Source organism: Citrobacter sp. wls714, assembly GCF_005281025.1.
Taxonomy (GTDB): Bacteria; Pseudomonadota; Gammaproteobacteria; order Enterobacterales; family Enterobacteriaceae; genus Citrobacter; species Citrobacter werkmanii.
The window spans coordinates 1-52,841 of record NZ_SZWZ01000096.1; the positions used below are offsets into that span (position 1 = coordinate 1).

General features: G+C 51.0%; 49 protein-coding genes and 1 pseudogene. 18 read left to right on the forward strand and 32 right to left on the reverse strand.

Translation table 11 applies throughout. The annotated features are described in order from the left end of the window. The first annotated feature begins 490 nt into the window (after nucleotides 1-490). The 4 genes from FDX11_RS21750 to FDX11_RS21765 all read left to right on the forward strand — a co-directional run bounded on the left by FDX11_RS21750 (nucleotide 491) and on the right by FDX11_RS21765 (nucleotide 4,657). Entirely contained in the window at nucleotides 491-1,366 is an 876-nt protein-coding gene (locus tag FDX11_RS21750; protein WP_032433712.1) for an integrase domain-containing protein, read from the forward strand. Then, nucleotides 1,363-2,346 carry a primase-helicase zinc-binding domain-containing protein gene (locus tag FDX11_RS21755; protein ID WP_004116687.1) on the forward strand — a complete coding sequence of 328 codons (984 nt, stop codon included), beginning with the start codon at nucleotides 1,363-1,365 and terminating at the stop codon, nucleotides 2,344-2,346. Before FDX11_RS21750 ends, FDX11_RS21755 begins: the two co-directional genes overlap by 4 nt. Nucleotides 2,347-2,349: 3 nt before the next feature. Then, on the forward strand, nucleotides 2,350-3,402 hold the full coding sequence (locus FDX11_RS21760; protein ID WP_137398525.1) for a helicase RepA family protein: 1,053 nt from the start codon (nucleotides 2,350-2,352) through the stop codon (nucleotides 3,400-3,402). A gap of 253 nt (nucleotides 3,403-3,655) precedes the next feature. Beyond that, entirely contained in the window at nucleotides 3,656-4,657 is a 1,002-nt protein-coding gene (locus tag FDX11_RS21765; protein ID WP_137398526.1) for a potassium channel family protein, read from the forward strand. 51 nt (nucleotides 4,658-4,708) lie between these two features. On the opposite strand, the gene FDX11_RS21770 is transcribed toward FDX11_RS21765, so the two are convergent. Both FDX11_RS21770 and FDX11_RS25795 read right to left on the reverse strand, forming a co-directional pair. Beyond that, nucleotides 4,709-4,912, reverse strand: coding sequence for a hypothetical protein (locus FDX11_RS21770; RefSeq protein ID WP_137398527.1), 204 nt, complete (start codon nucleotides 4,910-4,912; stop codon nucleotides 4,709-4,711). 83 nt (nucleotides 4,913-4,995) lie between these two features. Continuing rightward, a pseudogene (locus FDX11_RS25795) lies at nucleotides 4,996-5,115 on the reverse strand (ash family protein); the annotation flags it as partial. Nucleotides 5,116-5,696: 581 nt separating this feature from the next. Between FDX11_RS25795 and FDX11_RS21780 the strand changes: the two are divergent. The 4 genes from FDX11_RS21780 to FDX11_RS21795 all read left to right on the forward strand — a co-directional run bounded on the left by FDX11_RS21780 (nucleotide 5,697) and on the right by FDX11_RS21795 (nucleotide 9,319). After that, nucleotides 5,697-6,878, forward strand: a complete 1,182-nt coding sequence (locus tag FDX11_RS21780) for an MFS transporter (protein ID WP_137398529.1) — start codon at nucleotides 5,697-5,699, stop codon at nucleotides 6,876-6,878. After that, nucleotides 6,847-7,806 carry an HTH-type transcriptional regulator YidZ gene (yidZ, locus tag FDX11_RS21785; RefSeq protein WP_042311429.1) on the forward strand — a complete coding sequence of 320 codons (960 nt, stop codon included), beginning with the start codon at nucleotides 6,847-6,849 and terminating at the stop codon, nucleotides 7,804-7,806. The genes FDX11_RS21780 and yidZ overlap by 32 nt, the downstream gene beginning before the upstream one ends. Nucleotides 7,807-7,972: 166 nt before the next feature. Then, on the forward strand, nucleotides 7,973-8,722 hold the full coding sequence (locus FDX11_RS21790; RefSeq protein WP_137398530.1) for a 4'-phosphopantetheinyl transferase superfamily protein: 750 nt from the start codon (nucleotides 7,973-7,975) through the stop codon (nucleotides 8,720-8,722). Nucleotides 8,723-8,752: 30 nt separating this feature from the next. Next, on the forward strand, nucleotides 8,753-9,319 hold the full coding sequence (locus tag FDX11_RS21795; RefSeq protein WP_003023832.1) for an NADPH-dependent FMN reductase: 567 nt from the start codon (nucleotides 8,753-8,755) through the stop codon (nucleotides 9,317-9,319). A gap of 56 nt (nucleotides 9,320-9,375) precedes the next feature. Here the strand turns inward: FDX11_RS21795 and adeP are convergent, their stop codons facing one another. After that, nucleotides 9,376-10,713 carry an adenine permease AdeP gene (adeP, locus tag FDX11_RS21800; protein WP_006687753.1) on the reverse strand — a complete coding sequence of 446 codons (1,338 nt, stop codon included), beginning with the start codon at nucleotides 10,711-10,713 and terminating at the stop codon, nucleotides 9,376-9,378. A gap of 167 nt (nucleotides 10,714-10,880) precedes the next feature. On the opposite strand from adeP, the gene yieH reads away from it, so the two are divergent. Further along, nucleotides 10,881-11,546: a 6-phosphogluconate phosphatase gene (gene yieH / locus FDX11_RS21805; RefSeq protein WP_042311423.1), complete on the forward strand. Its 666-nt coding sequence runs from the start codon at nucleotides 10,881-10,883 to the stop codon at nucleotides 11,544-11,546. A 52-nt stretch (nucleotides 11,547-11,598) separates the two neighbouring features. On the opposite strand, the gene phoU is transcribed toward yieH, so the two are convergent. The 12 genes from phoU to glmU form a co-directional block, all read right to left on the reverse strand. Continuing rightward, nucleotides 11,599-12,324 carry a phosphate signaling complex protein PhoU gene (gene phoU / locus FDX11_RS21810; RefSeq protein ID WP_038635754.1) on the reverse strand — a complete coding sequence of 242 codons (726 nt, stop codon included), beginning with the start codon at nucleotides 12,322-12,324 and terminating at the stop codon, nucleotides 11,599-11,601. 14 nt (nucleotides 12,325-12,338) lie between these two features. Beyond that, complete coding sequence (gene pstB, locus FDX11_RS21815) at nucleotides 12,339-13,112, reverse strand: phosphate ABC transporter ATP-binding protein PstB (protein WP_003023821.1); 774 nt, start codon at nucleotides 13,110-13,112, stop codon at nucleotides 12,339-12,341. A gap of 46 nt (nucleotides 13,113-13,158) precedes the next feature. Beyond that, nucleotides 13,159-14,049, reverse strand: a complete 891-nt coding sequence (pstA, locus tag FDX11_RS21820; RefSeq protein WP_003827037.1) for a phosphate ABC transporter permease PstA — start codon at nucleotides 14,047-14,049, stop codon at nucleotides 13,159-13,161. Continuing rightward, complete coding sequence (gene pstC / locus FDX11_RS21825) at nucleotides 14,049-15,008, reverse strand: phosphate ABC transporter permease PstC (RefSeq protein ID WP_038635761.1); 960 nt, start codon at nucleotides 15,006-15,008, stop codon at nucleotides 14,049-14,051. Before pstC ends, pstA begins: the two co-directional genes overlap by 1 nt. Nucleotides 15,009-15,200: 192 nt before the next feature. After that, nucleotides 15,201-16,241: a phosphate ABC transporter substrate-binding protein PstS gene (pstS, locus tag FDX11_RS21830; RefSeq protein WP_042311421.1), complete on the reverse strand. Its 1,041-nt coding sequence runs from the start codon at nucleotides 16,239-16,241 to the stop codon at nucleotides 15,201-15,203. Nucleotides 16,242-16,476: 235 nt separating this feature from the next. Continuing rightward, entirely contained in the window at nucleotides 16,477-17,052 is a 576-nt protein-coding gene (locus tag FDX11_RS21835; protein WP_137349177.1) for a chaperone-usher fimbrial major subunit, read from the reverse strand. A gap of 33 nt (nucleotides 17,053-17,085) precedes the next feature. Beyond that, on the reverse strand, nucleotides 17,086-18,153 hold the full coding sequence (gene stgD / locus FDX11_RS21840) for a fimbrial protein StgD (protein WP_137349178.1): 1,068 nt from the start codon (nucleotides 18,151-18,153) through the stop codon (nucleotides 17,086-17,088). A gap of 11 nt (nucleotides 18,154-18,164) precedes the next feature. Then, nucleotides 18,165-20,699 carry a fimbria/pilus outer membrane usher protein gene (locus tag FDX11_RS21845; RefSeq protein WP_137398531.1) on the reverse strand — a complete coding sequence of 845 codons (2,535 nt, stop codon included), beginning with the start codon at nucleotides 20,697-20,699 and terminating at the stop codon, nucleotides 18,165-18,167. 21 nt (nucleotides 20,700-20,720) lie between these two features. Further along, entirely contained in the window at nucleotides 20,721-21,407 is a 687-nt protein-coding gene (locus FDX11_RS21850) for a fimbrial chaperone (protein WP_249360755.1), read from the reverse strand. Between the two features lie 109 nt (nucleotides 21,408-21,516). Then, on the reverse strand, nucleotides 21,517-22,092 hold the full coding sequence (locus tag FDX11_RS21855; RefSeq protein WP_042311410.1) for a chaperone-usher fimbrial major subunit: 576 nt from the start codon (nucleotides 22,090-22,092) through the stop codon (nucleotides 21,517-21,519). A 464-nt stretch (nucleotides 22,093-22,556) separates the two neighbouring features. After that, on the reverse strand, nucleotides 22,557-24,386 hold the full coding sequence (glmS, locus tag FDX11_RS21860) for a glutamine--fructose-6-phosphate transaminase (isomerizing) (RefSeq protein WP_003023813.1): 1,830 nt from the start codon (nucleotides 24,384-24,386) through the stop codon (nucleotides 22,557-22,559). Between the two features lie 349 nt (nucleotides 24,387-24,735). Beyond that, nucleotides 24,736-26,106 (reverse strand): bifunctional UDP-N-acetylglucosamine diphosphorylase/glucosamine-1-phosphate N-acetyltransferase GlmU, encoded by a 1,371-nt coding sequence (gene glmU / locus FDX11_RS21865; protein ID WP_042311407.1) that lies wholly within the window; start codon nucleotides 26,104-26,106, stop codon nucleotides 24,736-24,738. A gap of 341 nt (nucleotides 26,107-26,447) precedes the next feature. Between glmU and FDX11_RS25185 the strand changes: the two genes are divergently transcribed. Next, complete coding sequence (locus tag FDX11_RS25185; RefSeq protein ID WP_170972948.1) at nucleotides 26,448-26,591, forward strand: hypothetical protein; 144 nt, start codon at nucleotides 26,448-26,450, stop codon at nucleotides 26,589-26,591. Nucleotides 26,592-26,760: 169 nt separating this feature from the next. Here the strand turns inward: FDX11_RS25185 and FDX11_RS21870 are convergent, their stop codons facing one another. The 13 genes from FDX11_RS21870 to asnC form a co-directional block, all read right to left on the reverse strand. Beyond that, nucleotides 26,761-27,180, reverse strand: coding sequence for a F0F1 ATP synthase subunit epsilon (locus tag FDX11_RS21870; protein ID WP_003023809.1), 420 nt, complete (start codon nucleotides 27,178-27,180; stop codon nucleotides 26,761-26,763). Between the two features lie 20 nt (nucleotides 27,181-27,200). Next, nucleotides 27,201-28,583 (reverse strand): F0F1 ATP synthase subunit beta, encoded by a 1,383-nt coding sequence (gene atpD / locus FDX11_RS21875; protein WP_006687764.1) that lies wholly within the window; start codon nucleotides 28,581-28,583, stop codon nucleotides 27,201-27,203. Nucleotides 28,584-28,609: 26 nt separating this feature from the next. Further along, on the reverse strand, nucleotides 28,610-29,473 hold the full coding sequence (gene atpG, locus FDX11_RS21880; protein ID WP_006687765.1) for a F0F1 ATP synthase subunit gamma: 864 nt from the start codon (nucleotides 29,471-29,473) through the stop codon (nucleotides 28,610-28,612). Between the two features lie 50 nt (nucleotides 29,474-29,523). Beyond that, a complete protein-coding gene (gene atpA, locus FDX11_RS21885; protein WP_003023802.1) occupies nucleotides 29,524-31,065 on the reverse strand; it encodes a F0F1 ATP synthase subunit alpha in 1,542 nt (513 codons plus the stop codon). Nucleotides 31,066-31,077: 12 nt separating this feature from the next. After that, the gene (gene atpH / locus FDX11_RS21890; RefSeq protein WP_006687767.1) at nucleotides 31,078-31,611 is read right to left on the reverse strand and encodes a F0F1 ATP synthase subunit delta; all 534 of its coding nucleotides are present in this window, start codon (nucleotides 31,609-31,611) and stop codon (nucleotides 31,078-31,080) included. Nucleotides 31,612-31,625: 14 nt separating this feature from the next. Continuing rightward, nucleotides 31,626-32,096 carry a F0F1 ATP synthase subunit B gene (gene atpF, locus FDX11_RS21895; RefSeq protein WP_003827022.1) on the reverse strand — a complete coding sequence of 157 codons (471 nt, stop codon included), beginning with the start codon at nucleotides 32,094-32,096 and terminating at the stop codon, nucleotides 31,626-31,628. Nucleotides 32,097-32,155: 59 nt separating this feature from the next. Further along, entirely contained in the window at nucleotides 32,156-32,395 is a 240-nt protein-coding gene (gene atpE, locus FDX11_RS21900) for a F0F1 ATP synthase subunit C (RefSeq protein ID WP_003023794.1), read from the reverse strand. Between the two features lie 46 nt (nucleotides 32,396-32,441). Further along, nucleotides 32,442-33,257, reverse strand: a complete 816-nt coding sequence (atpB, locus tag FDX11_RS21905; RefSeq protein WP_042311404.1) for a F0F1 ATP synthase subunit A — start codon at nucleotides 33,255-33,257, stop codon at nucleotides 32,442-32,444. Nucleotides 33,258-33,264: 7 nt separating this feature from the next. Then, nucleotides 33,265-33,645, reverse strand: coding sequence for a F0F1 ATP synthase subunit I (atpI, locus tag FDX11_RS21910; protein ID WP_137398532.1), 381 nt, complete (start codon nucleotides 33,643-33,645; stop codon nucleotides 33,265-33,267). Nucleotides 33,646-34,259: 614 nt separating this feature from the next. Continuing rightward, entirely contained in the window at nucleotides 34,260-34,883 is a 624-nt protein-coding gene (gene rsmG, locus FDX11_RS21915) for a 16S rRNA (guanine(527)-N(7))-methyltransferase RsmG (protein ID WP_042311979.1), read from the reverse strand. 102 nt (nucleotides 34,884-34,985) lie between these two features. Beyond that, nucleotides 34,986-36,875, reverse strand: a complete 1,890-nt coding sequence (gene mnmG, locus FDX11_RS21920) for a tRNA uridine-5-carboxymethylaminomethyl(34) synthesis enzyme MnmG (RefSeq protein WP_137398533.1) — start codon at nucleotides 36,873-36,875, stop codon at nucleotides 34,986-34,988. A 372-nt stretch (nucleotides 36,876-37,247) separates the two neighbouring features. Beyond that, nucleotides 37,248-37,697 (reverse strand): FMN-binding protein MioC, encoded by a 450-nt coding sequence (gene mioC, locus FDX11_RS21925; protein ID WP_137398534.1) that lies wholly within the window; start codon nucleotides 37,695-37,697, stop codon nucleotides 37,248-37,250. 88 nt (nucleotides 37,698-37,785) lie between these two features. Continuing rightward, nucleotides 37,786-38,244: a transcriptional regulator AsnC gene (gene asnC / locus FDX11_RS21930; RefSeq protein ID WP_003023780.1), complete on the reverse strand. Its 459-nt coding sequence runs from the start codon at nucleotides 38,242-38,244 to the stop codon at nucleotides 37,786-37,788. A gap of 151 nt (nucleotides 38,245-38,395) precedes the next feature. On the opposite strand from asnC, the gene asnA reads away from it, so the two are divergent. Beyond that, nucleotides 38,396-39,388 (forward strand): aspartate--ammonia ligase, encoded by a 993-nt coding sequence (asnA, locus tag FDX11_RS21935; RefSeq protein WP_137398535.1) that lies wholly within the window; start codon nucleotides 38,396-38,398, stop codon nucleotides 39,386-39,388. Nucleotides 39,389-39,391: 3 nt separating this feature from the next. Here the strand turns inward: asnA and viaA are convergent, their stop codons facing one another. Both viaA and ravA read right to left on the reverse strand, forming a co-directional pair. Beyond that, nucleotides 39,392-40,843, reverse strand: a complete 1,452-nt coding sequence (gene viaA, locus FDX11_RS21940) for an ATPase RavA stimulator ViaA (RefSeq protein ID WP_061380854.1) — start codon at nucleotides 40,841-40,843, stop codon at nucleotides 39,392-39,394. Continuing rightward, nucleotides 40,837-42,333, reverse strand: coding sequence for an ATPase RavA (ravA, locus tag FDX11_RS21945; RefSeq protein WP_137349181.1), 1,497 nt, complete (start codon nucleotides 42,331-42,333; stop codon nucleotides 40,837-40,839). Before ravA ends, viaA begins: the two co-directional genes overlap by 7 nt. Before the next feature lie 329 nt (nucleotides 42,334-42,662). Here ravA and kup point away from each other — a divergent pair, with 329 nt between their 5' ends. The 7 genes from kup to rbsR all read left to right on the forward strand — a co-directional run bounded on the left by kup (nucleotide 42,663) and on the right by rbsR (nucleotide 50,608). Next, nucleotides 42,663-44,531 (forward strand): low affinity potassium transporter Kup, encoded by a 1,869-nt coding sequence (gene kup, locus FDX11_RS21950; RefSeq protein WP_042311390.1) that lies wholly within the window; start codon nucleotides 42,663-42,665, stop codon nucleotides 44,529-44,531. 192 nt (nucleotides 44,532-44,723) lie between these two features. Next, entirely contained in the window at nucleotides 44,724-45,143 is a 420-nt protein-coding gene (rbsD, locus tag FDX11_RS21955) for a D-ribose pyranase (protein WP_038635798.1), read from the forward strand. A 7-nt stretch (nucleotides 45,144-45,150) separates the two neighbouring features. Continuing rightward, nucleotides 45,151-46,656 carry a ribose ABC transporter ATP-binding protein RbsA gene (rbsA, locus tag FDX11_RS21960; protein WP_016157825.1) on the forward strand — a complete coding sequence of 502 codons (1,506 nt, stop codon included), beginning with the start codon at nucleotides 45,151-45,153 and terminating at the stop codon, nucleotides 46,654-46,656. Between the two features lie 5 nt (nucleotides 46,657-46,661). Beyond that, on the forward strand, nucleotides 46,662-47,627 hold the full coding sequence (gene rbsC / locus FDX11_RS21965) for a ribose ABC transporter permease (protein ID WP_003023762.1): 966 nt from the start codon (nucleotides 46,662-46,664) through the stop codon (nucleotides 47,625-47,627). 24 nt (nucleotides 47,628-47,651) lie between these two features. Beyond that, on the forward strand, nucleotides 47,652-48,542 hold the full coding sequence (rbsB, locus tag FDX11_RS21970; RefSeq protein WP_006687780.1) for a ribose ABC transporter substrate-binding protein RbsB: 891 nt from the start codon (nucleotides 47,652-47,654) through the stop codon (nucleotides 48,540-48,542). A gap of 140 nt (nucleotides 48,543-48,682) precedes the next feature. Continuing rightward, nucleotides 48,683-49,612, forward strand: a complete 930-nt coding sequence (gene rbsK / locus FDX11_RS21975) for a ribokinase (RefSeq protein ID WP_137398536.1) — start codon at nucleotides 48,683-48,685, stop codon at nucleotides 49,610-49,612. A gap of 3 nt (nucleotides 49,613-49,615) precedes the next feature. Further along, nucleotides 49,616-50,608 carry a ribose operon transcriptional repressor RbsR gene (rbsR, locus tag FDX11_RS21980; protein ID WP_087857265.1) on the forward strand — a complete coding sequence of 331 codons (993 nt, stop codon included), beginning with the start codon at nucleotides 49,616-49,618 and terminating at the stop codon, nucleotides 50,606-50,608. Here the strand turns inward: rbsR and mdtD are convergent. Both mdtD and FDX11_RS21990 read right to left on the reverse strand, forming a co-directional pair. Then, a complete protein-coding gene (mdtD, locus tag FDX11_RS21985; RefSeq protein ID WP_137365898.1) occupies nucleotides 50,574-52,001 on the reverse strand; it encodes a multidrug transporter subunit MdtD in 1,428 nt (475 codons plus the stop codon). The genes rbsR and mdtD overlap by 35 nt on opposite strands. A 1-nt stretch (nucleotide 52,002) precedes the next feature. Further along, nucleotides 52,003-52,707, reverse strand: coding sequence for a FadR/GntR family transcriptional regulator (locus FDX11_RS21990; RefSeq protein WP_042311382.1), 705 nt, complete (start codon nucleotides 52,705-52,707; stop codon nucleotides 52,003-52,005). Between the last annotated feature and the right edge of the window lie 134 nt (nucleotides 52,708-52,841).

Here is a 52,841-nt window from a genome sequence, read left to right on the forward strand (position 1 = left end):
GAGGTGTCTGTTAAACCCGTGGCGATTCATACAGGTGACCACACCCTATATCGCTACACTGTTGCAAGCGTAGCGACAGACAGAACGCTGTAAAGAAGTCGGACGGCATTGCCGAAGGCTTTGCGTCCGTACTTCCTGCTGAATGTGCAAAACGCGGCGTCACTTTTAAGAGCGTAAGCGAGTGAAAGTGACGCCAGCGCGCAGATCAGCTTCAACCCAGCTACTGCCTGCAAATCCACTGCAACAAACAGGCTGACACTCAAACAGATGTCAGAAATTCACTTACCAGGAGGAGAAACCAGCACTACCGAACCGATACCGGAGGACAGGTCATTTTACCTGTGGGGATATACCTGCCTGAGCAGGCGGCTGCATTCGTGCATCACCGTACCCCGTCATACCTCATCCGCGCTTTCTCCGGCGCACCGGTATCGTTCAGCACAGCACGCTGTGTCCAACCGCGCGTCGGAGAATTGAGTGGAGAGTAGCTATGTCGAAACTTACAAAACGCATGGAAAAACTCGCCCTGCTGGCTGGCGGCAGTTTTAAAACAGTCCATGATCGCCTCCGCATCGCCGGGCGTTTAAGCCAGCATCTGCACAAGCTGAATATCCAGATTCAGGATCTCCAGCATCTGAAATCGTCACATATTGAAAGCTACGTGATGGCACGACGGGAAGCAGGAATTACGCCACGCACGCTACAAAACGAGATGGCCGCCCTGCGAACCATCCTTGCTCAGTCTGGACGTCAAAAATTTGCCCAATCGGAGCGCATCAGCAATAAAGCGCTCGGGCTGGGTAACGCCAGCCGGGCAGGAACGCATCTGCCATTAACCTCAGAACGCTGGTTGTCGGCGCTGTCTGCTTTTCATGAAAAGGATGAAGGGCTGGCTCTGACGCTGGAGCTTGCCAGAGCAATGGGTTTGCGTTCACAGGAAGCGGTGCAGTGTTGTCAGTCTCTGAAGACATGGGCCGCTGCGTTAGAGCGTGGAGAAAATCGATTGCAGGTGGTTTTTGGCACCAAAGGATCACGTTCCCGTCAGACGGTGGTGCTCGAACCTGAAAGGCTACGCAGCATCCTGAACCAGGCTATCCCCCTGATGACACAACGCGGGGGACGTTTGCTCAATAAACCCGATCTGCGCGCCGCAATGAATTACTGGCGTGCCAGCGCAGTTCGCGCAGGGCTGACTGGCCCCTATGCACCACACAGTCTGCGCTATTCATGGGCGCAGGAGGCGATGGCGCACTACCAGGGACTGGGGCTGAGTATAAAGGAAGCCAGGGCGATGGTTGCGATGGATCTTGGTCATGGCGATGGTCGAGGGCGCTACATCCAGCAGGTGTATGGGAGGCAATCATGAGCTATTACGTTTCTGCCGTCTCCGATCGGGCACGCAATAACTGGCCGAAAATATTTGAACAACTTGGCATTTTCATTCCACCAAATCATCGGCATGGTCCGTGTCCCTGTTGTGGGGGTAAGGATCGCTTCAGGATGGATGATCTGGAGGGGCGCGGCACATGGTTCTGCAATCAGTGCGGCGCAGGTGACGGACTGGATCTGGTTTCCCGTTTCTTCGGTTGCGCACTGGTTGCGGCCGCCGGAATGGTGCAGGACATGGATCCTGTACCGCTGGTTCCGCCAGCCAGGGAAAAATCACAGGCTTTGAATATGGAATCTCGTATTAAGACATTGCTTCGCCATTGTGAATCCGGAGAAGCGCCGTATCTGACAACGCGAGGCTGGCGACGAGCCCAGTGGCTTCTGACTGAACGTAGTAGCCGGACAATCTGCGGCGTGCATTTCGGGGCGGGTACGCTGGTATTGCCAATTCGAAATACAGGCGCGCAGCTGACAGGTGCGCAGTTCATTCATCCTGGAGGGAAAAAGTACCTGCTGCCCGGTAGCCATCTGAAGGATTGTTTTTGCCCGGTACATCAGGCGAGCCGCAACGGTAGACCGGAACCCTGGGCACCGGACAACAAACCACCGGAAGGCATCATTATTACCGAAGGATATGCAACCGCGCTTGCGGTCTCATGCCTTCATCATTTCCCGGTCGTTGCTGCCCTGTCGGCGCACAACCTGAAAAATGTGGCCATCGCTTTCCGGGCGCAGTGGCCTGAATGCCACCTTATCCTGGCTGGCGATAATGATTGCAGTCAGGAGAAAAATACCGGGTTGCTGAATGCAACCGCCGCTGCCGAGGTAGTGAAGGGCTGTGTGGTTCTCCCAGCAGACACCACATTGAGCGACTGGGATGAATTTTACCGTCACTACGGTGAATCCATTTCCCGGATTGTGTTCAACCAGCAGCTTCCTGCAAATCTCAGGTCATAAGTCATGACAGCATCAGACAGTACCCTCACCACCTCCCTTCCGCTGCGCCGGGGCTCGGAAGGGTTTAACACCAGTCAGGATTATCTGGTTAAAGGACTCATCCCCGCCGGGGCACTGTGCAGTATTTACGGCCCCGGCGGCTCTTTTAAATCCTTTCTGGCAGTATCACTGGCGTGCCATATTGCCAGCGGTACGTCATGGGGCGGAAGACGAGTCAATCAAGGGGCCGTGCTGTTTATCGCCGGAGAGGGAGGAACCGGTGTATCGCGGCGGATCCGCACCTGGGAGCTCAGCGTTAATGATGAGATGGCACTCGATAACCTGTTTCGCGTCGACTGCCCGATCTTTCCAGCCGCTCCGGGAAGCATCGAGCAGGTGATCCTGGCGGCAAAGGACATTCAGAACATGACCGGAATGCCGGTACGGCTGATCATCCTCGATACGCTGGCCCGCTGTTTTGGTAACTCAGATGAAAACACCGCGCGGGATATGGGCGCATTTATCCAGGGTTGCGACGCCATTCGGTATCATACGCGCGCAGCGATGATGATCGTTCATCACTCGGGTAAGGATCAGGAACGGGGCGCACGCGGTTCAAGTGCTTTTCAGGCTGCGCTGGATGCCGAGTTTAACGTCAGACGCGAGGGACGTCGCAACGCTATCACCCTGAGTTGTACAAAGATGAAAGATGCGGAGATGCCAGAGGTCACCGCCGACGATCTTGAGGAAGTTGTTATCTATACCGATAGCGATGGCGAACCAGTGACCTCGCTGGTGCTGAACGACGAGCCCAGGCAACCTGACGATGACTTACTGAGTAGTGGCATACCACCCGGCGTTCCTCATATCACCCGCAACCATACGGCGTTATGGCGCTGTATTAACCAACGCATCAGCCAGAATAAGCCTTGTACCCGCGCGCTCTTGCGCGACGATCTACGGGCTAAGGGAATTAACGTCGAGAAGAAATTTTCGCGCTGGCTGGAGAAGCTGCTGCGCGAGCAATTGATTGTGCTCGATGGAGAACAGATCCGGCTCCCGGATACGGGGGAATGATGATGGAACTCGGAATCTGTGGGGGGATACTCTGGCAGGTACTCGACTCCCCCACATTATTCACCTTTAACAGCGAAAGATGGGGGATGCCCTTTCAACCCACGCCATTGCTGGTTTTCTGTTTGTTATGCTAGTAAAAATGGGGGAACATCCAGATATATAAAGTGTTAAACTCTAAAGACAGCATAAGAATATTTATTTGGCGTTCGTCATCAATCAAGATAAAATATTGATATCAAGAAATTTTTATAAAATGGAAAATATTGAAATGACAAGTAACAACACATCAAAAAATTTTTTTGATGTAACATCATACCCTCCTTATGCATATGCGTTATTTTATTTCATCAACATTATCTCATTTGCTTTAATATACAACATTTTCTTCAGCAACGATTTTAAATCAGGATATTTAAATTTCATACAAGCAACTTACTTTAGTGTTGTCACAGTGACAACTCTCGGTTTCGGTGATATAACCCCTAAACTTGACTCATCATCTCTTTTAATTGCTATAACAACCCAAGTCGTATTAGGTGTAATTACGATTGGCTTGTTTTTAAATGGTATATCTCAAAAACTAAGCGATAAAAAGGATAAAATAAAAGAAGAACATGAGAAAGAAATAGAAGAGCAAAAAATAGCAAAATTACTTATAATCCTAAAGCCAATTATAGTTAGTTATTTGGAGATACTTGCAGAAACATATAAAGTAACATTCAATACTGAAAGAGATACATTGAGAATACGACCAAAATCTTTATTCAACCAAGACTATTTTGATCAAATCTCTGTTCAAAATTTTTCATCTCAGCAGACAAGATATGGTTCCAATATAATGTCATGGGGAAAATTCATAGATCTTGAAAACAATAAATTAAAGGAGAGCATAGATAATTACCTTATTAAATTCTCCACCGTATTAACGATAGACATAGTTGAACTATTGGTGAATATAAAAGATCATCATTATCTGAACCATGCTAAACAAGCATTAAATATGGCAGAGTGGAATCATACTCATGGTGTAAAAATCCCACCTTTTTCAATGCTTAGTATTGAGCATAGCAGCATCCAGATTCCAGAGAAACCAACAACAATAAAAGACTTTCACAATTTACTGCTAACACTAATTGATTTAATTGAGAAAAAAACAAAGTGTGAGTCGTTGGAGATGATTATATATCTACAAAATGGAACAGCTCCGTCTGTAGGTTCGGCTATTGCACCTATAATAAAATTTGGGCCATTCTGAATTAATTAAACCTCAAACAATATCGTCCTTGATATTGTTTGAGATGGACACTTAAACAGGAAGTTTTTCATCTCTAAGCCGTCTGATCTCATCCTCTTCAAAAGCATCCCTTAATAGTTGTAGCTGGTCGGCAAGGATGAGAAGCAACGCATAATTCGGGCTGATATCGTCAGGATGCTCGAGCATCACATGCACCAGGACTCGCGAGCGATCGACTAGTTCTCTGGCTGAGGGTTGTTCTACGGTGATTTTCATAGATACCTCCGGCGGAGGCTGGTGCAATAGGAAATTCAGGGACAGGACACATACGCAACGCTCCGCTTCGTGATAAGCAGGTTAACGCCACCACCGGAGACGCCAGGCTCACTGGTGGTGACCCAGACAGGGTTGGCGTACCGGTTATCACGACCCGGCGCTTCTTTCGAAGCCCCTGCCTGAGCCACCATTGAAGGGGCGAGCGCAGGCCGCGCCAGTAGCTCTGTAAACATCGCTACCGACACTCGTGATAATTCGGAACGCCAATTCCGGTTGCGGTTTTGCCGCAACGTGGGGACTATAGCGCAAGTCAGCACGCAAAAACTATGCTTATCGCCTCATAACAGAGGGCTTATGCGTGCCGCATAAAATCTTATGCTCAGTTATTAAGAAGGCTCGATTCATTGGCAAAAGCTATTGCCATTACGGGAACATCTACAATAAAAGCTGAACTCCCCTAAGTCCTCATAGGGTGATGGTTTTAACCGTGGTTCCACCAGCTATTTGGTTTTTGTGTCCTTGAATGTGCCCATAGCCATATTTTCAAGGCAATGTATCGCTGATAGATTAACGAGTTAGCTCTATTTTCCAGCTTCTGTATCGGTTGCCCGGTAGCGCAATGCTAACCGGGCCGGGCCTACAGGCCCCGTAGGCCGGAGAAGGCGTTTACGCCGCCACCCGGCAACAACAATTTCCCATGTGGAAATCACTGTTGTCCAAATGGCAACTCGTGCAGTTGACTCTCTGCCCGTATGCTTAGCGCCACACTCCTCATGAGGTCGCTATGACACGCTTTCTAATCTGCAGTTTCGCCCTGGTTCTTCTTTATCCTGCCGGTATTGATATGTATCTGGTGGGGCTGCCCCGCATTGCGGCCGATCTACAGGCCAGCGATGCGCAACTGCATATTGCGTTTTCGGTTTATCTGGCGGGAATGGCGACGGCGATGCTTTTCGCCGGTAAAATTGCCGACCAGTCAGGCCGCAAACCGGTCGCCATAGTCGGCGCACTCATCTTTATTTTCGCCTCTGCGCTATGTTCTTTCGCCGAGAGCGGTACGCCGTTCCTGGTAGGCCGCTTTATTCAGGGAGTGGGCGCTGGCTGCTGCTATGTGGTGGCTTTCGCTATTCTGCGCGATACGCTCGACGATCGCCGCCGGGCAAAAGTGCTGTCGCTGTTGAACGGAATCACCTGTATCGTACCGGTGCTGGCTCCGGTAATGGGGCATCTGATTATGCTCAAGTATCCGTGGCAAAGCCTGTTCTACACGATGATGGGTATGGGTGTAGTCGTATGCCTGCTGTCGGTATTTATCCTGCGAGAATCGCGCCCAGCGACCCTCACGACGTCTACACCAAAGAACCACACCAACGAGTCTTTGGTGAACCGTTTTTTCTTAAGCCGCCTGGCCATAACCACCCTCAGTGTGTCGGTGATCCTGACCTTCGTGAATACCTCTCCGGTGCTGCTGATGGAAGTGATGGGCTTCGACCGTGGTGAATACGCCACGACGATGGCTATGACCGCAGGCATCAGTATGGCGGTCTCTTTCTCGACGCCGTTCGCCCTCAGTGTATTCAAGCCTCGCGTTCTGATGCTGACTTCACAGGCGTTATTTCTGGCAGCGGGCGTAGTGTTAACCCTTGCCGCCTCACACGCAGTAACGCTGTTTGGGCTGACATTAATCTGCGCCGGGTTCTCGGTTGGTTTTGGTGTCGCCATGAGTCAGGCGCTGGGACCGTTCTCGCTGCGTGCAGGGGTTGCCAGCTCGGCGTTAGGTATTGCACAGGTTTGCGGTTCATCACTATGGATTTGGCTGGCAGCGGTCCTCGGCCTTGATGCGCTGAATATGCTGATCGGGATTCTGATTGGCTGTAGCATAGTGAGTATCATGCTGATTATCATTGTTGCCCCCAACCGGTCCGCGCCAACTCATGAAGAAATCCCTCAGCAGTCTCGATCTTAATTTGTTGCTCTGCCTGCAGTTATTGATGCAGGAACGCAGCGTGACCAAAACCGCCAAACGGATGAACGTCACGCCGTCGGCGGTCAGTAAGTCGCTGTCGAAACTGCGGACCTGGTTTGACGACCCGTTGTTTGTAAACACCCCGCTGGGACTTACGCCGACGCCGTTAATGGTCAGCATGGAGCAGAATCTGGCAGAGTGGATGCAGATGAGCAATCAATTGCTGGATAAGCCGCACCATGAGGCTCCGCGCGGGTTGAAGTTTGATCTGGTGGCCGAAACGCCGTTGGTCATGATCATGTTTAACGCCCTCTCCCGGCAGATCTATCAGCGTTATCCCCAGGCGACGATCAAAATACGCAACTGGGACTATGATTCGCTGGATGCGATTATTCGCGGCGAGGTGGATATCGGCTTCACCGGCCGCGAAAGCCATCCGCGTTCGCGAGAACTGCTGAGCCTACTGCCGTTGTCGATCGACCATGAAGTGTTGTTTTCCGATCTCCCTTGCGTCTGGCTACGTGAAGATCATCCGGCATTGCAGGAAGAGTGGAGTCTGGATACATTTCTGCGCTATCCCCACATCAGTATTAGCTGGGAGCAAAGCGATACCTGGGCGCTGGACGATGTGCTTCAGGAGATGGGGCGCACACGCAATATCGCGTTATGCCTGCCAGGTTTTGAGCAGTCGCTGTTTATGGCCGCCCAGCCGGATCATGCGCTGATAGCCACAGCGCCGGTCTATTGTCAGCGTTATAACCAACTCCACCAGCTTCCGCTAGTGGCGCGTCCTATGCCATTTGATGCTGCGCAGTTAGAGAAAATGCGCGTACCGTTCACCCTCCTTTGGCATAAACGTAACAGCCATAATCCGAAGATCGTCTGGCTGAAAGAAACGATCAAGGCGCTGTATCGCGATATGTCCTGACGATCCGCCGCCACAGTGTTGCTTAAATGACCATTCTGGCAACAGAAATGTAAATGTCGCGTAATGTATCCCGTTTCCGTTTATTTTTTAACCCGTAAAACCTGCCTGAACGCCGTGTAAATGTTACTCTGGTTATAATCACGGACCATTAATCACGGAGCGAAAAATGGCGACACATTTTGCCAGAGGGATTCTTACGGAGGGACACCTGGTTTCAGTTCGTCTCTCTACTCCATATCACATTGAAGCAAGTAATCTACCCACTCACCGCCGAACACGCTTCCTGGCCTCCCGAAGTCTTCTCGCAGAACTGATGTTCATGCTTTACGGCACCAGCACGTTGCCTGAGATTGTTACTGAGGCGAAAGGTAAGCCCGTTTTTCGCGATAAAAATCTGCCGGGATTTTCGATTTCTTATGCCGGAAATATTGTTGGCGTTGCACTGACAACAGAAGGTGTTTGCGGCCTGGATATGGAGCTTCAGCGAGCGACACGCGGTTTTCACAATCCGAATTCAACACAAACCTGGCGCTTCTCCAGTAACGAAAATCTGTGGATCAATAACCAAAACGACCCTAACGAAGCGCGTGCGCAGCTCATTACGTTGCGCCAGAGCGTTCTCAAACTCACCGGCGATGTGTGTAATGACGATCCGCGCGAACTGCAGCTCTTACCCGGCGCAGGGCGTCTGAAATGTGCCCATGTTGCGCAGGTTGAAGCCATTTGCGATGCGGAAGATGTGCTGGTGTGGTCGGTTGCGGTTACGCCAACCATTGAAAAACTCAAGGTTTGGGAGTTTGATGGTAAACAGGACTGGAAAAGTTTGCCTGATATCCAGACTCGCGCCAATGAGCCAACGGGTCGTCTGATCCGGTTCTCTCAATTATGCGCAGCGAAAAGCCATACGCTTAACTGATTTAACCTTCATGATGAAACAGGAGTCACCATGTCTGAAACATTGAATGTTGTTACGTTACTGGGAAGTCTGCGCAAAGGTTCGTTTAACGGCATGGTTGCCCGCACACTGCCTAAAATTGCGCCCGCAGGAATGGAAGTGAGCGCGTTACCGTCGATTGGTGATATCCCGCTGTACGATGCCGACCTCCAGCAGGAAGAAGGTTTCCCAGCCAGCGTAGAAGCGCTGGCAGAGCAAATCAGGAAAGCTGATGGTGTTGTTATCGTGACACCAGAATATAACTATTCTGTTCCTGGCGGACTGAAAAACGCCATCGACTGGCTGTCCCGCCTGCCCGATCAGCCATTATCTGGCAAGCCGGTACTGATTCAGACCAGCTCAATGGGCGCTATTGGCGGCGCGCGCTGTCAGTACCATCTGCGTCAGATCCTGGTGTTCCTCGACGCCATGGTGATGAACAAGCCGGAATTTATGGGCGGCGTCATTCAGAACAAGGTGGACCCGCAGACGGGTGAAGTCATCGACCAAAGCACGCTGGACCATCTGACCGGTCAACTGACCGCATTTGGCGACTACATTCAGCGCGTGAAAGCGTAAACGAAAAAGCCCGGCGATTTGCCGGGCTTGTCTTTCTAAAACCAAATAAACAGCGATCAGTGCGCGTCGATAAACACAATCTTGAGTACAAACAGCAGCGCGACAACGATGACGCACGGGCTGAGATCGCGCAAACGTCCGGTCCCGATTTTCATCACGCAGTAGGAAATAAAGCCCAGCGCGATACCTTCGGTAATCGAGAAGCTAAACGGCATCATCACGGCGGTAATGAACGCAGGAACCGCTTCTGTCAGGTCATCCCACTTCACGCGCGACAGGCTTGATGTCATCAGCACACCGACGTAAATCAGCGCACCGGCCGCGGCATAGCCCGGCACCATTCCCGCCAGCGGCGACAGGAAGATAACCAGCAGGAACAGCAGGCCGACAACCACGGCGGTAAGCCCAGTACGTCCGCCGACAGAAACCCCGGAAGAAGATTCAATATACGCGGTAACGGAAGAAGTACCGATAAACGCGCCGGTGACAGATGACACGCTATCTACATACAACGCCTGCTTCATACGCGGGAACTTGCCCTTCGCATCCGCCAGACCGGCTTTATCCGTAACGCCAATCAGCGTACCGGAGGAGTCGAACAGGTTGACCAGCATGAATGAGAAAATCACCCCCGCCAGGCCAATATTAAACGAACCGGCCAGATCGACATGGCCAATAACGGACATCACGCTCGGTGGCGCAGAGACGATACCGTTGTAATGCACATCGCCCAGCATCCAGCCCAGTAACGTGGTAACAATGATGGAGATCAGCACCGCCGCATGAATGTTGCGTGACGCCAGAATCGCGATAATAAAGAAGCCCAGAATACCGAGCAGCACGCTGTGAGACGTCAGGTTGCCGATGGACACCAGCGTGTCTTTGTTCGCCACGATAACACCAGCGTTTTTCAGCCCCATCATGCCGATGAACAGACCAATACCGCTGGTGATCCCCACGCGCAGGCTAACCGGGATATTAGCAATCATCCAGTAACGTACGCGGAAAATTGTCAGCAGCAGCAGACCTACTGCGCCCCAGAAGATAGCGCCCATACCAATCTGCCAGGAGAGGCCCATCGCGCCGACGACCACGAAAGCAAAGAATGCGTTCAGGCCCATTGCAGGCGCAAGTGCGACCGGCAGGTTGGCAAACAGGCCCATCAGGATGCTACCAAAAGCAGCAATAAGACAGGTGGTAACGAAGACGGCGCTGGTATCCATGCCAGCTACGCCAAGAATTTGCGGGTTAACAAAAACGATATACACCATCGTCAGGAAGGTCGTTAAACCGGCGATCACTTCGGTCCGTGCCGTCGTGCCATGTTCGCGCAGTTTGAACACGCGTTCCAGCATCCCCTGGCCAGAAGCCTGGGTTGTGTGTTGTTGACTCATTATCAATTTCCGAACAAGGAGGGAAAATTCGTCGCTATCCTATACCAAAATGCGACAATAGGGTTGGGTTATGAGCAACTTTTTTCATTGATTTTGCTTATACGGCAACGATTGCGTGGCCCAATAATGCATTACGAAAACGTTAAACTTGTTAAAATGGAAATGACATGTCCCAGATAGAAGCCGTATTTTTTGACTGTGACGGTACCCTTGTAGACAGTGAAGTGATTTGTTCTCGCGCGTATATCAGCATGTTCCAGGCGTTCGGCATTACGCTCGATCTTGAAGAAATTTTTAAACGCTTCAAAGGGGTAAAGCTGTACGAGATCATCGACATTATCAACGAAGAGCACGGTGTTGAACTGGCAAAAGCCGATTTAGAACCGGTTTACCGCGCTGAGGTCGCACGTCTGTTCGATACGGAACTGGAAGTGATCGCTGGCGCTAATGCGCTACTGGACAGTATGACGGTGCCCATGTGTGTAGTGTCCAACGGTCCGGTCAGTAAAATGCAGCATTCGCTGGGTAAGCTGGGCATGTTGCACCATTTTCCTGATTTATTGTTCAGCGGTTACGATATCCAACGCTGGAAGCCCGATCCGGACCTGATGTTCCATGCGGCAAAAGCGATGGACGTCAACGTTGAGAACTGCATTCTGGTCGATGATTCCAGTGCCGGCGCGCAGGCGGGGATTGCTGCGGGAATGGAAGTATTCTATTTCTGCGCCGATCCGCACAACAAACCGATCGATCATCCAAAAGTGACGACTTTTACCGATTTGGCACAGCTGCCGGAATTGTGGAAAGCGCGCGGATGGGATATTACGCGTTAACTAAAATGCCGGATGGCGCTAACGCTGATCCGGCCTAGTTTCTACGTTTTTATTACTCTTTCGGATCTTTCCCCGCCAGCAGCTTATCCAGTTCATCTCCACCTACGTGACGGAAATCTTGTCCCTTCACGAAGTAGAAGATGTATTCGCAGATATTCTGGCAACGGTCACCGATACGCTCGATGGAACGGGCGCAAAACAGCGCGGTCAGCACGCTTGGGATAGTACGCGGATCTTCCATCATATAAGTCATCAGCTGACGCACGATGCCTTCATATTCCTGGTCAACTTTCTTATCTTCACGATAAATACGTACCGCTTCGTCCAGATCCATACGCGCAAACGCATCCAGCACGTCATGCAGCATCTGCACAGTGTGGCGGCCCAGTGATTCCAGGCTGACCAGCAGCGGCTGATGCTGATGCGAGAATTTCTCCAGCGCGGTGCGACAAATTTTGTCCGCCACGTCGCCAATACGCTCCAGCTCGGCGATGGTTTTGATAATCGCCATCACCAGGCGCAGGTCGCTGGCGGTCGGCTGACGTTTGGCAATGATACGCACACAGGCTTCGTCGATCGCCACTTCCATCATGTTGACGTTCTTATCGCCTTCAATGACGCGCTTCGCCAGTTCGCTGTCCTGGTTATGCATGGCGGTAATCGCATCAGAAAGCTGCTGCTCGACCATGCCGCCCATGGTCATCACCTGGGTACGGATGCTTTCCAGTTCGGCATTGAACTGGCCGGAAATATGTTTATTTAGGTTAAGGTTATCCACAACAAGCTCCTGAATCAGCCGTAACGACCGGTGATGTAGTCTTCAGTTTGTTTCTTCGCGGGCTTGGTGAACAGATCGTCCGTGTTGCTGAACTCAATCAACTCGCCCAGGTACATAAATGCCGTGTGATCGGAACAACGTGCCGCCTGCTGCATGTTGTGGGTCACGATAACAACGGTGTAATCCTCTTTCAGTTCCGTGATCAGCTCTTCGATACGCCCGGTAGAGATCGGGTCGAGCGCTGAACATGGCTCATCCAGCAGAAGCACTTCCGGGCGAATGGCGATGCCACGCGCAATGCACAGACGCTGCTGCTGACCACCAGAGAGAGAGTACCCACTCTGATGTAATTTATCTTTGGTTTCGTTCCACAATGCGGCCTTGGTCAATGCCCACTGCACACGCTCGTCCATATCCGCACGAGAGAGCTTCTCAAACAGACGCACGCCAAACGCGATGTTGTCGTAGATGGACATCGGGAACGGCGTCGGCTTCTGGAATACCATCCCCACTTTGGCACGCAGCAGCGCGATATCCTGGGTATTGGTGAGAATATTGTCGCCATCCAGCAGGATTTCACCTTCCGCACGCTGTTCCGGGTACAGCTCAAACATTTTGTTGAACGTACGAAGCAGCGTCGATTTACCACAGCCTGACGGCCCGATAAACGCCGTAACCTGGTTTTTAGCAATATCCAGGTTGATGTTCTTCAGGGCATGGAATTTGCCATAGTAGAAGTTCAAATCACGAACCTGAATCTTACCCGGAGCAGTATCAACCATACTCATTTCAATCTATTCCTCATCCGGCGCCGCATCAGCCACGCCGTAAAAATTAACCGTGTTTCTTCTTCGCGAAAATGACGCGCGCCAGAATGTTCAGTAGCAGTACGCACAGGGTAATAATCAGTACCCCAGCCCAGGCCAGTTGCTGCCACTCAGCAAACGGGCTCATCGCAAACTTAAAGATAGTGACCGGCAGGTTGGCGATAGGCTGCATCATGTCGGTGCTCCAGAACTGATTGGAGAGCGATGTAAACAGCAGCGGAGCAGTTTCACCGGCAATACGCGCAATGGCCAGCAGGACACCTGTAATAATGCCCGAGACAGATGCCTTCAGGGTGATCGCAGAAATCATCTTCCACTTCGGTGTACCCAGCGCATAGGCAGCTTCACGCAGGCTGTCCGGCACCAGTTTGAGCATGTTCTCCGTGGTACGAATCACAATGGGCACCTGCAGCAGCGCCAGCGCGATAACGCCCGCCCAGCCGGAGAAGTGTTCCATTTTTGCGACCACAATGGTGTAAACGAACAGACCGACCACAATTGATGGCGCAGAAAGCAGGATGTCATTGATAAAGCGGATGACCTCAGCCAGCCAGGACTTACGCCCGTACTCAGCCAGGTAGATGCCCGCCATAATACCCAGCGGGGTGCCAAACACGGTCGCCCACAGGATCAACAGTCCGCTGCCCGCCAGAGCGTTCGCCAGACCACCACCAGCCGTATTCGGCGGCGGCGTCATTTCGGTGAACAGCGCCAGAGACATACCGTCAATACCACGGGTAATCGTGGACATCAGGATCCAGATCAGCCAAAACAGACCAAACGCCATGGTCGCCATAGAGAGCGTGAGCGCGATGCGGTTCTTCAGGCGGCGGCGCGCCTGCATTTTACGGCGGGATTCCGCAAGCGCAGTGGTGTTTTGCATTTCAAGCGTAGCCATTAGCGTGCCCCCTCGTTCTTCGCAAGGCGCATGATCATGAACTTAGACGCAGCCAGTACGATGAAGGTGATCACAAACAGAATCAGCCCCAACTCCATCAACGCAGCAACGTGCAGCCCTGATTCCGCTTCGGCAAATTCATTCGCCAACGCAGAGGTAATACTGTTGCCCGGCATATACAGCGATGCACTGTCGAGCTGATAGGTGTTACCGATGATAAAGGTCACCGCCATGGTCTCACCAAGTGCGCGGCCCAGACCCAACATCACGCCGCCGATCACGCCATTTTTGGTGAACGGGAGGACGATGCGCCAGATAACTTCCCAGGTGGTACAACCGATGCCGTAGGCTGACTCTTTCATCAGCACTGGCGTTTGTTCGAACACGTCGCGCATAACCGCCGCAATGTAAGGAATAATCATGATGGCGAGGATCACACCCGCAGCCAGAATCCCAATACCAAACGCCGGACCAGCAAACAGCGCGCCAACAAACGGAATGTTGGAAAGGATGTTACCGACCGGTTCCTGGAAATAAGTCGCAAACAACGGAGCAAAGATAAACAGGCCCCACATGCCGTACACGATACTTGGAATTGCCGCCAGCAGCTCAATGGCGATCCCCAGCGGGCGACGCAGCCAGCCGGGCGCAAGTTCAGTCAGGAACAAGGCAATGCCGAAACTCACCGGAACGGCAATCAGCAGTGCGATAAGCGAGGTGACCAGCGTACCGTAAATCGGTACTAATGCACCGTAGATATCATTTGGCGCATCCCATTCTTTGGTCCACAGGAAGGAGAAACCAAATTTCTGAATGCTTGGCCAGGAGGAGATAACCAGAGAGACAATAATGCCACCCAACATCAATAGCACAATCAGCGCAGCCAGTTTTACCAGCGCGCTGAATATCATGTCACCCTTTTTACCCGGTGGGTTAAAAGCAGGCTTTGTTGCAGCCATAAATCACTCTTTAAGTTTGGGCCAGGAAGCACGCATTTTATCGTGCTTCCCGGCTAAGGTAATGCCATACCCTAAATAATCCGAGTTGCAGCAAGGCGGCAAGCTTGTGAATCCCCAGGAGCATAGATTTACTATGTGACTGGGGTGAACAAGCACAGCCAACACAGCTGCGGCTCGAAGTATGACGGGTATTTAGTACAGCGCTTTACCGCTGCTGTCTTTCACGTTGGTTTTCCATGCAGCACGAACCTGCTCAACCACGCTGTCCGGCAGGCTGGCATAATCCAGGTCATTAGCCTGTTTGCCGCCATTTTTGTACGCCCAGTCGAAGAACTTCAGCACTTCAGCACCCTGCTCAGGTTTTTTCTGCTCTTTATGCACCAGGATGAAGGTGGTGGAAGTGATTGGCCACGCATCGTCACCTTTCTGGTTGGTTAGATCCTGAGCGAAGGTTTTGCTCCAGTCAGCACCTTTCGCAGCGTTAGCAAAGTTCTCTTCGGTCGGGCTTACCGGTTTGCCATCGGCAGAAACCAGTTTGGTGTAAGCCAGGTTGTTCTGCTTAGCGTAAGCGTACTCAACGTAGCCGATAGAGCCAGGCAGACGTTGTACGAATGCGGCGATACCGTCATTCCCTTTACCGCCCAGGCCGGTCGGCCAGTTAACGGTAGAACCGGAACCAATTTTCGATTTCCACTCTTCATTCACTTTTGCCAGGTAGCTGGTGAAAACGAAGGAAGTACCTGAACCGTCAGCACGGCGCACAACGGCGATATTCTGCGAAGGCAGCTTCAGACCCGGGTTCAGTTTGGTGATGGCTTCATCATCCCACTTCTTAATTTTGCCGAGGTAAATGTCACCCAGCGTTTTGCCGTCAAGCACCAGCTCGCCGGATTTCAGGCCAGGGATATTCACCGCCAGCACTACACCACCGATCACGGTCGGGAACTGGAACAGGCCTTCTTGATTGAGTTTTTCGTCAGACAGCGGCGCATCTGAGGCACCAAAATCAACGGTATTCGCAGTGATTTGTTTTACACCACCGGAGGAGCCGATACCCTGGTAGTTTACTTTGCTACCGGTCTCTTTCTGATAGGTATCTGCCCATTTGGCATACACTGGCGCAGGAAAAGTTGCACCTGCACCCGTCAGGCTCGCTGCGGCAAAGGCAGAGAACGCGCTCATGGATAAGGTCGCGGCGACAACAGTTGCGACAGTGGTACGCATAACTTTCATAATGTCTCCTGCACGGTTTTCGTAAATTGTTGTTTGAGTTGCTACTGTGAGCAAAATAGGACAAACAGGTGACAGTTAAATGTACGAAATATGACAGTTTTATGACAGATAAAATCAACTTACAACCATTTGAATTTTAAAGATATTTTTAAACATGAAAAACAGAGGTGTTAAAGACGTATGACAGCGACTGTCACAAAACAGTCGCCAGGAGATCGGTGTGTGAACGCAATTGTTATTTTGTATATTCAATCGTAAATTCGGAGTCAGCGTTGGCGGTGCCCGGCATGATGGTATCGCTGATTGCAATGTAGCGAGCCATAAATTGCATATCTGCCGTTCCGGCAACAGGATCAATATCAGCGCTCTTAGACGTTGTGTACAATGGCACCTGTGAACCATCGCCCAGATTATAAATGCGGATAGCCACCCCCGACGCGGCAACGGCCTGGCCAGTCCCCGTATAATCGCCAGGGCTTGCCCCAGCAACCGGAGTACCAATCGCCAGATCGCCATTACCGTTAGCCGCTTCTGTACCGTCAAAACGAACCGCCGCTTTACTATAGGTATCAGGGCATTTCTCAAGACGGATATGAAATTCGGTCTGCATCGCGGTAGAACCTATACCTGAAAATGCGGTTCTGTTGACTTTACCTAATGCCACATTCTGATTAGCGGTATCTGCAGTTACTTCACAGGCGCTGTCAATAACTTCACCGAGAAAATGTACGGTGCCATCAGAAGCCAGCGTATTTCCTGCCATAAAAAATGAAGATACCACTAGCGTCGTTTTTAGTATTCCTTTCATCATGTTGATTCCCGTTATTAATAAAATAGGATTAGATTAGTTCGTTATTTCCAGCGTGATCGTTGCGTAGGCTTCAAATGTACCAGGTTGAGGCCGTGCTCCCGTCGCGCTGGCAGGCGCGGCAGAAAAAGTCAATGAGTTAGTCTCGGCGCCGGCATTATTGACGCCCATATCCATATCCATTTTTCCGCCTGTCACCTTAACCATCTGATCCCATTTGTCATAAATCATAATTCCGACATCATCATTACCCAGGACTTTCATCATATTTGCGCTGGAATCAACGGGATCCGCATTAAATGTTGAATAGACGATATTCTCATCCAACATTCCGGTACATTTCACCTGAACCGTTTTGGTCACTTTATGGCCTGCAGCAGCGGTGCCTTGCGTTGTCGAAAAATCCGCTACGGGGATCTTACCGAAATTCACCTCTATCACCTGGCCGGAATCAATTTCACAACTCTGCGGCGCCACGATATCGCCAACAATTCTGATTTCTGCCAGTTTGTCGGTGCTGGCAACGGAGGAGCTAGCATCAAGCCCCCCGTATAAATCAGCCACAATAGAGCCAGGAATGGCGACCTGACCAACAAACGGTTTATTAATAAGGAAAGAGACTTTGACTTCAGACCCGGTATCCAGCGTTGCAGCATCGCCCTCAACGGTATCGGTATAACAACCGGTCCCCTCGATGACCACATTAGGTTCAGCCTCAAAGGGAACCGCAATAAGGCCTCGCCCATGAACCTTAATCGACGTTGCAATACTCAGGTTATCGTTGAGCGTATAGTACGTGTAACCGTTTTTAGTGGTATCAATACTCAAAGGCGAACGGGCGGTATAATAAATATTACGAAATATCGATGAAAAGTGGGTCAGACAGCTACAGCTAACCAAATACGATTGTGACGATGTTAATGTCTCCAGATCCCTGACTTCTGTTCCGGCTTTATTTTTTTCTGCAGGAATCTTGGCGTTATTGAGATTAAGGTCATAAATATAAGTCCCTTTGTCCGTATGACAAATACCATCGCCAGCCCGGCAAACAGGTGAAATCAGAACCATAAAGCAAGAAGATAATATTATTGTCCATAAACGCATAATTAAATTCCTTATTGGCAAGTGACGGCTTGCTGCACCAGTTCAGCATTCTCTGGTTTATTACCCAGCGTATAATTAACAGCACATGTTGTTGCTTTATCACCGCCCCAGCTTAGGGTGAAACGACCGTTTTCCGGCATCCCCGACAAATAGAGTTCGCCGTTATCGCCGACAATCCCGGTTACCGTTCCAGAATCCAGCTCCGCCGACGCCATCGCGCCAAACGGCGCAGGTTTGCCATTCGCCTGCATCACATTAAACAACACGCGATAACCGACATGCGTCACAAACGCCGCCTTCACCACGGCGCCGCGCGTTGGCACCAGATTGACTACAGTGCTATCCAGCTCAATATTGGCTTTGGCAAAATAGTTGCTGTCAATTGCCACGCGGTTTTCGTCGTACGGGTTAAGCTGCGTTTTCACCGTATAGCCCCGCCAGTCTGTAGCAACCCCGGTCGTGTTTTCTACGGTAAGGCCATCAGCGCCCGGCGCTTCCACCAGCGCGACGGTTTCCCCCAATTCCTGAGAGAAGGTCACACCGCCACTGTGAACCAGGATGCCGCCGCGCGCACCATAGTTCAGCGTCTGTGAATCACGGCTCCAGGCATAACCGCCGTTTACTGAACCATAAGTACCGTCATATCCCATGCTGGCATTCCCGCCATAGGTATCTTCCGGTGAGCTGGTCCAGGATTCCTGCACGTTATAGGAAAGATTGTGGCCCTCCAGCAACGTGCCGCCAACGCCAGCCTGCATTGTGCTGTCGTTATGATTATTTTGCGTCATCGAGTAGTTAACGTAGCTGCTCTCCATCGCCCCTGAAAGCGGGATGGAAACCGTCAGCATGAATATCTGTTCGTGATCGCTGTCATCGTTGTCGTTTTTATTATTGCTACCGGAAGAACGATTCGCAGTGTCGGTATAGTTCCACGACGCGTTCCACGAAATTCGCCGCCAGCTGTTGCTATAGCCAAACTGCACCAGGCGCTCGACTTCATCCGTTTGCCAGTATTGCTGACGGCTTAATGTCAGATAAATATTGCCAAAACCGGGGCCAAATGATTGCGTCCAGGTTCCTTCCAGGCGGCTACGGCGGTTGCCCGTCACCCAGAAATCAGAGCTGTTGTCCTGCCGCGATGCCCACTCGCCGAGTGTGTAATAGCCTTCCGTGGAATAACGGTACCCCACCAGACGGAAACTGGTGTCGGTATCATCAAAACGTTTGGAGTAGAGAAAACGGTAAGACTGGCCGCTTTCATTATCACCATCGTCAAAGTGTGAACGGGCGTGGGTCACATCAAACGATACGGCCCCGATCGACCCCATATCTTTACCCATACCAAGCGCGGCGGAAGCATAATCTTCCGCAACCTGCGTGCCGCCATAGAGCGTTAATCCCCATGGCAGGCCATGCAACACCTGCGCCTGAACGACGTTAGGGGTAAATCCGCTTTCATCGCGCATTTCACCGACGCTAATATCAAAATCGGTCTGGCCTTCACGCTTCAGTATCGCCAGCGACGCGTACGGCTGGGTAAAGTGCTGCTCGCTACCGTCTTCTTCTTTTATGGTGACATCAAGATCGCCGCCGCCGCTGGTGGTGTTCAGGTCGGTGATCTCGAAAGCGCCCTGCGGCACGGCTGACTGATAAATGACATATTTATTCTGCCGGATGATAACAGTGGCGTTACTTTTCGCCACCCCGCGAACCACTGGCGCAAACCCGTTCTGGCTCGACGGTAGCATGTCATCGTCGGTATAGAGTCTGACCCCGCGGATCTGGGCGCTGTCAAAGACATCACTCGCCGTCCAGGTGTCGCCGACCATAATCTGGCTGCGCAGCGCGGCGATATCGCGCTGGACATAGCTACTGATGGAGTGATATTCCGTGTCGCTGCCAGTAGCGCTTAGCGTACTGTAGTTACGCAACCGCCATGCCCCCAGGTTAATCCCATTACGCAGGTTTAGATAATAAGAGTCATCGTTCCCATTGTCGTAATTAGACTTTACCGTGTGCGATCCGGAAAAATCATAATTGACCATCATCGCATTGATGCCCTCATCCCAGCGTGATGGGCTGATATAGTCATAGGCCGCCGTGTTCAGATAGATCTGTGGAACAGATATATTTAACGCCAGCTTATTTGCATCTAATAACCAGGTAGAGCCACCAATTAACGGAACGGGATTCACGCAGGCTGTATTATCGACATCCTGCAAACCTTTCACTGCGTCTACCTTGACACCATACGACGACAATACCTCCTTAACCGCGACAAAGCAGGGATGCAGGTCGGCATCCGGTTGATCCTGCACAAAGGTCACATCCCGTCGTTCAAACAGTTTCCCGTTAATGACGATATCGACCTTATAATCGCCCGGCGGCAACGCGTTGGAACGGTTAAACTGATGAATATCCACGTCCACGGGGTGATCGATTTCCAGCAAACCAGGGTTAAACAGCGTTTCACTGGCCATTGTCGGGAAAGCGATACTTAGATATGCACCTGAAATCAAGACGAGGCAAAGACGAGGGTGAATCATCAAGATATCCTTATCGCAAAACTAAAGCGCTTGCTTAACAGGGCTACTAATCGCGCCATAATCATTAATAAAACGCCAGACTAAAGAGTGACCCGCAACACCAGCAGGTAAATCCAGCGTTAATTTTTCAAAAGGCTTTATCATATTCAATGGAATATCTTTACCATCTACAGAGACATCCATGATATTCATATGAATAGGACTATTATTTTCTACAACCAGTTTACTTCCCTGCCGATACCATTTGACTTTAGCTACCGCTTTTTCAGGGATAAGCGTAATAGAGGCTGGGCGCCAGAATAACTTGATACGCGTTTTAATTGCGATCTCAAGCGTACTGCTATCTTTATTTTTACTGGATGGCGGAATGTTTTTCACGTTAAACCAAAAAACAGATTCACGATCCTTTGGCAACTCACCTTCTGTTTTAATAATACGCAGCACTTTTTCCTGACTCGGCTCAAGACGAGAAACAGGAGGAATTACGGTAAAAGGTGGTTTGCTCTTATCATCCTTACTGAAAGGATCAACCCATACTTGTATTAGATAAGGCAAATCAACTTCTTTATTGTAAATAGAAATAGTAGAGTCAGGCTCGCTGCCATGAAAGATGACGCGAGTTCCACCGACAACAATACCTGCCAAAGCAGAGGGAAGATTAAGGCACAGGAGTGCCAGAATAAATATTTTTATTCCACGAGCAAACATAAACATACTCATCCCTGGATAAAAAAGACGCCAGACATTTATACAACCACAGTTGTTCATAATGACAGGCGTCAATAAATTAATAAAAGACGATTAAAAAGAACGAATCTTATTTTTGATATTCAACCGTAAACTGAGAATCTGCGTTAGCAGTACCCGCTGTGACGGTTGCGTTAGTGGCAATATAACGAGCGATAAACTTCATGGAAGCCGTACCCGCTGTGGTATCAATCGTGCTGTATGCAGAATCGTTGTACAGTTTAACCTGAGAGTTATCCGCGCGGTTGTAAATACGGATCGCTACGCCAGATGCCGCGATGGCTGCGCCAGTACCTGTGTAATCACCAGGGGTAGAGCCATTAGCAGGGTTACCGATAGCCAGGTCGCCATTACCGTCAGAAGCTTCATTACCATCAAAACGAACAGCAGCCTTGGTATACGTGGCCGGGCACCCGGTCAGATCGATATGGAATTCGGTAGGTGCAGCGGTACTTCCCACGCCAGCAAATGCCGTTTTGTTAACTTTGCCTAAATTAACGTTTTGATCAGCGGTTTGTGGCGTGACCTGACAGGTGCTGTCAACTACTTCGCCAAGGAAGTGAACGGTACCGTCAGATGCAAGAACATTACCAGCAAATACTGTGGAAGACAGAACCAGCGCACCTGCAATTAAATTAAGTTTCATTATAACCCCATTAATAATATTATATCCCTGTGCTTTACTTATATTTCAATAATAAAACACACCATCCTTACGGCGGCGAAGATTACACTTAAGAATAAGGATTACAATAAATTTATTATCAACCCTGGCTGTTATAAATCAATAAATAAATATAAACAATACATCATTTATTAAATATTATTTTTCATGATATACAAAAATGGCTATTTTAAATACATCAGTCTATAAAATTAAGAATTCATCAATATCATTATTCTGCAACAACCTAAAAATGATTATTTCTTGCGCACTTTAACAAATAAAATACATTCACCAGATAAACGCAATTAAGTATAAAGTTATCTAGGCAAATAAATATAAAAAACAGGATGTTTGTAACAAAAAATGACAGGGGAGACAAAGAAATATGACAGACAGATATAAAAAAAGCTGCTGATTTCTCAGCAGCTTTTGTTGGTGAACAATTACTCTACGGTAACCGACTTCGCCAGGTTACGCGGCTGGTCCACATCTGTACCTTTAATCAGCGCCACGTGATACGCCAGCAGTTGCAGTGGAACGGTGTAGAAGATCGGCGCAATTACCTCTTCCACATGCGGCATCTCGATGATGTGCATGTTTTCGCTACTGGTAAAGCCAGCATCCTGATCGGCAAAGACGTACAACTGACCGCCACGGGCACGAACTTCTTCAATGTTGGATTTCAGTTTTTCCAGCAGTTCGTTGTTCGGTGCGACCACGATAACCGGCATATCCGCATCGATCAGCGCCAGCGGACCGTGCTTCAGTTCGCCTGCGGCATAAGCTTCAGCGTGAATATAAGAGATCTCTTTCAGCTTCAGCGCGCCTTCCAGCGCAATCGGATACTGATCGCCACGGCCCAGGAACAGCGCATGGTGCTTGTCAGAGAAACCTTCCGCCAGAGCGGCAATGCGTTTGTCCTGGGACAGCATCTGCTCAATACGGCTCGGCAGCGCCTGCAGACCATGAACGATCTCTTGCTCAATAGACGCATCCAGACCTTTCAGACGAGACAGCTTAGCCACCAGCATCAGCAGAACGGTCAACTGAGTGGTAAAGGCTTTCGTGGAGGCCACACCGATTTCGGTACCGGCGTTGGTCATCATCGCCAGGTCGGATTCACGCACCAGAGAAGATCCCGGTACGTTACAGATAGCCAGCGAGCCCAGATAGCCCAGCTCTTTAGACAAACGCAGACCCGCCAGGGTATCCGCCGTTTCACCAGACTGGGAAAGGGTGATCATCAGGCTGTTACGACGCACGGCAGATTTGCGATAGCGGAATTCGGAAGCGATTTCGACATCACAAGGAATACCGGCCAGCGACTCAAACCAGTAACGGGACACCATACCGGAGTTGTATGACGTACCACAGGCGATAATCTGGATATGCTCAACCTGAGACAGCAGCTCATTAGCACGCGAACCCAGCTCGCTTAAATCCACTTCACCGTGGCTAATGCGCCCGGTCAGCGTATTTTTAATCGCGTTCGGCTGTTCGTAGATCTCTTTCTGCATGTAGTGGCGATAAATACCTTTTTCGCCCGCGTCATATTGCAGATTCGATTCGATATCCTGCCGTTTCACTTCCGCGCCAGACTTGTCGAAAATAGAGACCGAACGACGGGTCACTTCCGCGATGTCACCCTCTTCCAGGAAGATAAAGCGACGGGTTACCGGCAGCAGCGCCAGCTGATCGGAAGCAATAAAGTTTTCCCCCATACCCAGACCAATCACCAGCGGGCTACCAGAACGAGCAGCCAGCAGCGTTTCCGGGTTACGGGTATCCATGATCACCGTGCCGTAGGCACCACGCAGTTGCGGAATAGTACGCAGTACGGCTTCACGCAGCGTACCACCCTGTTCCAGCTCCCAGTGCACCAGGTGAGCAATCACTTCGGTGTCGGTTTCAGAAACAAAGGTGTAACCACGCGTTTTCAGCAGTTCACGCAGCGGTTCATGGTTTTCAATGATGCCGTTATGCACCACGACAATGTGTTCAGAAACATGGGGATGCGCGTTCGCTTCTGAAGGTTCTCCGTGGGTCGCCCAACGGGTATGAGCGATACCGGTACCGCCATGCAGCGGATGTTCTTCCGCTGCTGCAGTCAGCATCTGCACTTTACCCAGACGACGCAGGCGAGTCATATTGCCTTCAGCATCGACAACGGCCAGACCAGCAGAGTCATAACCACGATATTCCAGACGACGTAAACCTTCGAGAAGGATTTCAGCTACATCACGCTGCGCGATAGCGCCAACAATTCCACACATATTTTTTGATTCCGAATTTAGGCATTGTGCCTGTCGTTGTCGCTGACCTGTTTCCCCTTCGTCTTTCACTCCGTAGCTACGTTGGCTACGCTTGCTCACTGCGGTCACTTACTTTAGTAAGCTCCCGTAGATTCCCAAGCTTGCCGCCTTGCTACAGCGCGAAATACTTTGGGTAATACCCGTATTCCGGGCGCCCCGAGCCTTGTAGAGAGTGGGGTTATTTTTATGGTACTGCTTGTTGAGCGGAGGATTATGTTATCCCCTCGTCTCTTGTCTGCCTGATGGCGCTCACGCTTATCAGGCCTACAGAACGTCACCGCACGCAGGCCACCATCCGGCAAAAACTGAATTACTTTTTCTTCACCGGGCGCTGCCAGCCTTGTTTATGAACCTGAGGCACACGGCTTAATACCAGTTCGTTATCGGCAACATCGCGCGTTACGGTCGTCCCCGCCGCGATGGTGGCGCCTTTACCCACGGTGACAGGTGCCACCAGCTGAGTATCGGAACCGACAAACACATCATCGCCAATAATGGTTTTAAATTTATTCGCGCCATCGTAATTGCAGGTGATCGTACCCGCGCCGATGTTCACGTTATCGCCAATTTCCGCATCGCCCAGATAGGTCAGGTGACCTGCTTTAGAGCCTTTACCCAGACGCGCTTTTTTCATTTCGACGAAGTTACCCACGTGTGCGCCTTCCTGCAGCTCTGCACCAGGGCGCAGACGCGCGAAAGGACCGATGGTGCATGCTGCTTCCAGATGCGCATCTTCCACCACGCTGTACGGACTTAGCTCACAACCATCACCAATCACGCTGTTTTTGATGATGCAGCCAGCGCCAATCTTGACGCGATCCCCAACAGTTACGTTACCTTCAATGATAACGTTAGTATCAATTTCGACATCGCGCCCGTGAATAAGCGTACCGCGAAGATCAAAACGTGCCGGATCGCGCAGCATCACGCCCGCCAGCAGCAGTTTTTCTGCCTGCTCGGACTGATAAACACGCTCCAGACGAGAGAGCTGAAGACGGTTGTTCACCCCTTCCGTTTCACTGATTCGTGCCGGATGTACCGCAGCAATTTCACGCCCTTCCTGATACGCCATCGCAATGATATCGGTGATGTAGTATTCACCCTGCACGTTGTTGTTGGTCAGTTTGGACAGCCAGCGCTTCAGGTCTGCGCCGTTGGCAATCAGGATGCCGGTGTTGATTTCCTGGATTTGACGCTGCTCGTCAGTGGCATCCTTATGTTCAACAATGCCTGTGACTTTACCGTTATCACGCGTAATTCGCCCATAACCGGATGGGTCGTCCAGTTTTACCGTTAACAAGCCGATGCCCCCCTGCGGTTTAGCATCACGCAGGCGACGTAGTGTTTCGGTGGAGATTAGCGGCACATCGCCATAGAGCATTAAAATGTCTTCGTCATCACTAAAGAATGGTGCCGCCTGTTGCATAGCATGACCGGTACCCAACTGCTCGGCCTGCAGGACCCAGTTCAGGTTGCCATCTTTCAGCGTCTGCTTAAGCAAATCACCACCGTGTCCGTAGACCAGATGTACGTGAGTCGCGCCTAATTCATTAGCGGCATCAATGACATGCTGCACCATCGGTTTTCCTGCGAGGGTATGCAGCACTTTAGGGAGATCGGAATACATACGCGTGCCTTTGCCTGCGGCAAGGATCACGACGCTCATAGCATTATTCAACATACACGTCCTGACTGTAATTTGAGAACGAATTTATACCGTTTCACATTGAAAATACTACATTTTTTTCATCGTGAAATGGACCGAAGATAAAACGTTCAATCGGGGAAATTCCCCATCTGATAACTGTCTATTTTCGTCTATATCTACGTCTTTTGTCTCCCCAAAACCAGCAGTCTGCTCTTATTAAAGCCTTAGGTGGATGTTTTTGCTATTTTTTTGCCGCATAAATAAAGAATGACATTAGCGAAGGTATGATTTTAGGCATGCGATTCAGTGGGAAGCAGAAAAGGCAAACACGACAATAACGATGTGAGAGAAAAGAGCAGGGGGGAATTTAACAAATGGCGCTAGCTGATAAACCGCATTACGCATCGCGCCACAGAGCAGGCAGGGAAAGACTAAAAACTCATATTGCTGAACAGGGCGATGATTTTGTTGATCAATTTCATATTGGTATCTCTTTTTTATCTGATTTTATTATGTGATATACATCACAAAAAAAAGAGTCTACGCCTCATTTTTTAACCAATCAATATTTTTTTGATCTAAATCACGAAATAATAAAACTGCTTTTTATTTTCATTTTTGCTGAAACAAAGCCATAAAAAAAGCCAGCCTGGAAACCAGACTGGCCTTGTGTTTTTCAAGCCGGTGTTACATCGCTTTTTTGGTCAACTCGATAACGCGCAGTTTCGCGATCGCTTTGGCCAGTTCCGCAGATGCCTGAGCGTAATCCACGTCACCATGAGAGCTCTTGATATGCTCTTCAGCCTTACGCTTCGCTTCCAGGGCTCTCGCTTCATCGAGATCCTGTCCGCGAATCGCGGTATCAGCCAGTACGGTCACGCTGCCAGGCTGCACTTCGAGAATGCCGCCGGACAGATAGATAAACTCTTCATGACCGAACTGTTTAACGATGCGGATCATACCAGGCTTAATGGCGGTGAGCAGCGGAGCGTGACCCGGGAAAATACCCAGTTCACCTTCACTACCCGTTACCTGGATTTTTTCGACCAGACCAGAGAACATTTGTTGCTCTGCGCTGACGACGTCCAGGTGGTAAGTCATTGCCATATCACCCTCCGATTAAGGCGTTAAAGTTTTTTGGCTTTTTCCACAGCTTCTTCGATGGAACCAACCATGTAGAACGCCTGCTCTGGCAGGTGGTCGTATTCGCCTTCCATGATGCCTTTAAAGCCACGGATGGTGTCTTTCAGGGAAACGTATTTACCTGGAGAACCGGTGAATACTTCCGCAACGAAGAACGGCTGGGACAGGAAGCGCTGGATCTTACGCGCACGTGCTACCACCAGTTTATCTTCTTCAGACAGTTCATCCATACCCAGGATGGCGATGATGTCTTTCAGTTCCTGATAACGCTGCAGCAGGGACTGTACGCCACGCGCGGTGTCGTAGTGTTCCTGACCAACAACCAGCGGATCCAGCTGACGGCTGGTGGAATCCAGCGGGTCAACGGCCGGGTAGATACCCAGGGATGCGATCTGACGGCTCAGTACCACGGTTGCATCTAAGTGCGCAAAGGTGGTTGCTGGCGATGGGTCAGTCAAGTCATCCGCAGGTACGTATACCGCCTGAACGGAAGTGATAGAACCGGTTTTGGTAGAGGTGATACGTTCCTGCAGAACACCCATCTCTTCCGCCAGGGTTGGCTGGTAGCCTACCGCTGATGGCATACGACCCAGCAGTGCAGATACTTCAGTACCGGCCAGGGTGTAACGGTAGATGTTGTCAACGAACAGCAGAACGTCACGACCTTCGTCACGGAACTTCTCAGCCATGGTCAGACCGGTCAGCGCAACGCGCAGACGGTTTCCCGGCGGCTCGTTCATCTGGCCATATACCAGGGATACTTTGTCCAGAACGTTGGAGTCGGTCATTTCGTGGTAGAAGTCGTTACCCTCACGAGTACGTTCACCAACGCCCGCAAACACTGAGTAACCGGAGTGTTCGATCGCGATGTTACGGATCAGCTCCATCATGTTTACGGTTTTACCTACACCCGCACCACCGAACAGACCAACTTTACCGCCCTTCGCGAACGGACACATCAGGTCGATAACTTTGATGCCGGTTTCCAGCAGTTCCTGAGAACTGGACAGTTCTTCATAGGTAGGTGCTGCGCGGTGGATAGCCCAACGCTCTTCTTCACCGATATCGCCTTTCATGTCGATCGGGTGACCCAGGACGTTCATGATACGCCCCAGGGTTGCTTTACCTACCGGGACTTCGATCGGGTGCTCAAGGTCTTTAACTTCCAGACCACGACGCAGACCGTCGGAAGAACCCATGGCGATGGTACGTACGATACCGCCGCCGAGCTGCTGCTGAACTTCCAGCACCAGGCTCTCTTTACCATTCATAACCTCAAGAGCATCGTACACGCGCGGTACGGCATCCTGAGGGAATTCGACGTCAACCACGGCGCCGATTACCTGGACAATTTTTCCAGTAGCCATCTTGAATCCTCTACGAATTAACCTGGTTATACCGCGGATGCACCACCGACGATCTCGGTGAGTTCCTGAGTAATGCTGGCCTGACGAGCTTTGTTGTATACCAACTGCAGCTCTTTAATCAGGCTGCCGCCATTGTCGGTCGCGGCTTTCATCGCCACCATACGTGCGGCCTGCTCGCTGGCCAGGTTTTCTACCACGCCCTGATAAACCTGAGACTCGACATAACGACGCAGCAAGGTATCCAGCAGCGCTTTCGGGTCTGGCTCATACAGGTAATCCCAAGATTTACGCTTCAATTCATCATCATCTGATGCCGGCAGAGGCAGCAGTTGAGTGATGGTTGGCGTCTGAGACATGGTGTTAATAAATTTGTTGCTGACAACGTACAGTTTGTCCAGACGACCTTCGTCGTAGGCCTGCAGCATCACTTTAACCGGACCGATCAGTTCGGACAGGGAAGGGTTATCCCCCATACCGGTTACCTGAGCAATCACGTTACCACCGACGGAATTAAAGAAAGACACGCCCTTAGAGCCGATCATTGCGATATCGCACTGAACGCCTTTATCGGACCATGTTTTCATATCCGCCAGCAGCTTTTTGAACAGGTTAATGTTCAAGCCACCGCACAGACCACGGTCGGTCGACACCACCAGGTAGCCCACGCGCTTAACGTCGCGTTCTTCCAGGTAAGGGTGCTTATATTCCAGATTACCGTTCGCAAGGTGACCAATCACTTTGCGCATGGTCTCTGCATAAGGACGGCTGGCCGCCATGCGATCCTGCGATTTACGCATTTTGGAAGCGGCGACCATCTCCATCGCTTTAGTGATCTTCTGCGTGTTCTGGACGCTTGCGATCTTACTACGTATCTCTTTTGCGCCGGCCATGAGCTTCTCCTCAATGCCTTGCGGTCCGCCCTAGGACAGACCGCCAGACGTTACCAGGACTGGGTTGCCTTGAAGGAATCGAGGATAGCTTTCAGCTTGCCTTCGATTTCATCGTTATAGCCACCGGACTGGTTGATCTCTTGCATCAGCGGAGCGTGGTCACGGTCGACGTAAGCCAGCAGAGCGGCTTCGAAGCTACCGATTTTCGCCAGTTCCACATCTTCGAGGTAACCGCGTTCAGCCGCAAACAGCACCACACCCTGCTGTGCAACAGACATTGGTGCATACTGTTTCTGCTTCAGCAGTTCAGTTACTTTCTGACCGTGGCTCAGCTGCTTACGCGTAGCTTCATCCAGGTCGGAAGCGAACTGAGAAAACGCTGCCAGTTCACGATACTGCGCCAGCGCAGTACGAATACCACCGGACAATTTCTTGATGATCTTGGTCTGCGCTGCGCCACCTACACGAGATACGGAGATACCCGGGTTAACTGCCGGACGAATACCGGAGTTGAACAGGTTGGTTTCCAGGAAGATCTGACCATCGGTAATAGAAATTACGTTGGTCGGAACGAACGCAGAAACGTCACCCGCCTGGGTTTCGATAATCGGCAGAGCGGTCAGGGAGCCGGTTTTACCTTTAACTTCACCGTTGGTGAACTTCTCAACGTATTCCGCGTTTACGCGGGATGCGCGTTCCAGCAGACGGGAGTGGAGGTAAAATACGTCGCCCGGGAATGCTTCACGTCCTGGCGGACGACGGAGCAGCAGGGAAACCTGACGATAAGCAACAGCCTGTTTAGACAGGTCATCGTAAACGATCAGTGCATCTTCACCGCGGTCACGGAAGTATTCGCCCATTGCGCAACCAGCATATGGCGCCAGGTATTGCAGTGCAGCAGATTCAGACGCGGTCGCCACAACAACGATGGTGTTGGACAGTGCGCCGTGCTCTTCCAGTTTACGAACCACGTTAGAAATGGTGGACGCTTTCTGGCCGATAGCCACGTACACACATTTGATGCCGGAGTCACGCTGGTTGATGATGGCGTCGATAGCCATCGCGGTTTTACCGGTCTGACGGTCACCGATGATCAGCTCACGCTGGCCACGACCGATTGGGATCATGGCATCAACAGATTTATAACCGGTCTGCACTGGCTGGTCGACGGACTGACGTTCGATTACGCCCGGTGCGATAACTTCGATTGGCGAGAAGCCATCGTTATCAACCGGACCTTTACCGTCGATCGGGGAACCCAGAGTGTTCACCACACGACCCAGCAGGCCACGGCCAACCGGAACTTCCAGAATACGACCCGTACACTTAACCTTCATGCCTTCGGCGAGGTCAGCGTATGGACCCATCACAACAGCACCTACAGAGTCGCGCTCCAGGTTCAGTGCGATAGCGTAACGGTTACCCGGCAGGGAAATCATCTCACCCTGCATACAATCGGCCAGGCCGTGAATGCGGATAACACCGTCACTTACAGAAACAATAGTACCTTCGTTGTGAGCTTCGCTCACAACATTGAACTGAGCAATGCGCTGCTTGATCAGTTCGCTGATTTCGGTGGAATTCAGTTGCATGCTCCAGTCCCCTTAAGACTGCAAGACGTCTGCAAGGCGCTCAAGACGGCCGCGTACGCTGCCATCAATGACCATATCACCCGCTCGGATGATTACGCCTGCCATTACAGACTTATCGATTTTGCAATTCAGCTTAACTTTGCGTGACAGACGTTTTTCCATCGCTGCACTAATCTTCGTAAGCTGTTCATCACTCAGTGCATTGGCAGAAGTGACTTCTACCTCAGAGATAGCCTCACTGGCTGCACGCAGATGAATAAACTGCTCAAGAACATCCGGGAGCGCATTCAGACGGTTATTTTCAGCCATTACCCTAATCAGGTTTTGGCCGCTTTCGTCCAGCTGCTCACCGCACACGGCGATAAACGACTCAGCGAGCGTTTCTGGCGCCAACGCGCCAGAGAGAAGCTCTGCCATTTGTTCGTTTTTCGTCACCTCAGCGGCGAAAGTCAGCATATCCTGCCAACGGTCAACGCTTTGGTGCTCAACGGCAAAGTCAAAAGCTGCTTTGGCGTAGGGGCGAGCTACCGTAATAAATTCAGACATCAGCCCCTCCCTCCTTACAGTTCAGCGACAAGTTTGTCCACGATGTCGCTATTAGCAGCTTCATCCACGGAACGTTCGATGATCTTCTCGGCGCCAGCAACAGCCAGGATAGCAACTTGCTTACGCAGCTCTTCGCGAGCACGTTTACGCTCGGCGTCAATTTCCGCCTGCGCCTGTGCCACGATTTTAGTACGTTCCTGCTCTGCTTCAGTTTTAGCTTCGTCCAGGATCTGAGCACGGCGTTTGTTCGCCTGCTCGATGATTACCTGAGCTTCCGCCTTCGCTTTTTTCAGCTGGTCGGTCGCGCTGGCCTTTGCAAGGTCAAGATCCTTATGTGCTCGTTCTGCGGAAGCAAGGCCGTCAGCAATTTCTTTCTGACGTTTTTCGATGGCAGCCATTAACGGCGGCCATACGTACTTCATGCAGAACAGAACGAACAGGACAAACGCGATGGCCTGGCCGAGGATTGTTGCGTTAAGATTCACAGCACAATGCCTCTATCTAGTTAACGTTCTGATATTGCTCTTAATTCAAGCAACGCTTACTACGCGACAGCAAACATCACGTACAGACCCAGACCTACAGCGATCATTGGGATTGCATCCACCAGACCCATAACGATAAAGAACTGAGTACGCAGCAGAGGAATCAGATCCGGTTGACGCGCTGCGCCTTCCAGGAATTTACCCCCGAGGATGCCGATACCGATCGCAGCACCGATTGCCGCCAGACCCATCATCACAGCGGCAGCAATGTACAGCAGATCCATATTCAGGTTTTCCATGACAGTCTCCAGTTTGTTTCAGTTAAAACGTAGTAGTGTTGGTAAATTAATGCTCTTCAGATGCCATCGACAGATAGACAATCGTCAGAACCATAAATATGAAGGCTTGCAGCGTGATAATCAGTATGTGGAAAATGGCCCACGGCACATTCAGAATCCACTGTGACCACCACGGCAACAGACCAGCAATCAGAATGAAAATCAGCTCACCAGCGTACATGTTACCGAACAGTCGCAGACCAAGAGAGATTGGTTTGGACAGCAGGCTTACCCCTTCAAGGATTAAGTTGATAGGGATGAACGCCCAGTGATTGAACGGCTGCAGCGTCAACTCTTTCGCGAAGCCACCGATGCCTTTCATTTTGATGCTGTAGAACAGAATAAGGATAAATACGCCCAGCGCCATCGACAGGGTGATGTTCACGTCAGCGGACGGAACCACACGCAGAGCCGGCAGGCCAAAGATATGCTCACCGATGTACGGCAGCAGGTCGATAGGCAGCAAATCCATAAAGTTCATCAGGAATACCCAGACGAAAATCGTCAGGGCCAGCGGAGCAATCAGCTTGCTTTTGCCATGGTACATGTCTTTCACGCTACCATGCACAAAGCCGATTATCAGCTCAATCGCAGTCTGAAATTTACCTGGTACGCCACTGGTCGCCTTTTTGGCAACACTACGGAACATTAACAGGAACAACAGACCCAGAACCACCGAGAAGAAAATGGAGTCAATATTGAGCGTCCAGAAGGTGGCTGGGGGGTTGTGCGGATCCACCAGCGAGAATGTACGTAGGTCCAACTGAAGGTTATTCAGATGGTGTCCTATGTAATCCTGCGGCGTCATATTTTCTGAAGCCATGATGCCTTTACCCTTTGTTGTTAATTACAGCCGGCGCCAGTATCTGAACCACCAGCACCAAAACCCACGTAACGATCAGCGGCACGAATACCGCTTTCAAAACAGCCAACGCCACCACCAGCAACACCAGCATAGCTAACACCTTGAAGGCTTCGCCGAATGCGAACGACCAGGCTACCCGACCTTTCGCTGGTGTATGCACCTGGTGACGCCAGGCGAATATCATAAACAACACGTTGGGCAGTAACACTGCCAATCCTCCGCACAGTGCGGAGATGCCCCAGAAGGGGTCTTTGAGGCTAAACAGCAATCCACTTGCTATTACCGCCAGAAGCTGTGTGAGCAAAAGCTTACGAGCAACGTTTCGACTCAAGAGCGACATAGACATCACGTGTTTACTCCTGCTCCCTTCGAGGTATGCCGCGTGTCGTATAAAACGTTCTTTATGGCTTAGAGTCAAGCATCAAAAAGCGGTCAAATTATACGGTGCGCCTTCGTGATTTCAAACAATAAGTAGCTAAAAAGTGAATAAATGTTTAAATATTTTTCGCTGCGCCACATTTATTACTTTTTGGCAAACTGTGAACGATCATGCAAAACTGCAAATGCCGCGAAAACACTAGCGTTAAAGCGTGCACCAGATCACATATTGAACATATTCCCCTTCGCATAATTTATTTACGTGGCAAATGGTGCCATTTCATCTTTTTGATATTTAAGCGTAAAAAGCGACACTATTTCAAAAACAACGCCTAACAACAAAAGAACCACTGATTGACATTTATAATAAAAAATTAACACAAACGGTGGTTCTTAGGTTCTATTTTTAGCAGACTGATATTTTCACAGTTGACTTGTTTCGCTTTTAACAAAAAACGGTACGTTATAGTTATGATGCAAAACCGTAAGGTAGAGGTGAAATGTGACAGCATTTCGCCACACTACCCTCTATAACTTTTAACACCTGAATAGACGTTTTTTCTCTATTTTTTTTGATAAAAATTAAATTTTGTTTGGCTTAATAACCACCAAATGACGTTCGCCATCCAGTTGCGGAACGCGCAATTTTTCAACTGACTCGACGCAAAATTCTGCAGGCAACGAGGCTATTTCATCTTCAGGCAACTGCCCTTTGAGTGCATAAAAGCGTCCGTTCTGGCCAGGCAAGTGATGACACCAGCTCACCATATCATTGAGGGACGCGAAAGCACGGCTAATCACCCCATCAAATGGCGGCTCTGAAGGAAATTCTTCAACCCGACTTTGCACAGGCGTGATGTTAGTAAGACCAAGCTCATGCTGCACCTGACGTAAGAAACGGACCCGTTTTCCCAGGCTATCCAACAGTGTGAAATGCGCTTCAGGCCGCACGATAGAGAGCGGAATTCCCGGCAGACCCGGTCCTGTGCCAACATCAATAAAGCGCTCGCCCTTCAGATAAGGCGCAACAACAATACTGTCCAGAATATGGCGCACCAACATTTCGTTGGGATCCCGCACCGACGTCAGGTTGTATGCTTTATTCCATTTGTGCAGCATATCGACATACGCAATCAGCTGATTTTTCTGGTGATCGGTAAGAGAAATACCGGCATCAGCCAGCAGACGAGAGAGTTTGTTGAGCACGGTCATTACCTGTTAATAATCAAATGCCCGATGCGCTTTCGCTTATCGGGCCTACAAATTTGTAGGGCGGGTAAGCGAAGCGCCCCCGCCAAATTAGTGTTATCAAGCGCTGCGACGCAGCATGCCTTGTTTTTTCAGCCATACCAGCAGAATGGAAATGGCGGCAGGCGTTACGCCAGAAATGCGCGATGCCTGGCCGATCGATACCGGTTTGTGATCGTTCAGTTTGGCGATGACTTCATTCGACAAGCCCGAGACCTGGCGATAATCCAGCGTTGCAGGCAACAGGGTATTCTCATTACGCTGTTGTCTTTCGATTTCTTCATGCTGACGGGCGATATACCCTTCGTATTTCACCTGAATCTCAACCTGTTCTGCGGCCTGAGCATCGTCAAGCGCCGGTGCGAATGCAGATAAAGAGGTCAACTGAGCATAGGTCATATCCGGACGACGCAGCAGATCTTCACCGCTAGCCTCACGAGATAAAGGTGTTGCCAGGTGAGCGTTCACTTCTGCTGCAGATTCCGCTAATGGGTTTACCCAAGTTGATTTGAGACGCTGGCGTTCCTGTTCGATGCGCTCCAGCTTCTCGTTGAAGCGAGCCCAACGCTCATCGTCCACCAGACCGAGTTCACGACCTATTTCCGTCAGACGCAGATCGGCGTTATCTTCACGCAGCATCAAGCGATATTCAGCACGTGAGGTAAACATGCGGTACGGTTCTTTGGTTCCCAGGGTGCAGAGATCGTCAACCAGCACGCCAAGGTAAGCCTGATCGCGACGCGGCGCCCAGCCGTCTTTCTCAGCAGACAAGCGTGCGGCGTTGAGACCTGCCAGCATGCCTTGCGCGGCGGCTTCTTCGTAACCGGTTGTACCGTTGATCTGGCCAGCAAAGAACAGACCGTGGATGAATTTGCTTTCCAGCGTCGGTTTCAGGTCGCGCGGATCGAAGAAATCGTACTCAATCGCATAGCCAGGACGGACGATTTTCGCGTTTTCCATCCCTTCCATTGAACGAACAATTTGCATCTGCACATCGAACGGCAGGCTGGTGGATATACCGTTCGGGTAAATTTCGTTAGAGGTCAGTCCTTCCGGTTCGAGGAAGATCTGATGCTGGTTGCGATCGGCAAAGCGCATTACTTTGTCTTCGATCGACGGGCAGTAGCGCGGGCCAATACCTTCGATCACGCCAGCGTACATTGGGCTACGATCGAGGTTATTGCGGATCACGTCATGGGTTTTCTCATTGGTATGCGTGATGTAGCACGGCATCTGGCGCGGATGCTGAGAAGCGTCGCCCAGGAATGAGAAGACCGGCATTGGGTTGTCGCTGTTTTGCTGACCTAGCACGCTGAAATCAATCGTGCGTGCATCAATACGCGGCGGCGTACCGGTTTTCAGGCGGCTGACGCGCAGCGGCAGTTCACGCAGACGGCGTGACAGCGGAATAGACGGCGGATCGCCAGCACGGCCGCCGCTGTAGTTGTCCAGACCAATATGAATTTTTCCGTCGAGGAAAGTCCCCACGGTTAATACGACCGCTTTGGCACGGAACTTCAGTCCCATTTGGGTTACCGCACCCACAACACGATCGTTTTCAACAATCAGATCTTCAACCGCCTGCTGGAAGATCATCAGGTTGGGTTGATTCTCCAGCGCGGTGCGTACCGCCTGACGATAAAGCACACGATCGGCCTGAGCTCGGGTAGCGCGAACGGCTGGCCCTTTGCTTGCGTTTAGTATCCTAAACTGAATGCCGGCATGATCGATCGCTTTTGCCATCAATCCACCAAGCGCATCCACTTCTTTTACCAGGTGTCCCTTCCCAATACCGCCAATCGCCGGGTTGCAGCTCATCTGCCCCAGAGTGTCGATATTGTGTGTCAAAAGCAGGGTCTGTTGTCCCATTCGCGCCGCGGCCATTGCGGCCTCGGTGCCTGCATGACCCCCGCCAATGATGATGACGTCAAAAGGATCCTGATAAAACATGGTAATTGCCTCGCATAACGCGGTGTGAAAATGGATTGAAGCCCGGGCCGTGGATTCTACTCAACTTTAGTCGATCGAGAAAGACCTGGGATCCTGGGTATTAAAAAGAAGATCTTTTTATTTAGAGATCTGTTTTATTGTGATCTCTTATTAGGATCGCCACTCTCTGTGGATAAGAGCGATCCTTTGAATAAGATCAACAGGTTGCTGAGGATCATTAGCTGTGAATGATCGGTGATCCTGGTCCGTATAAGCTGGGATCAGAATGAAGGGTTATACACAACTCAAAAACTGAACAGCCGTTATTCTTTGGATAACTACCGGTTGATCCAAGCTTTTAACCAGAGTTATCCACATAAAAAAGTGCGATCTTTACAAATATCTGAGCAATGGATACCAAGATCCCAACCAAATTTCAGCCGGATCTTCCGGAATTTCATGTTCCAGCACGTTGATCTTCAGCGTTTCGCCGATCTGTTTTGCCCCACAGGCTTTCAGTTCTGCTTCCAGCTTGTCGATTGCGCCGCAAAAGGTGTCATATTCACGACTGCCGATGCCGATTGCGCCAAAGTGTACTTGTGACAGGTCCGGTTTTTGCTCGCGTAATGCTTCATATAAAGGTTGCAGGTTGTCAGGAATGTCTCCGGCACCGTGTGTGGAGCTGATCACCAGCCAGATCCCTTCAGCCGGAACCTCATCCAGCATTGGGCCGTGCAGTATTTCGCTGGAAAAACCGGCGTCGTCCAGCTTTTCTGCCAGATGTTCTGCTACATATTCCGCACTGCCAAGCGTGCTGCCGCTGATAAGAGTGATGTCTGCCATGCTCGCCCACCTTTATAAAGAAGGCGCATTGTACGCTGTGAGCGAGCTGGGATCTACCTGTGGAAAAATGTGGGATTAAAAAAAACGATCACGGCTTGATGGTACGCATGATCGGGTTCTGCAGGACAATCAGGGTTTCAGTGGACTGAATTTCATCAATTGTTTGGATCTTGTTGATAAGTACCTGTTGCAGCGCGTCGATCGACTTGCACATCACCTTAATAAAGATGCTGTAGTGTCCGGTGGTGTAATACGCTTCGGTCACTTCATCAAGACTTTCCAGCCTGGCCAGCGCTGACGGATAGTCCTTCGCGCTTTTCAGGATGATGCCGATAAAGCAGCCGACGTCATAACCCAACTGTTTGGGACTGACATCAATACGCGCACCGGTGATGATCCCGGCCTGCTTCATCTTCTCTACGCGAACGTGAATTGTCCCCGGACTAACGCCAAACTGTTTGGCCAATTCGGCGTAGGCGGTGCGGGCATTTTCCATCAGGGCATCAAGAATGCCGCGGTCCAGATTGTCGATCTGATAATTTTCCATAGGTTTTTCTTATGTAGATTAATGATTCCTTCTATTTTAGATGCTAATTTTAACGAATCAAAATCGAAGTTGGCTTTTTGTTTGTTGATTATTGAATATTACCTCCATTCTGTTGCTTAATCATAGGCAACAGGACACAGGAGTACACATAATGAAAACCGCTTACATTGCCAAACAACGTCAAATTAGCTTCGTAAAATCTCATTTTTCTCGCCAGCTGGAAGAGCGTTTAGGTCTGATCGAAGTTCAGGCTCCGATCCTCAGCCGCGTAGGAGATGGCACGCAGGATAACTTGTCTGGCTGTGAAAAAGCGGTGCAGGTGAAGGTTAAAGCATTGCCAGACGCTCAATTCGAAGTGGTTCATTCACTGGCGAAGTGGAAGCGTCAAACGTTAGGACAACACGACTTTAGCGCAGGCGAAGGGCTGTACACGCATATGAAGGCCCTGCGTCCCGATGAAGATCGCCTCTCCCCACTGCACTCAGTGTATGTTGACCAGTGGGACTGGGAGCGCGTGATGGGCGACGGCGAGCGTCAATTCTCCACTCTGAAAAACACGGTAGAGGCTATCTGGGCGGGAATTAAGGCCACCGAGGCTGCGGTTAGCAAAGAGTTTGGTCTGGCACCGTTCCTGCCAGAGCAGATCCACTTTGTTCATAGCCAGGAGCTGTTATCTCGTTATCCGGATCTTGACGCGAAAGGTCGTGAACGTGCGATCGCAAAAGAACTGGGCGCAGTATTCCTGGTAGGGATCGGCGGCAAGCTCAGTGACGGTCACCGTCATGATGTACGCGCACCGGATTATGACGACTGGAGTTCGTCCTCCGAGCTGGGTCATGCCGGGCTGAACGGTGATATTCTGGTGTGGAACCCGGTTCTGGAAGATGCGTTTGAACTGTCTTCTATGGGGATCCGTGTGGATGCCGACACCCTGAAACACCAGCTTTCTTTGACCGGTGATGAAGATCGCCTGAGTCTGGAATGGCACCAGGCGCTGCTGCGCGGTGAAATGCCACAGACAATTGGCGGCGGGATTGGGCAGTCGCGTCTGACCATGCTGTTGTTGCAATTACCACATATCGGTCAGGTTCAGTGTGGTGTATGGCCGGCACAGGTACGTGAAAGCGTTTCTTCCCTGTTGTAAGAATTAACGCCGCCAGCGTCTGAGCAGGCGGCTTCGCATCCCGGTATCAAAGCGCCAGATATGATCGAAAATGCGCATGATGCCGGGTTTGCCGTGTGCTGACATCGCCACCGCATGAAAACGATGCTGGTGCAATCGCTGTAATTCCCCCACTTTATTGACGACCTCATCGGGCAATCGCTGAGCGATAAAATCAGAGATCACCACCGCATCGGCATCAAACCATTCCCGGCCCTGCATGCGCTCAATAATGGCGCGAAAGCAGCTGGCAATATCGGTACCGCCGCGAAAACGCTGGCTTAAAAAACGGATCGCTTGTTCAATACCTTCCGGGCCAGACAGCTCATAGCGGACCACTTCTGTTGAAAACAGCATAATGAAACAGCGCCGGTTATCGGCCAGGGCGACGCGCATTAGCGCCAGGCAAAAGGCTTTCGCACACTGCTCATTAAACCCGCCCATTGATCCAGACGTATCTACGCAAACAATAAAAGGTCCGCGCGGCTGCTCATCAAAATCCTGATGCACCACCGGACGTTCCGTTACTTTCTCGCGCCATGCCTCGCCGTGCAGACGATAGGTCAACAGCTGCTTTTCCACCAGCCGTCGGTAGAATTCGTATTCCAGTTCAGTAATACCCAGTGTGGCCAGTTCCGGCGGCAACAGGCGCAGGATGTCATCGCTTTGCTGGATGCCATCCACCTGTTCCGGGACGGTGGCGGGTTCCCGCACAAGGGTACGGAAGGTCTCCATGGGCGCATCTTTACGCGGCACTGATTTCGCTTCTCTGGAACGGCCTAACTGTTCAGCCAGACGCTGGAGTTCGGGTTGTTGCGTCAGGAATTCGCCATATTTCACCATCAGTTGATAATCGCCGCGCTTGATTTGACCTGCGCTCATATCCCATAACCGGCCTGCGGCGTTGTCGTTTTCTGCCAGAACGGGTTCCAGTTGCCCGCTGAGAGTCATCCGCTCCTGGACTTCACTAAGTAAATGTTCACGCTCATCTTCCAGCAGTTGCTGATTTAGCGTTGTGGTTTGCACTACCAGACTCAGGCGCCAGCGCTGGAGAAAAAGCGTATGCAGGGCGGGCGTAAAGGTACTGTTGTCATCAACCAGTTGCTGAGCTTGCCCGGCCCACGGCGAATGGAGGCGGTGTAATAGCGCCAATATTTGCGGGAGCTGGACTATAAACTGCGCATGTGAGAGGAGTTGGCTTTGTTGGTAACAAATGACCTCTTCCGTCAACTCCGGCGGTACATGGGTATCTTTGAGGCGGCTGCGCAATGACTCGCGCCAACGGGGGATATCGTCAGTAATCGCTTTTTTAAGGCGAGGAAACTTTTTAAAAAACACCACCATCTTTGGAGAAGCCAGCAGGGCGACGATCATCTCTTCGATCATCGCCTCTTCACTGACTGCCAGCATAATATTGAGCGTATCAAGGGTTAGCATTGTTGCGCCTGGCGGATTTGTGCCCCGACATCCTGCAGGCTGGCCTCAATGCGGGCTAACCAGTCGCTATGAATAAACAGACATTTTTGCTGGTCGCTGAATGCGCTGTGCTGCTGGTGCCACTCGTTATCAAGTGCTTCAAGCTGCTGTTTTATCTCATCAGGCATACTCTCTTGCGATGCACCGGGCAGCGCCAGACGAGAGCCTTGCAAACTGACGTCGCGCACAACCAGATGCTGTGCGCTATCGACTTCCATGTTCAGCGTTTGGGCGAAGCCGATCCCGTTTAATTTTCCGCGGATCTCACCGCCTTTGGTCAGCCACATTTCCAGCGCACTACGTTCAAAAGCAATATGGATAACTTCCATATCATGCAGCTTTAAAGGCTTTTGCAGCAGTAATGTTACGACTGAAGATGTGGCTTCCGGGGGTAAATCATAATGAGGACGACGGCTGAACATGCCACCCTGACGGATCACCGTGAATGCCGTTTTGTCGCTTTGCTGCTGCTGGAGCTGGATGCGGCGCTGCACAATGCTGGCCAGACGCGTCAGCATGGCTTGCTGCTGCCAGGCGTGTCCGGTCATCAAAATTTCGAGCTGCTGTTGCATCAGATTCAGGCTTTGCGCGTCGTACCACAAGCAATCTTTCAGCAGGATCAGGTCGATAGGCACAACCGCATCACGTCCGCTGAAGAAGGCGCTGGCCTGAAGTAAGCGAATAGCTTTTTTCCAGCGACGATCGGAGACATAAGGGGCATTCGGTAATGCGTCTAACTGCTGGCGCAGCGTGAAAATAAGCTCAAAGACGCGATCGGGCAGCTTGATGGCGCCAATGTCCTTTTGCCACTGGTAATACTCTTCATCCGTCACCTGTAACGACGCCGGGACCGGGTTGTCACTTTCATCCTGCTGGCTTAACAACATGGAGCGGAAGTTGGCCTTGTCCTGAACTTTATCCAGCCACAGACGGATTAACATACGGTCGTACAGGGCTTCCAGACTGCTGTCTGCTTCAGGCAGTTCGTTGGAGGCGGCCACCAGCAGACGCATCGGGATTTTCTCTTCGTGCGCGCCGTTACGAAAATGCCGTTCGTTAATGGCGGTCAGCAGAGTGTTGAGAATGGCCGGGCCTGCTTTCCAGATTTCATCGAGAAAGACAATTTCAGCTTCGGGTAAGTAGCCCGCCGTTAAGCGTTCATAGCGACCTTCGTCTTTCAGCGCCTGGATAGACAGTGGGCCAAACACCTCTTCTGGCGTAGAGAAGCGCGTCATCAGATATTCGAAAGCACGGGCGTTTTGAAAGGCGAACTTCAGTCGACGGGCGATTAAGCTTTTTGCGATCCCTGGAGGACCTAATAAGAATACGCTCTCGCCGCTTAGAGCAGCCAGCAGGCAAAGGCGAATGGCGTGGCTGCGTTCATAAAGTCCCTTTTCCAGCGCATTGCTCAGACGGGAAATTCTTTCCGCTAATAAATGTGGGTGAGCCATAATGAAGTGGCGTCCTTTCGCCAAATGTACTGCGTAAACTGCGAGTATAGATGCTTCACACCAGTGCAGTAATAGACTGAAGGTGCGCTTATTTTTCTTTGAGCCAGATTAATCTGGTCTCATTTAGGGGTACGATTTTATGATTAATCGTGCATACTGTGCGCCTTTTTGTGGGCCAAGGGACGACGCACACATTTCTTATATATACACCATATCAATCATACTGCACCAAGGCGGCAATGGAGTTTTCTTCTGGGATGGGGGGAATAACGAATGCAGCCCACACGGAGTGGCTTGAGTGATGATGTGTATAAACGAAAGACGAGTCTATGAGCACTGATAATAAACAATCATTGTCTGCGATTACCCTTGCGGCCATTGGGGTTGTCTACGGTGATATTGGTACCAGCCCACTTTATACGCTTCGTGAATGTTTGTCTGGCCAGTTTGGTTTTGGCGTTGAACGTGATGCTGTGTTTGGTTTTCTCTCGCTGATTTTCTGGCTGCTGATCTTTGTTGTCTCCATTAAATATCTGACGTTTGTCATGCGTGCGGATAACGCCGGGGAAGGTGGGATCCTGACGTTGATGTCATTGGCCGGGCGCAATACCTCGGCACGAACAACCTCGATGCTGGTTATCATGGGGTTGATTGGCGGCAGCTTCTTCTATGGTGAAGTGGTGATTACGCCAGCCATTTCAGTGATGTCGGCGATTGAAGGTCTGGAGATCGTTGCTCCGCAACTGGATACCTGGATTGTTCCGCTCTCGATTATCGTGCTGACCCTGCTGTTTATGATTCAAAAACACGGTACCGGCATGGTTGGTAAACTGTTTGCGCCGATTATGCTGCTGTGGTTCCTGACGCTCGCAGTATTAGGCGTGCGCAGTATTATTGGTAATCCGGAGGTACTGCAGGCGCTCAATCCGTATTGGGCGGTGCATTTCTTCCTCGAATTCAAAACGCTGTCCTTTATAGCGCTGGGTGCGGTGGTGCTATCGATTACCGGTGTTGAAGCGCTGTATGCGGATATGGGCCACTTCGGTAAATTGCCGATTCGTCTGGCGTGGTTCTCCGTGGTATTGCCTTCGCTGGTACTGAACTATTTTGGGCAGGGCGCGTTGCTGTTAAAGCATCCTGAAGCGATCAAAAACCCGTTTTTCCTGCTGGCGCCGGACTGGGCATTAATTCCACTCCTGATCCTCGCCGCACTGGCAACGGTTATCGCTTCGCAGGCGGTTATTTCCGGTGTCTTCTCGCTGACGCGCCAGGCCGTGCGTCTGGGGTATTTGTCGCCGATGCGGATCATTCATACTTCGGAAATGGAATCGGGTCAGATCTACATCCCCTTCGTTAACTGGATGCTCTATTTTGCGGTAGTTATCGTGATTGTGAGCTTTGAACACTCCAGTAATCTGGCCGCGGCGTACGGGATTGCGGTAACGGGAACAATGGTACTGACGTCTATTCTGTCTACCACCGTGGCGCGCAAAAACTGGCACTGGAATAAATACTTCGTTTTCCTGATCCTGGTGGCGTTCTTATGCGTCGATGTTCCGCTGTTCTCCGCGAACCTCGATAAACTGATTTCCGGCGGTTGGCTGCCGCTGACGCTGGGTCTGGTGATGTTCACCATCATGACCACGTGGAAAAGCGAACGTTTCCGTCTGCTGCGTCGCATGCATGAGCACGGCAACTCTCTGGAGGCGATGATTGCCTCTCTGGAGAAATCCCCACCGGTACGCGTGCCGGGAACGGCGGTATATATGTCGCGTGCGCTGAACGTCATCCCGTTTGCGCTTCTGCATAACCTCAAGCATAACAAGGTGCTGCATGAACGTGTGATTCTGCTGACGCTGCGTACGGAAGATGCGCCATACGTGCACAACGTGCGTAGGGTGCAGATTGAGCAGTTATCGCCCACCTTCTGGCGCGTAGTGGCCAGCTACGGCTGGCGTGAAACGCCGAACGTTGAGGAAGTGTTCCATCGCTGCGGTCTGGAAGGCTTAAGCTGTCGAATGATGGAAACCTCTTTCTTTATGTCGCATGAGTCGCTGATTGTCGGCAAACGACCATGGTACCTGCGTCTGCGCGGCAAGCTATATCTGCTGCTCCAGCGCAATGCGCTGCGCGCGCCGGACCAGTTTGAAATCCCACCAAACCGGGTTATTGAGCTCGGTACACAGGTAGAGATTTAAGGTAATCGACGCCCTCTTTCATCGCGAAAGGGGGCGTTTTGTTTTGTCCCTCCCAGTTTTCATTTCATCGAATGATAATCCTTGCGAAACGTTTCGATGGCGATCACATTTTCGTAACGTCGCGGTGGTTTTCTGTCCACTCTTCGCACTACACTTATCGTCAGCGAAACGTTTCGCTAGTGGGGAAAGAAAATGAAGAAAGGCACGGTACTCAATTCTGAAATTTCAACGGTGATCTCCCGTCTGGGGCATACCGATACGCTGGTGGTGTGTGATGCAGGTTTACCCATCCCGAACAGCACAACGCGTATTGATATGGCATTAACCCAGGGCGTACCTTCTTTTATGCAGGTACTGGATGTGGTTACACGTGAAATGCAGGTCGAGGCGGCCATTCTCGCGACGGAAATTAAACAACATAATCCGCAACTCCACGAAACGTTGCTCAGCCACATTGAGCAACTGCAACAACACCAGGGAAACACCATAGAAATTCGTTACACCACGCATGAACAATTCAAAAAACAAACCGCAGACAGTCAGGCGGTAATTCGCAGCGGAGAGTGTTCTCCGTATGCGAATATTATTCTCTGTGCTGGCGTCACGTTCTGAGGCCATCATGAACGCATTACTGCAACTCAAAGGGATCGATAAAGCGTTCCCGGGCGTAAAAGCGCTATCCGGCGCTGCGCTGAATGTCTATCCAGGCCGCGTAATGGCGCTGGTGGGCGAAAACGGCGCGGGCAAATCCACCATGATGAAAGTGCTGACCGGGATCTACACCCGTGATGCTGGCTCTTTATTGTGGCTGGGGAAAGAGACCACCTTTAACGGCCCAAAATCCTCTCAGGAAGCCGGAATCGGTATCATCCATCAGGAACTGAACCTGATCCCGCAACTCACTATCGCTGAGAACATTTTTCTTGGCCGTGAGTTTGTGAATCGCTTTGGCAAAATTGACTGGAAGAAGATGTATGCCGAAGCCGATCTGCTGCTCGCCAAACTCAATCTACGCTTTAAAAGCGACAGGCTGGTCGGTGAGCTGTCGATTGGCGATCAGCAAATGGTCGAAATTGCTAAAGTGCTGAGCTTTGAATCGAAGGTCATCATTATGGATGAGCCGACGGATGCGCTCACCGATACCGAAACCGAATCTCTGTTCCGAGTTATCCGCGAGCTGAAATCGCAGGGGCGCGGCATTGTCTATATCTCCCACCGTATGAAAGAGATCTTCGAAATCTGTGATGACGTGACCGTCTTCCGTGACGGGCAGTTTATTGCCGAGCGTGAAGTCGCAACGCTGACCGAAGACTCGCTGATTGAAATGATGGTGGGACGTAAGCTGGAAGATCAGTACCCGCGTCTGGAAAAAGCGCCGGGTGATATCCGTCTGAAGGTCGATAATCTGTGCGGCCCTGGGGTAAATGATGTTTCGTTCACGCTGCGTAAAGGCGAGATCCTTGGCGTATCGGGGCTGATGGGCGCCGGACGTACCGAGCTGATGAAAGTGTTGTATGGCGCATTGCCGCGCACCAGCGGCTACGTCACGCTTGATGGGCATGAAGTTGTCACCCGTTCGCCACAAGATGGCCTTGCAAACGGCATCGTCTATATTTCTGAAGACCGTAAACGTGATGGCTTAGTGCTGGGCATGTCGGTGAAAGAGAACATGTCACTGACCGCGCTGCGCTATTTCAGCCGCGCCGGTGGAAGCCTGAAGCATAAAGATGAGCAGCAGGCGGTAGGTGATTTTATTCGTCTGTTCAATGTTAAAACGCCATCGATGGAACAGGCTATCGGCCTGCTCTCAGGCGGTAATCAGCAGAAAGTGGCCATTGCGCGCGGTCTGATGACCCGACCAAAGGTCCTGATCCTCGATGAGCCAACGCGCGGCGTCGACGTTGGGGCTAAGAAAGAAATTTATCAGCTTATCAACCAGTTTAAGGCCGATGGGCTGAGCATCATTCTGGTCTCCTCTGAGATGCCAGAAGTATTGGGCATGAGCGATCGTATTATCGTTATGCATGAAGGGCATCTCGGCGGTGAGTTCACTCGCGAGCAGGCCACTCAGGAAGTATTAATGGCTGCCGCTGTGGGCAAGCTTAATCGCGTGAATCAGGAGTAAAAAAGATGACTACCCAGGCTGTTTCTGGTCGCCGTTATTTCACTAAAGCATGGCTTCTGGAGCAAAAGTCGCTCATCGCTCTGTTAGTGCTGATCGCGATTGTTTCCACCATGAGCCCCAACTTTTTTACCGTTAATAACCTGTTCAACATTCTCCAGCAAACGTCGGTAAACGCCATCATGGCCGTCGGCATGACGCTGGTCATCCTGACGTCGGGTATCGATCTGTCCGTCGGTTCCTTGCTGGCGCTTACCGGTGCGGTTGCAGCGTCCATTGTCGGTATTGAAGTCAATGCGCTGGTAGCCGTTGCCGCTGCTCTGGCGCTCGGCGCTGCCATTGGCGCAGTAACCGGGGTCATTGTCGCGAAAGGCCGCGTGCAGGCGTTTATCGCCACGCTGGTGATGATGCTGCTACTGCGTGGTGTGACCATGGTGTACACCAACGGCAGTCCGGTAAATACCGGGTTTACTGACAATGCCGATCTGTTTGGTTGGTTTGGTATTGGTCGTCCGTTAGGCGTCCCTACGCCTGTGTGGATCATGGGGATTGTCTTCCTGGCGGCGTGGTACATGCTGCATCATACGCGTCTGGGTCGTTATATCTACGCGTTGGGCGGTAACGAAGCGGCGACGCGTTTGTCCGGTATCAGCGTGAGTAAAATCAAAATTATCGTTTACTCCCTGTGCGGTCTGCTGGCATCGCTGGCGGGTATCATTGAAGTGGCTCGCCTCTCCTCTGCGCAGCCGACGGCAGGTACTGGCTATGAGCTGGATGCTATCGCCGCGGTGGTGTTAGGCGGTACCAGCCTGGCGGGCGGTAAAGGACGTATTGTTGGGACGCTGATCGGCGCATTGATTCTTGGTTTCCTCAATAATGGTTTGAATTTGTTAGGTGTATCCTCCTATTACCAGATGATCGTCAAAGCGGTGGTGATTTTGCTGGCGGTACTGGTAGACAACAAAAAGCAGTAACAACGATTACAGGACATCTTAAATATGAACATGAAAAAACTGGCTACCCTGGTTTCTGCTGTTGCGCTGAGCGCCACCGTGAGCGCGAATGCGATGGCGAAAGATACCATTGCGCTGGTGGTCTCCACCCTCAATAACCCGTTCTTTGTGTCGCTGAAGGATGGCGCGCAAAAAGAGGCCGATAAACTGGGCTATAACCTGGTGATTCTGGATTCACAGAACAACCCGGCGAAAGAGCTGGCTAACGTTCAGGACTTAACGGTTCGTGGAACTAAAATTCTGCTGATTAACCCGACTGACTCTGATGCCGTGGGTAACGCCGTGAAGATGGCTAACCAGGCGAAGATCCCGGTTATTACCCTGGATCGTCAGGCTACAAAAGGTGATGTGGTGAGCCACATTGCGTCTGATAACGTGCTGGGCGGTAAAATTGCGGGTGATTACATAGCGAAGAAAGCAGGTGAAGGCGCGAAGGTTATCGAACTGCAGGGGATTGCCGGTACTTCAGCGGCGCGTGAGCGTGGCGAAGGTTTCCAGCAGGCCGTTGCGGCACACAAATTTAACGTACTGGCCAGCCAGCCGGCAGACTTCGACCGCACCAAAGGTCTGAACGTCATGCAGAACCTGCTGACCGCGCATCCTGACGTGCAGGCCGTATTTGCCCAGAACGATGAAATGGCGCTGGGTGCGCTGCGCGCACTGCAAACCGCAGGTAAATCTGATGTGATGGTGGTTGGATTTGACGGCACGCCAGATGGCGAAAAAGCAGTAAATGATGGCAAACTGGCTGCGACCATTGCTCAGTTGCCGGATCAGATCGGCGCGAAAGGCGTGGAAACTGCGGATAAGGTTCTGAAAGGCGAGAAGGTTCAGGCTAAATATCCGGTTGATCTGAAGCTGGTCATCAAGCAGTAATACCGATTCAGGTCGCTCGCGGCCTGATGGAGACATAAATACGCCATCCCTGGGCCTGGTTCTAAGGATGAAAGCGTAAAAAGAAAAGCAGGGCACGCGCCACCCTAACCCGGTGGCGCACTTTACTGGACACTCCGAACATGAAAACCGCAGGCAACCTCGTTGTTCTTGGCAGCATCAATGCCGATCACATCCTCAACCTTAAATCTTTCCCAACGCCTGGTGAAACCGTAACCGGTAGCCATTATCAGGTCGCATTTGGCGGAAAAGGCGCTAATCAGGCTGTTGCTGCGGGTCGTAGTGGCGCGAACATCGCGTTCATTGCCTGTACGGGGGATGACGATATTGGCGAAAGTGTGCGTAAACAGTTGGCCAAAGATAATATCGATATTGCGCCGATCAGCGTCATTTCGGGGGAATCGACCGGTGTGGCACTGATTTTTGTTAATGGTGATGGCGAGAACGTTATTGGCATTCACGCCGGTGCAAACGCAGCCCTTTCTCCTGCGCTGGTGGAAGCACAGCGCGATCGCATTGCGCAGGCCTCCGCCTTACTGATGCAGTTAGAGTCGCCGATCGAAAGCGTACTGGCTGCGGCAAAAATTGCCCAGCAAAATAAGACCATGGTCGCCCTTAACCCGGCTCCAGCGCGTGAACTTTCTGACGAGCTGTTGGCGTTGGTGGATATTATTACCCCGAATGAAACCGAGGCTGAGAAGCTGACGGGGATCCGGGTAGAAAACGATGAAGATGCGGCCAAAGCAGCGCAGGCATTACACGCGAAAGGGATCCATACTGTACTGATTACTTTAGGTAGTCGCGGAGTGTGGGCCAGCGTGAATGGTGAAGGTCATCGAGTGCCTGGTTTTAAAGTGGACGCCGTTGATACCATCGCTGCCGGAGATACCTTTAACGGCGCATTAATTACAGCGTTACTGGAAGAGATACCGCTGCCTGAAGCGATCCGTTTTGCCCATGCAGCTGCGGCGATTGCGGTCACCCGTAAAGGTGCGCAGCCTTCCGTTCCATGGCGCGAAGAAATAGAAGCGTTTTTAAGTCAACAGAGGTAACGCTTGGCTACAATGAAGGACGTCGCCCGCCTGGCGGGTGTTTCTACGTCGACGGTTTCTCACGTCATCAATAAAGATCGCTTTGTCAGTGAGTCTGTCACTGACAAAGTTGAAGCGGCAATTAAAGAGCTTAACTACGCGCCTTCCGCGCTGGCGCGTAGTCTCAAGTTAAACCAGACCCGCACCATTGGCATGTTAATCACTGCCAGTACCAATCCTTTTTATTCCGAACTGGTTCGCGGCGTTGAACGTAGCTGTTTTGAACGCGGCTACAGCCTGGTGTTATGCAATACCGAAGGCGATGAACAGCGCATGAACCGCAATCTGGAAACGTTGATGCAAAAAAGGGTGGATGGCTTGCTGCTGCTCTGCACGGAAACGCATCAGCCTTCCAGAGAGATTATGCAACGCTATCCTTCTATCCCTACCGTGATGATGGACTGGTCGCCCTTTGATGGTGAAAGCGATTTGATTCAGGATAACTCCCTGTTAGGCGGGGACTTAGCCACTCAGCATCTTATCGATAAAGGTTTTACCCGCATTGCCTGTATTACCGGGCCGCTGGATAAAACACCGGCGCGTTTACGTCTGGAAGGATATCGGGCGGCCATGAAGCGAGCGGGCTTGCCGGTCCCGGAAGGTTACGAGATCACCGGTGACTTTGAGTTCGGCGGTGGTTTTGAAGCTATGCAAACGTTGTTGTCACATAAACAGCGACCGCAGGCCGTTTTCACCGGGAACGACGCAATGGCCGTCGGAGCGTATCAGGCATTGTATCAGTCAGGATTGCGCATTCCGCAGGATATGGCGGTGGTGGGTTATGATGATATCGAACTGGCACGCTATATGACGCCGCCGCTGACGACCATCCATCAACCCAAAGATGAATTGGGCGAACTGGCCATCGATGTGTTAATCCACCGGATGGCGCAGCCCGCATTGCAGCAACAACGCCTGCAACTTACTCCTGTTTTGATGGCGCGGGGGTCGGTTTAGGCTTGTGCCGATCTTTGATCAGGTTACGTCCATCTTTGGCTTTTAGCAGCATAAACATCAGCGCAGAGACAATAGTGATCGCGCCCATGGTTATGAAGGTGTAATGGAACTGTTCAACCGTATTGGTACCTTCCATGCCTTCATAGATACGCAGGACGGCGGCGCTGATAGCGACCCCTAAACTGATCGACAGTTGCTGCGTAACGGCCAGCACGCTGTTACCGCTGCTGGCGTTCTCATCGGTCAGGTCCGCCAGAGTGATGGTATTCATTGAGGTAAACTGGGTGGACATCGCCATACCTAAAATAAACAACGGTAGGATCAACATCCAGACCGGCATGGCAGGAGATTGCAAAGCGAATTGCGCAATCATCAGGCCGATAAACACCGTAACACCCACCAGTGTCTTTCTGTAGCCAAGTCGGCGTAGTACCTGTGTCACCATTGATTTTGCCAGTATTGATCCCAGCGCCGTTGGCGCCATCATGCAACCAGCAATTAGCGCCGGATATCCAAAGCCTACCTGCAGCATCAGCGGCATTAAGAACGGCACACATCCTGTACCCAGACGCGTGGCAAGGTTTCCAGCGATCCCGACGGAAAAGGTTCTGGTCTTAAATATTGGAAGCGATATAAGCGGCGTTGGGTGACGACGCGCGTGACGAATGTAGGCAAGCAGCAACAGAATACTGGTCACAATAATGCTGAGTGCGACCCAGGTAGCGACAAGCTTCTCACCAAACAGCTCAACACCACTGGAAAACAACACCAGACTCAGGCCAAAGAGGAAGAAACCTGTCATATCAAAGCCGCGGCGCGGCGTGGTGAAGTTCGGCATATATTTGCGTGCATAGAAGATACCCGCCACGCCAATGGGAATATTAATCAGGAAGATCCAGTGCCAACTGGCCCACGTGACCAGAACACCGCCCAATACCGGACCTAAAATTGGGCCCACAAGACCCGGCATGGTCACGAAGTTAAGCACTGGGAGTAGTTCGCTGCGTGGGTAAGCTCGCAATAAAGCCAGACGGGCAACAGGCATCATCATCGCGCCGCCGATGCCCTGGATGACGCGGAAAACTACCAGTTCACTTAAGGAACTGGATAGCGCGCAGGCCAGCGATCCCAGCGTAAACAGGCTTACGGCAATCATAAAGACGCGTCGGGTACCGAACCTGTCTGCCAGCCATCCACTCACCGGGATCAGCATGGCGACCGTCAGGGTATAACTGATAATAGCCGACTGCATGGCGAGTGGAGAGCGGTTAAGGCTGTGCGCTATTGCGGGTAAAGCGGTATTGAGGATAGTGGCGTCTAATGCCTGCATAAAAAAGGCCATGGCTGCTATCCATGGCAGCCCGGCCATACTGCGAGATTTCTTTTCTGACATATTATTTATCCGGTAGCACGTTCGGTGCTATCAGCAATGCCTGACAGGCGGTGAAGGCGCGATCGCCATCGCTATCCTCTATTGCATCGACAATAGCCTGGTGCAAATCCAGCTTCACCACATCGTTATAGGTAATAGAGGTAAAGTAGGTCTGGTAGACGGAATGGAACAGTGATGCAAAGGAGATAAGGAACGGATTCGCACTCATTTCATAGATGTGCTCATGCCAGGCGATATCAACTTCTATCCAACGGTCGCGCCGGAAATTTCTTTTCAGCTCGACCATCTCTTCCATCAGTGTATTGAGATGCGCTTTCTGTTCTGCCGTCCCGATAGTCGCCGCCAGCAAACAGGCTTGTGGCTCCAGGCTGATACGCATCACCAGAAAATGTTTTATGACCTGAGGGAAATTATCTTCCGTCATCCACCAGGTAAGCAGCTCCTGGTCGAGGAAGTTCCAGTTTGCCTGAGGCATGACGCGAGTGCCAATACGCGGGCGTGGTAATACCATACCTTTTGCCGTTAACGTTTTTACCGCTTCTCTTACTGCGGTACGACTCACGCCAAACTGATCGCCCAGCTCTATTTCTCCGGGCAGGATAGCACCCGGTGCGTATTCACCTTTTAAGATTCGCTGAGCCAACTTTTCGGCCAGAACGTAGGACAGATTCTTCTGTGCGGCTAGTTGTTGGGCATTTAAAGGCATGAATATTCTTCCTTACTCTTTTTCTTATTCATTAGTATGCCACCAGGAAGTGTGATTGCGGCTGCAAAAACGGCAAATTGCTTATTTTATGGCATGTTAATGGTGTTTTTGGTGAAAAAATACGCACTCGGAAA

Bases quoted from the DNA above. Each gene is read 5' to 3' on its own strand.
- FDX11_RS21750 (WP_032433712.1), top strand. From the start codon at position 491: ATGTCGAAACTTACAAAACGCATGGAAAAACTCGCCCTGCTGGCTGGC.
- FDX11_RS21755 (WP_004116687.1), top strand. From the start codon at position 1,363: ATGAGCTATTACGTTTCTGCCGTCTCCGATCGGGCACGCAATAACTGG.
- FDX11_RS21760 (WP_137398525.1), top strand. From the start codon at position 2,350: ATGACAGCATCAGACAGTACCCTCACCACCTCCCTTCCGCTGCGCCGG.
- FDX11_RS21765 (WP_137398526.1), top strand. From the start codon at position 3,656: ATGGAAAATATTGAAATGACAAGTAACAACACATCAAAAAATTTTTTT.
- FDX11_RS21770 (WP_137398527.1), bottom strand. From the start codon at position 4,912: ATGAAAATCACCGTAGAACAACCCTCAGCCAGAGAACTAGTCGATCGC.
- FDX11_RS21780 (WP_137398529.1), top strand. From the start codon at position 5,697: ATGACACGCTTTCTAATCTGCAGTTTCGCCCTGGTTCTTCTTTATCCT.
- yidZ (WP_042311429.1), top strand. From the start codon at position 6,847: ATGAAGAAATCCCTCAGCAGTCTCGATCTTAATTTGTTGCTCTGCCTG.
- FDX11_RS21790 (WP_137398530.1), top strand. From the start codon at position 7,973: ATGGCGACACATTTTGCCAGAGGGATTCTTACGGAGGGACACCTGGTT.
- FDX11_RS21795 (WP_003023832.1), top strand. From the start codon at position 8,753: ATGTCTGAAACATTGAATGTTGTTACGTTACTGGGAAGTCTGCGCAAA.
- adeP (WP_006687753.1), bottom strand. From the start codon at position 10,713: ATGAGTCAACAACACACAACCCAGGCTTCTGGCCAGGGGATGCTGGAA.
- yieH (WP_042311423.1), top strand. From the start codon at position 10,881: ATGTCCCAGATAGAAGCCGTATTTTTTGACTGTGACGGTACCCTTGTA.
- pstB (WP_003023821.1), bottom strand. From the start codon at position 13,112: ATGAGTATGGTTGATACTGCTCCGGGTAAGATTCAGGTTCGTGATTTG.
- pstA (WP_003827037.1), bottom strand. From the start codon at position 14,049: ATGGCTACGCTTGAAATGCAAAACACCACTGCGCTTGCGGAATCCCGC.
- pstC (WP_038635761.1), bottom strand. From the start codon at position 15,008: ATGGCTGCAACAAAGCCTGCTTTTAACCCACCGGGTAAAAAGGGTGAC.
- pstS (WP_042311421.1), bottom strand. From the start codon at position 16,241: ATGAAAGTTATGCGTACCACTGTCGCAACTGTTGTCGCCGCGACCTTA.
- FDX11_RS21835 (WP_137349177.1), bottom strand. From the start codon at position 17,052: ATGATGAAAGGAATACTAAAAACGACGCTAGTGGTATCTTCATTTTTT.
- stgD (WP_137349178.1), bottom strand. From the start codon at position 18,153: ATGCGTTTATGGACAATAATATTATCTTCTTGCTTTATGGTTCTGATT.
- FDX11_RS21845 (WP_137398531.1), bottom strand. From the start codon at position 20,699: ATGATTCACCCTCGTCTTTGCCTCGTCTTGATTTCAGGTGCATATCTA.
- FDX11_RS21850 (WP_249360755.1), bottom strand. From the start codon at position 21,407: ATGTTTGCTCGTGGAATAAAAATATTTATTCTGGCACTCCTGTGCCTT.
- FDX11_RS21855 (WP_042311410.1), bottom strand. From the start codon at position 22,092: ATGAAACTTAATTTAATTGCAGGTGCGCTGGTTCTGTCTTCCACAGTA.
- glmS (WP_003023813.1), bottom strand. From the start codon at position 24,386: ATGTGTGGAATTGTTGGCGCTATCGCGCAGCGTGATGTAGCTGAAATC.
- glmU (WP_042311407.1), bottom strand. From the start codon at position 26,106: ATGTTGAATAATGCTATGAGCGTCGTGATCCTTGCCGCAGGCAAAGGC.
- FDX11_RS25185 (WP_170972948.1), top strand. From the start codon at position 26,448: ATGGCGCTAGCTGATAAACCGCATTACGCATCGCGCCACAGAGCAGGC.
- FDX11_RS21870 (WP_003023809.1), bottom strand. From the start codon at position 27,180: ATGGCAATGACTTACCACCTGGACGTCGTCAGCGCAGAGCAACAAATG.
- atpD (WP_006687764.1), bottom strand. From the start codon at position 28,583: ATGGCTACTGGAAAAATTGTCCAGGTAATCGGCGCCGTGGTTGACGTC.
- atpG (WP_006687765.1), bottom strand. From the start codon at position 29,473: ATGGCCGGCGCAAAAGAGATACGTAGTAAGATCGCAAGCGTCCAGAAC.
- atpA (WP_003023802.1), bottom strand. From the start codon at position 31,065: ATGCAACTGAATTCCACCGAAATCAGCGAACTGATCAAGCAGCGCATT.
- atpH (WP_006687767.1), bottom strand. From the start codon at position 31,611: ATGTCTGAATTTATTACGGTAGCTCGCCCCTACGCCAAAGCAGCTTTT.
- atpE (WP_003023794.1), bottom strand. From the start codon at position 32,395: ATGGAAAACCTGAATATGGATCTGCTGTACATTGCTGCCGCTGTGATG.
- atpB (WP_042311404.1), bottom strand. From the start codon at position 33,257: ATGGCTTCAGAAAATATGACGCCGCAGGATTACATAGGACACCATCTG.
- atpI (WP_137398532.1), bottom strand. From the start codon at position 33,645: ATGTCTATGTCGCTCTTGAGTCGAAACGTTGCTCGTAAGCTTTTGCTC.
- mnmG (WP_137398533.1), bottom strand. From the start codon at position 36,875: ATGTTTTATCAGGATCCTTTTGACGTCATCATCATTGGCGGGGGTCAT.
- mioC (WP_137398534.1), bottom strand. From the start codon at position 37,697: ATGGCAGACATCACTCTTATCAGCGGCAGCACGCTTGGCAGTGCGGAA.
- asnC (WP_003023780.1), bottom strand. From the start codon at position 38,244: ATGGAAAATTATCAGATCGACAATCTGGACCGCGGCATTCTTGATGCC.
- asnA (WP_137398535.1), top strand. From the start codon at position 38,396: ATGAAAACCGCTTACATTGCCAAACAACGTCAAATTAGCTTCGTAAAA.
- viaA (WP_061380854.1), bottom strand. From the start codon at position 40,843: ATGCTAACCCTTGATACGCTCAATATTATGCTGGCAGTCAGTGAAGAG.
- ravA (WP_137349181.1), bottom strand. From the start codon at position 42,333: ATGGCTCACCCACATTTATTAGCGGAAAGAATTTCCCGTCTGAGCAAT.
- kup (WP_042311390.1), top strand. From the start codon at position 42,663: ATGAGCACTGATAATAAACAATCATTGTCTGCGATTACCCTTGCGGCC.
- rbsD (WP_038635798.1), top strand. From the start codon at position 44,724: ATGAAGAAAGGCACGGTACTCAATTCTGAAATTTCAACGGTGATCTCC.
- rbsA (WP_016157825.1), top strand. From the start codon at position 45,151: ATGAACGCATTACTGCAACTCAAAGGGATCGATAAAGCGTTCCCGGGC.
- rbsC (WP_003023762.1), top strand. From the start codon at position 46,662: ATGACTACCCAGGCTGTTTCTGGTCGCCGTTATTTCACTAAAGCATGG.
- rbsB (WP_006687780.1), top strand. From the start codon at position 47,652: ATGAACATGAAAAAACTGGCTACCCTGGTTTCTGCTGTTGCGCTGAGC.
- rbsK (WP_137398536.1), top strand. From the start codon at position 48,683: ATGAAAACCGCAGGCAACCTCGTTGTTCTTGGCAGCATCAATGCCGAT.
- mdtD (WP_137365898.1), bottom strand. From the start codon at position 52,001: ATGTCAGAAAAGAAATCTCGCAGTATGGCCGGGCTGCCATGGATAGCA.
- FDX11_RS21990 (WP_042311382.1), bottom strand. From the start codon at position 52,707: ATGCCTTTAAATGCCCAACAACTAGCCGCACAGAAGAATCTGTCCTAC.